A 57,671-nucleotide genomic window follows, 5' to 3' on the forward strand; every position below is an offset into this window, starting at 1 on the left:
ATCCAAAAACTCTGTTCATCAAGGTGCACATATCAGGTTGCACATAGGTTAACTAAGTCTAGTAAGTAAATTGTCAGTAGTCGCGCATATTTGGCAAAGTTGCTGTCAATTGTGTTGGAATGGTCGGTATGTATAGGGTCGGAGAGGATGATTGAAAGCAATCAAATCAAAGTCAAAAATCGGCCCCAAGATCAAAAAAGGCCGTTAAGACAGCCTGTTGCTGAACTTAAACGACCTTTTATTGAATGTGGATAAAGCTAATTCGATATTAGCTCATTCAAATTCACTTATTTTTGAAGTTGCTCTTTAGCCGCTTCAACCTTAGAAAAATCTAGGCCAAGCTCTTCAACTGCTTCTTTGATTAGCGCAGGGTTTTGCATTACCTGACCCATCAGCATTTGAAGTTTGTCTTGAGGTAAACCAAGTTGGCTGATCGTCGCCATTGCTGCAAGAGGGTTCTCGGTCAACGTCTTGAATATCTCGCTGATCTGCTCGTCGCTGATATTGTTCTCTTTCAACATTGCTAAAATCGGGTTCATTTTTTTGCCTTTGAAACACTAAATTAAATAGGAGCACAGCATACCATCTAGCTGTGCTCGATTGTACTAACAACTTAGGCTTTGCTCTTACGAGACTTACTCTGCCCTAACAAAAACAATGTTTAGGCTTAACGAGATTCCAGCGGGTAAGAACGGTAGCTCCACATACCATAAGTTCTCAATGCGTCACGGTAAATGCCTAGAAGCTCACCACTGCTCGCCTTCTTAAGATCTGCGAGTGGTTTGTCTGGGTAAGAAACCGTATCGAAAGTAATGCCCTGAGGGCCGGTTTGCCAGCTTGCCACTTCAAACAAAGTTTGACCACGGCGAACGTGGCTTGCCGAACTGATAATGGTCGCGTGCTTAATATCATGACGAGCAAGTGCATAGCTACTGAATAAGGCATTGCCTACCGTACTGGTCGCATAATTCTCTTCAATGATGCGATCTTTACTTACTCCTTTCTCGATAAGCCAATCTGCCATTAACTTACCTTCAGTCTTATGGTTCTTCGGCACGCCACCCGTTAGCACGATCATCGCATCTGGATTCGCTTTAGCCATCGCCAATGTTGTTTCAAGACGTTCAATCAAGATCTGATGCATCGATCCGTCTGGGTTAAGCGCGTAGCCCAATGTAACAATTGCGCCATGATCATCAAGCAAGCCTTTATCTGCAGACTCTTTCAACGGTGTTTCTAACACGCGGTCGACCGTAGCAAAAATGCGTTTTATGTCTTCTGCTTTGCCTTTGTTCAGGCTTTCCAGTTTCTCCATATGCTTGTTGGATTCACTGTCATTACCTTCAAATCTCTGCCAAACCGCAAGGTAAGCGTGAAGATCAACATCGTCTGGTGCAACCGTCAGCGCTTGCTCAAACAACTCAATCGCGCGCTCTGCATTCTTGTTGTAGATCTGAGCGTTCGCTGCCGAGATAAGCAAGTCGGTACGGTAAGGTTCTAACTGGTACGCTTCTAACAATCGGTTAGTCACAATTTCCATGTTACTTGGCATTTTAGCCGTGAAGCCCGCGTGTGAAATTCTTGCCGGAGACTTAAACGCCTGCAACGCATCAAGAAGTAATTGGTCGACAACTTGTCGCTTCGTCACCAACTGCGCGTAATCCGCTGAAGCTTGTACTGCGCCATCGTTAGCAGCAAAAGAAAATGGAGTTGCGCCAAAAGCGAGCATGCCACCAAGAGCGAGGGCGATAATGTTCTTTTTCATGGAAAGATCCTGTGTCGTTAAGTGTTCACATCAGATTTGCTCACCAATGTAAGTCCCTAAGATTAAAAAACCGTGAAGCACACCTTAATCTCTAACGTTTATATTCATTTGTTGCATAAGGTATGGCAGCAGATCACGATTTTGAACTTACCAATAAGCCTGCGTATCCAGATAATTCTGGTTTGAAGCAGTGAACAACAATTATCTTAGAGTATCTGACTACGGATTCCATGCGCCCTATCCCGCCCAAAAACACCCATCACAAAGCTAAATCCCGCATCAAAAACAAACCAAATTAGCATCTTTAAGCTCATTTTTTCAACGACTTAAAATTCAACACACTGAATCGCGCAATGTTAATCCTCGCTCAAATAACGAAGTTTTAAGCACATAGATTTAAAACACGCATCAACCGATTTTCAAATAAATTAAAATCAATTATTGAACGACCGTTCAAGTGATGCTTTAATGAATTACCAATACAAGGAGTTACCCCATGCTTAAGTTCTATTTTCACCAAACACCCAACCCAATGAAGATCGCTCTGTTTCTAGAAGAGACCGGCCTAGATTTTGAACTCGTTCCCGTTGATACCTTAAAAGGCGAACAACACACGCCGGAATATCGCTTAATAAACCCGAACGGAAAAACACCAGCTATTGAAGACGAAGGACAACGCGTTTTCGATTCTAACGCTATCCTTCTGTACCTATCAGAGAAGACGGGCAAACTAGGTGGTCAGCCAGAAGACAGAGCTGAACTGCTCTCTTGGATGATGTTTATCGCAAGCGGTCTCGGCCCTTATTCAGGCCAATCGGTACACTTCCGCCATGCTGCGCCAGCAGGGCTAGACTACGCTGTGAACCGTTACCTACGTGAAGCACAACGTCATTACGAAGTGCTAGAAAAGCATATGGAAGGTCGTGAATTTATCGTCGGAAATCAGTACACCATTGTCGATGTCGCTGCATGGGGTTGGATTGATAAAGCACCTGTCGTGCTTGGTGAAGAAGGCCTAGAACCTTACCCGAATTTGAAGCGCTGGTTTAACGCCATCAACACTCGCCCTGCTGCACTGCGTGCCCGTGAAACCGGCAAAGACGTTGAATTTAAAACCGAACGTGATGAAGAAGCGAAACGAGCACTGTTTCCTTCGAATTATGCGAAATAACCAAGCTCAACATAACTAAGCTCAAAATGGCGAGGCCATACGCAGCCTCCGATTCAAAAAGTACGACTCAAACAAAAGAGCGGCTAACATGCCGCTCTTTTATTGTTCAATTAATATACGCTGCATGGGCTTACTATTCAGGTCTCGCCACAAAGTTAATCTCTCCAGAACCCGTTAAATATGGGTCTTTGATCTTACCGCTTATCTCATTCTCAGAAACAAAGTCAATCAACAATCGTGAAGCAAACTCGGAGTAGTACAAACTCTTAAATGTGCCATCATTTAGTAAGATTGAGGCTGACGATCGAGTACGACCGTCAACACTCAATCGGTAATAACGACCGCCGCTAAATGTTAATACCGCGTCTGGGTAAGAATCAATCTTCCATGACTTACTTTCTAAAAAAGAAAACGTAGCGTGATTAATTTCATAACCTTGAACCGCGTACTTTAGTTCACCATTAGAGTTAAGATATACGATCTCTGGCCTACCGTTACCATTTAAATCGGCTAATTCGAACTGCTGAACATCTTCACCAGGGAGCAGTGCTTTAGGAGCTATATATGACATCTCATAAGCAGAAGCTTGAAGTGATATAGATGAAATTAAAGACGTCAATAACACTCGTGTATTCATTGCTACTTTCCTATATATTAATATTTTTTAAAAACTCACGAACTGAAAAGTAAAAGCACTTACATACCAAGAAGGCTTTTCATGTCACCAGACATATTAAGCATCCAATATTCGCCATCGCTTTTAAGCGTAATAATTTCATATTGAGTAGTGACTCGGTCGCCGAACTGCTCTTTTTTCTCAACCGTAATATACTTTTGACCTTGGTAATCAAAGTCATTAATTACACTGAACGAAGATAATTGAGCAATATTGGAGCCTTGAGCAATCTTCCGAACATTCAGGAAAGTGTTCATAAAGACTTTATCGTCCATAACCGCGATATCTTCTCTAGTAACTCCGGAACCAAAGGCAATATTCACGATATCAAGAACGTTCTGATTTCCGTTTTGAAGACCTTCCATAATGATGGATTTGAGGTCTCTAATGACATCCGTATGATAGAAACTTGCAGACTGGTTAAAACCGACCTTAGTGATGAAATCAAAATACTGTTCAACAAACTCGACAGGATCTTGAGACAAAGATAGCTCCCCTTCAACCACGACATCGACGCGTTCAATCAACGCGAACACTGAACTGTAAGGCGTAAAGTCGATACGTTTGTCAGCCGACCAATTCTTGTAAACCCAGGATGATTCGTCCAGGCAATGCTGTGAAACTTCTGCTAACGGCACTCTGTCACCAATAGTGGTATTGTGCGTTTTTTCACCTTGAGTGTTTATCGCATACGTGTAAACCAAAACACCAGATTGCGGATAGCGCGCCTCTCCATCTATCTCACTAAACGTAGTGTTGATACACACTCTATCTATGCTATTTAGCGCTATTGGCAATAAGGCACTGGCTTCAGCTCTCTGTGTCAAATACCCCTCACTAAAATCGAAAAAATCAAAGCTAGGAGCTTGATACAGATTGGGTTCTTCAGTCAGTGTAGGGAGACCATGTTTTAAATTTGGACTAACCGTGTATGTTTCACTCGCAGCGTTCGCTGACAATAATAACATTGTTAATGGTGCGATATTCTTCATTATTTACTTCCTTTATTTTTGGCGAGAATATCTTTTATCCTGATAAAAACTTCAACCGCATAAACAGTAAAATAAGTAATAAAAAACCCATCTGTGATTACAATCAACTATATAAGCATAATAAAATACAATTAAAACAATAAATAAACAAAACACTATAAGTTATAATTAACTATTGATAGTAGTAACTAAAGTTACAACTGTAGATATAAACCTCTATTTATCTATTTCGCATTCTAATTAATTGATATTACAAAGGGGATCATTAAATAAAATGTTGATAAAAATAAAACAACGATTATATTCGATTCCTGTAATAAATAAGTAATTACACAATATTATTAACATCACTTTAAAATACCTTATATCTCCAAGTTATTAGTAGCTAACTGAAAATTTCACACCATAAGTGAAAGATAAAATCTATAACCTACGTGATTTCAACCTATCTTAAAGAGCCACTCCAAATGAAAAGCAAACTCGCATTATTAGCACTACTCTGGTACAACACAGCTTCAGCCAGCGACTTATTCTTATTTGAACAAGTCACCGCTTTCAAGTTAGGCGGTGAGCAACATAGCCTTACAGGAATAGAAAAGCACACGCAGCAGAGAATTCGTATTGAGTGGCGAGAAAACCCTTACGAGAATTCACAGCGTTTAGATAGATGTATTACAACGTTCCAACAAGCAATGAACCAACCGGAACGTTATTACTTGCATGTTGAGCTCGCACAATCGACGTTCATAGGCTGTGAGATCGGAGTGAAGGAAAGCTTGTTAGCGAATTGAACTCAAGAAGATTAAGATCACATGGCTGGTTGTGAATTTATCGTCGGAAATGAGTACACCATTGTCGATTTATCCGCATGGGGTTGGATTAATAAAGCACCTTTCGAGCTTGGTGAAGAAGGCTTAGAGCCCTACCCGAACTTAAAACGTTGGTTTAACGCAATCAACACCCGCCCAGCGCGCCCGCGAAACCGGCAAAGACATCGAGTTTAAAACCGAACATGATGAAGAAGCGAAACGAGCATTGTTTCCTTCGAGTTATGCGAAGTAGACAATTGAGAGTTAATGCTCTACTGAGTGATAGCTAAAACTCAAACATAAAGAGCCGCTAAAAGCGGCTCTTTATGTTCAAATCATATGAAACATCATGATTTTACAATCCACTTATCCAAAACACATTTCTGGACAAAAGCACGTTAGGGTATGGATTCTAACGTGCCAAAATTGGATTAGAAAAAGTATCTTGAAGCCTTAGATGCTTGTTATGCATCTGCGCACAAATTACTTTCTTTTCTTCCAATCAATAACACTCGTGATAAAACCAGCTAAAGTTGCTATCACAGCACCTAAGGCTGCTGCTTCATCAACAGGAATTGTCATCAATTTATCAATAATACTTCCACTTGATGAGGAGACATACGAAGCTAAGAGGGCACTAATAATCGTTGCAGATACAGCAAAGACTTCAGCACCTCGATTACCTCCACTTTCAGCCTTATATTCTGAAACTTTTAATTCAATTGAGTTACCTTCACTCGCGCCCCGGTCAATGTCGTCAACCTGATAACTTAAATTAGGGGCATGTTTTGAATGGAGCTTTTGAAGATCGATAACAACTACATCTTTGCGGTTTTTATCAAGTAACGGACTAGAGACTATTTCTGACGTAAGATCTTCAATTACCGAGTCTGGAGTTATTACAGACTCTTTGATCTTCTTCTCTCTCACTAGTGAATCAATAACAGCATTCAGCTCGAAAGGTGAAATCTCGCGACCTTCCCCAACTTGATATGACAAGCGTTTGACGACTTCCCTTCTAACTTCAAAGTGTTTTTCAGCTTTACTCTTAATGTATAAATATACCGCTAATGGAATACCAACAATTGAAGCAAGAGAACCAACAATTTGTAAAACTTCGTTCATTAAATTTCCTATTGATATGCATAACGCTATTAGTCGACAAACTGTCGTCTTTTTCTTCTATATAATGCACTCTTAATCATATTGGTTCAATTAACAATCAATAAGTTAAAGTAAGACAAGGGATACTAAGCTGCAAAATCTTGCCTAAAAACGGGAACGCTAAGTTCTCAACTCAAGTGGATAAGTTTGAGTAGGTCAAACTCAGATTAACAAGATATGGATGAGTAAAAGATAAAACACTAAATGGGGCAATAATGCGTTGGGTGAACGCCTAACATTGAAACAACTCAGACGCCTTATTTCACCCACCTTTTTTAAAGGATTTGATCGGTGGTGTAGGCTCTCCATCAAAAATTTCTTTATAAGTCCCAGACAAAAAAAGAGCCGCTAAAAAGCGGCTCTTGATTTTCAAACTATTCGAATTCGTTCAGATTACTCTTTACCGAATACGTTGTTCTCTTGCTCTTGTACACGGATGAAAGTCGTACGCTTAGTTAGCTCTTTAAGCTTTGCTGCGCCTACGTATGTACAAGTTGAACGTACACCACCAAGGATGTCAGAAATGGTGTTGTGAACTGAGCCACGGAACGGAAGAAGTACAGTTTTACCTTCTGCAGCACGGTACTTAGCAACACCACCTGAGTGCTTGTCCATAGCCGACTGAGATGACATGCCGTAGAACTTCATGTATTGCTTACCGTCTTGCTCTACTACTTCACCGCCTGACTCAGAGTGACCAGCTAGCATGCCGCCTAGCATTACGAAGTCAGCACCGCCTCCGAACGCTTTAGATACGTCACCCGCACATGAACAGCCACCGTCACCGATGATCATGCCGCCAAGGCCGTGTGCTGCGTCGCCACACTCGATGATTGCAGAAAGTTGAGGGTAACCTACACCTGTTTTAACACGAGTAGTACAAACTGAACCAGGGCCGATACCAACCTTAACGATGTCTGCGCCCGCTAGGATTAGCTCTTCAACCATGTCACCTGTTACAACGTTACCAGCAGAGATAACTTTGTTCGGGAATTCTGCACGTACTTTTTGTACGTACTCAACTAGGTGCTCTGAGTAGCCGTTAGCGATATCAATACAGATAAATACGAAGTCTTCGCTAAGTGCCATGATTTGCTTAGTCTTCTCAAACTCAGCTTCAGATGTACCTGTTGATACAAATACGTTGTTCAGTGTTTTCTTGTCTGCTGTTTTAGCAAACTCAGCCCACTGCTCTACTGTGTAGTGCTTGTGTACTGCAGTCATAACACCGTGCTCTGCTAGAGCAGCTGCCATTTCAAAGCTTGCTACCGAATCCATGTTAGCTGCAATTACTGGAGTACCAGACCATTGACGACCGCTATGCTTGAATGTAAAATCGCGGGTTAATTCAACTTGAGAACGGCTTTTAAGGGTAGAACGCTTCGGACGGAAGAGTACATCTTTGAAACCTAACTTAAGTTCTTGTTCGATACGCATGGTGTTTTCCTTGATTCATAAAATTATGTGTCTCTCGCGAAATGCGTAGTAAAACCGTTGGCAGACGAGTTTACTTTTCTTCGGACACAAAAAAACCGGAGCGTTGGCAGACGCTCCGGTTTTCAGCATTATAGGTCGTGATTTAGTAACAGCAAGTCTGATATTTCATTTTTTTTTATGCTATCCTCTCAAAGATTCCATATCTGGTAAAACCTCCTAAGTAACACTTCCCCACTAAATTCTTACTAATTAATAACTTAGCTAACCAATTACGCAAACGCTGTCGGTTTATTGCGCAATCGTTTTCCTTCCCTTTTCAAACAATATCGACTTCATTAAGCAAATATGTGAAGAAAGTGCCTCGAGATCACATAAAAATCACACTTTTCTCCAACAAAAAAATGCCTTTTTTCTTAAATAAATTCGATTTTTTTCCAAATTTTTTCTGTTTTCGTCCAAATTCGACAAACTCATGGTGCGGTTGGTTAGCATCTACTAGGAAAAGTAGAGTGATAAAGACTCAATCTAGAGACAAAGATTCACTTGGGTTTGATAATTCAACCTTCACACTCCATTAAATCCACCTTTTCAGCTCGTACTTTATAAATCTAATTTTTATTAACCCGTAGCATTGCGGTTCTAAAAGCACGTTTCGTCGCCGCCCTTTCGTTCATGCAACCTGGAACATTCAGCAATATTCGCTCAGAAAAAGAGGATTGGTTGACTTGAAAAACTGAGGAAAAGATAAGATTTGAAGAATAGAAAGCAAAAAAATGGCTAAGGTGATAAACCTTAGCCTTTTTTATTCGCTGATTAGACTGATTCTAATACACGCGCAGGAAAGCGTTGTTTAGCGAATAGAACGATCTAGTTCTTTTGAGAGACTAACGCTTCTGCAGTCGCATCTTGAATAGACAGGAATAATGAGGTGACTTGCCCTGTTGGCGAGCGCATCGGGTTTAATGTCACGTTCTGGTACATAAAGTCGGCTTGTTGAGTTACAGGGCGAACATTACGACACTTAAACAGATAAGGCCTTTGTTGCCATGTAATGAAGCTGCGACAGCCTAAATCGTAAACCGGCTTGGTCTTGAGCCTAAACCACTCTTCAGGAATTTCAGGGAACAGTTCAAAGATAGACTTACCAATAGCATCATGCGATTGCTTACCGCTATGGTGCGTCATAAAACCATTCCAAACTTGTACCTGAAAGTCACGGTTGATAACCACCAGCCCCATATCGACGTTTTGAACCATATCCACCATCCAGTGAAACTGTTCAAATTCAGCAGGAAGATTCAGCATATTAAAACTCCTCCATTAGGTAGGCCAATTTGTTGTCTAGAAGAGGCAGAGATTCGTCAACGAACATAAACAGAAGGTCACAACGGATAGAAGTGCCATCAATGTTATAGCTGACTTCGAAGGTCATGGTTTTCTTAAACGAGCCACTGGTATTCTCAATGACAGAGTCAATAGAAATGTGTTGGCCGAGCAGAACTGGAGAGCTTTGGAAGAAACGAACTTCTGATTGCTCCCCTAACCCATTAAGGAATGAGCCAACAAGGATATTCGATACATCCATCAGCAATTCTAGTTCTTCAAGCTGTTCGCTTTCGGTTGGCACCTTCATGAGCTTTTTAAGATCGCTCACACTGGAATCACTCAGTAATACTAGTGCTTCACCTGCAATGCCTTCTCCGCTGAAGCCTTGGCAAACACCCGACACTTGGTCGTTGTCGGCTAGGTCGCGAAGTGCCATGTGCAATTCACTCACTTCGAAGATGTTCACGTTTGGTAATGGTAAATGAACGAACACATTAAAGTGACGAGCAAGTGCATCAGCTGCACGGCCTATCGCCACATTCGCGACTTCCATATAAATATCGCGACGGCGCAGTATTGGCAGCTCTAAAGCAGCAGGGATAACGAGTTGAGGCTGTTTTGGCGGCTCAACATGCTCACGTAAAATGGCTTTTAACGCTTCTTTATCGATCGGCTTTTGCAAAAACGCTTTAGCACCAAGGTCCATGACCTTCTGCTGCGCTTTTGGTTGGATATCACCAGAAACCACCACAACGGGTGTGGTATCACCTAAACGTTGCATCTCTTCCAATGTGCCATAACCATCTAATTCCGGCATGGTGAGGTCGAGGAACATCAGTTTGAACTGGTTTTGAGCTAACTCTTCAAGTGCATTAAGCCCATGAACAGCAAAAGTTATATCTGCATTTAAAGAACTAGGCAGTGATCGAGCCATCTGCTTCCTTGCTAACGCAGAATCATCACATATAAGAACTGGGAATGACATAAATGCACCACTGACAAATTAAAGCTAATTCGAACGAGTGTAACAGAACATTATGGTATCAGGTACGGGGTGAATGGATTTATGTGCAGATTATTAGTAAGAATGATGAAACAATTGGGCAAGCTATTATTTCGTATTATTCTTCATGAAAAACAATATGCTACAAAGGTAATAGTCACTCCTTATTGTTGAATAATAGGACTATTTTATTTAATAGCAGCCTTAATAAGCGGGTTTATTAAGGCTTGGTTTACTCATTCATTTTGGCTTTATGACCCATGATAAGAGAGATAGTGTGAAGAGCTAGAACTGATAGGTAGGCCATAAAATCAACAATGCGAAGCGGATGATCACGGCAAAAACCAACAACGCGATACCCAAACGGTACCATTTGTATTCCGCAATATTCATTGGGATACGCTTGTAGAACATAGTAATCACGCCTTTCCAATCGCTACTGCGTCTTCCGTACTGCATCATGCTCGTCAAAACAAACAGTGCGCCAAACACCAACATCCCTTTTTCAGCCCAGAACAATCCAACTTCCATTTGTGTATTCCTTGATAAAACGGTGAGCAACTTCAGTCATTCTAGTCACCTTTTAGCTCGGTTTCTGTAAGACCAAGGTCTAAGTCGTTCCGTGCCTAGATGAATGTAACTAAATGAAAGCACGAGCTCTGCGAATTAAACTGAACGACATGTTCATATCGAGTTCAGCTTCGCCATCTATACTCATGTTTCCACTAACAGGAGAAACTCAATGAAATCACTGAAAAAGTCACTTTGTGTATTAACTGCTTCAGCTCTACTTGTTACCGCTCCGTTTGTGAGTGCATCATCACCACAACAGCCGCCACAACCAGCAGTGAGCCCACTGCAAATGGTTATTGCTTCTTTAAACCTAAGTGAAGCACAACATGCGGAAGTCATCTCACTTATTGAAGACTATCAGTCTGATAGAACACAGATTGACATGGATAGTGCGATAGAACTCAAGAAGAAACAGATCAGCCTTGTGACTCAACCTGATTTCAATGAAGCCGAGATGGAAAAGATCATCGACACTGTCCAAGCAACCGAGAAGTCGATGGTGATGCAAGAAATGCGTCTAAAGAACAACATCTATAACGTATTAACTGAAGAACAAAAAGAGCAATTTAAGACGATGATGAAGTCAGCGCTCTCTGGTGGAAAATAGTTTGGTAGAAAGCAGTTTGGTAGAAAGTAGCCTGGCAATAAATCGTCTGGTAGAAAATAGCTGCACCTAATCCTGATATTGATTCTTCTCTCTCCCCCAAAAAAGGAGAATCGGAATAGATAAAAAAGCCGCAGTCACTTTAATGACTGCGGCTTTTTTGTGTTCAGTGCACCATTAGCAAATCACGTATAAGCATGATTCGACAAATCTGGAGATTGGCTGTTCTTTTGGATGACACGCATCAATTGGATAAGCAGCAGAATACCGGTCACACCCAAACCAACGCCGATTCCACCCCAGATCCCTGCTAGCTCGAATTTTGGCATCAAGTACCAAGCAGCAGGCAGGCCAAACATCCAGTAACCAATGGCTGTCATCACGGTTGGCATAGAGACAATCTTCATCCCTCTTAGCAGGTTAATCGCCAACAATTGCCAAGCATCAACAATAAAGCACAACGCCACTACCCAGATAACAGAAGCCAATAGCGATGTCATAGCGCCAGTACCGTCGTCTAACTTAAAGATAGAAGCGATCATTTCAGGCCATATGATGAACACAGCAGACAAGGCCACACTCAATACCGATACCAATATAAAGCTTTGAATCGAGGTTCTCTTGATCCCTTCGTAGTTACCTGCGCCATAATCACGGCCTACTAAAATTGCGGCAGCTTGCGAGAAACCGAAGTTGAAGTTCCAAGTAAAGCTTAAGCATTGCAGCAAGATTTGATGAAGCGCTAGAGAGGCAATACTAATCGTCCCTGCCATCAAGGTGCCACCATAAATCAAGCCGTGCTCAAGTAACGCCGCCAAGCCGATAGGTAAACCCATCAACAACAAAGGGCTCATCAGCTTGATGGAGTACTCTTCGGTATTTAGCCAAGGAGCAAACTGTTTGAACTCGTCGCGTTTGAACACCCAAACCGTGTATCCAACCATCACGATAAATGCAGCAATAGCCGTCCCTAAACCTAAGCCTGTTAAACCCATATCTAATTGGAAGGTTAGGAAGTAGCTCACTGGTACATTCAAAATCACGGTGATAATCGACATCACGAGAATTGAGCGCACATTACCAAACGCACTGGTTAAGCCACGCAGTACCAACAAGATAAGCGAAGGCAGCATCACCCACTTCAAGGCATGCACATATTCCATCGCTAAAGTGATCACTTCTGGCGGCTGTTTTGCGGCTTCTAATACCAACGGAGCAAACCAGAAGCTGGCCATTAAGGTCACGCTGAGCACGAACGCCAACATGGTTGCGCCTTTCACCGCCAATCTAATTTGAGTATTACCAAACTCTGGGCGTGCGACACGCTGACCATAAGCAATAGCGATCAGGTTCGCGACACAACCGACAGTGCTGCTCGCAATAATAAAGATGAAGAAGTAGATAGAGGCACCTAAGCCACCAGCCGCAAGGGCTGACACACTGATACGCGACATCATCCAAACATCAGTAAGGACTAACGCCATAGAAATCAGCTGTGAAATGATCAAAGGAAATGCAAGAGTGAGTATTTTTTTCATGAGCGCCTCAGTTAATTTCGCCCAAAATACGATCGATGGGGCTAGCGTTCAATTGATAAATTTGCGACTCTAACATTCCAAAAACTCATGCGAACGAATTATGACCCCATATCCTAGCTTGCCACCATCACATAATGGCTTAAAAGCCTTCGAAGCAGCTGCAAGGCTGATGAGCTTTACTCTGGCTGCCGAAGAGCTGCATGTGACACAAAGTGCGATCAGCCGACAGATCAAACAGCTTGAAGATGAGTTAAACGCATCACTGGTTATTCGTAAGCATCGAGCGATTGAATTAACGGTACAAGGTCATGATTTGTATGTGGCTTTGCGTGAAAGCTACGGCAATATCGACGCTGTCATCGCCTCTTGGAGTGAGCCGAAGCAGAAACGTATTGTGATTAAAGCGACCTTGAGTTTCGCGACGCGAGTATTGATCTCTAAAGTGCGGGAATTAAACGAGCGTTATCAAGATCATGAGATCGTCATTGTTCCTGTAATTGAAGAAGACGAATCGATTAATAGTAGTGAGTATGACCTACTTATCTTCCACACGCGCTTCAAAAAGCGCTATGACAAGGCACCTGACATCACCTTCTTGCGTGAAGAGTTCATGGCACCGGTCTGCTCGACTAACTTAACTAATTCTGCCAACTTAACTAATTCGACCAACTTAACGAATAAAGACACCGATCTCGATTCGATCTTAACCATGCCACGGTTGCACCCGACCTTAGATCATCACGACTGGAAAGTGTGGTTGGCCGATGTTGAATCCCCACCAAAGAAACCCGTCAGAAATACCAGCTTCTTGTCTTTAGATATGGCACTGAGTGCCTGTTTATCCGGTGAAGGCGTTACGGTCACGGATCTATTGTTAGTACAACAAGATCTCCAACGAGGCTTCTTGTACTGCCCTAAGAATGCAAAAATCCAACACAGTGCTTGGACTTACTTTATGCACCAGCGTACTCACACGCCTATCATCAATGACCTTATTGAATGGCTTAGAGAAGAGACAGCAAAAGAGATCGAGTTGCTGAAATCATTAGCTCACCAGAATCATTGGTTTGGTGTTATTAGCGATCATCAGTAACGGTAAGCCGTAAGCCCAGATACAACTAAGCCGCAGAACTTGCTGCGGCTTATGCTTTCTACCGGGCGTTTATTGCTCTTATTTAGTGAGCATTAAAGCTTAAACATACGCGCACTGCGTGGTGGTAGATTGAATGTATGGTAGCGAGAAGAAATGGTTTCTGTCGCACTGCTTAATACGTCTTTGTATTGAACATTCCAATTGAACTCATGTTGGTAGGTATCAACCGTCACGCCACGGGTTTCGCCACACTTGTTAATACCAACCACGCCTTCTTTGCCACGCTTAAACAGCAAAGTACATTGGTCACTCGAAATCATCGTCATCGATTTGCCTTGCATTGCGTTATGGAAACTCAGCATATTCTTCATACTCGAACTATTCCAAACATTGCCCCAACGACCGTTATCCTTATCTTCAGAATCCGGTAGATCATCACTGTAGATCAACGGCGTGCCGCCATCTTTGCCAAGGATGTAAGCGTAAGCAAGCTGCTCGTCTTGTGGGTCCATAATTTGGTAACGGAAGCCATCATTGGTTGGTATATCATGTGTGATAGAAAAAGTAATTGAGCGATTATCATCAAGTGCTTGGCCGTACGCTTTTGGATCATGCAGTTGGTTCAAGCCACCGCCCATTGAGAATGCCGAGCGAATCGACGCAAACAGCGGGAAATCGTACGCGGAGTGATTAGTATTATTCAGGTACGGCGCTAAGAATGACTCATAGCCGCTGTTCCCTGCTCCACCGCTGGTAATGACTTCACCGAACACATGCATATTCGCAGTAATTTCAGACGTGAATACCTGATCGATTTGGTACTGGCTCATGTGTTTTACCGCATCAATACGGAACCCTTTGATCCCCATATCTTTTAGCGCTTTCAGATATAAACGTTGCTGTGAAACCACCCAGTTATTCGGATCAAGGTCAGGTAAACCTACATCGCCATCGGCACCACACAAACGCCAGTACTGAACGTGACCAGGATCGTTCCAATCTGAAATACAACCTGCGGCATGGAAATCGTTAGCCGAGACAAAACCTTGCGCTAAGTTGCCAAACAGAGTCTGGTCAGCAAAGTAGCTTGAACGGCTCGCATAATCGTTTAGCACTTCTGTGCCAGGGTAATCCAAGTCACTTCGCTTCCAGCTTTCATTCGCCATATGGTTGAGTACCACATCGGCATACACATCAACACCCACCCCCTTGAGTGCGACAATCATTGCGGTTAAATCTTGTTTGTTTCCCAAAGGAGAATCAATGGTTCGAAGATCTTGAGGTTGGTAACGCGCCCACCATTGGCTGCCGCTCGATTTCATTGCAGGTGCCACAAGCACTTTCTTATAGCCAGCTTGAGCAATTTGATTAGCGTTGGTAGTCACATCTGAATACTTCCAGTTGAATGCGTGCAAGATGGTGTCTGCATAAGTAGCTGAACTGAAAGAGCAAAGTGCGAACGTGGATATGAGTAGGGTATTGATTGGTTTCATAGAACATATCTCTTATTATAAATTCACGAGAATGATATGACTAAGAACGACAATTAAAACGACCGATAAATCAGAGTTGAATTAGCGTCACCTTCTGTTGATGTTGATTTTATAAAATTGTGTTATGGCCGATATTATGTGGGATAAAAACGAATCGATCTGAAATGAGAATTAATTGAATCAAGTTGACTAGAACAAGACAAAGACTTTGGTCGGCTCTTCTAAACTAAGTTATGATTCCTGTTCCCTCAACCGATTGATATTTTTATGCCCTCTTTCTCTTTTTCAATGATCCCTGTTGGGGTTCGATTCATGATCCTCTCCGCTTTTGGATTCGCACTGATGTCTGCATGTGTGAAATACATCAGCAACTACGGCATACCTGTATTCGAAATTGTTGCAGCAAGGGCTTTGGTGTCTTTGATCATCAGTTATATCGACGTTAAGCGAAAAGGCATTTCGATCTGGGGAAATAACAAACCTTTGTTGTTTGTTCGAGGCGCAGTTGGCACAGCAGCCTTAATGTGTGTTTACTACGCTGTGACCACCTTGCCATTAGCAGAAGCGACCATTCTACAATATGTTCACCCTGTATTTACCGCCCTACTTGGTGTGCTATTTCTGAAAGAACGAGTCCAAAAATCGACCATGATCTGCATTGCGTTCTGCCTAGCGGGACTATTAGTAATGGTACAGCCAAGCATGAACAGTGGCGCGAGCAGCGAGTTACCGCTATTTAGCATAATGGTGGCATTATGTGGCGCATTTGGTAGCTCAATTGCTTATGTGATTGTGAGAAAGCTTAGCCAAACGGAAGACAGCTCAGTCATCATCTTCTACTTCCCACTGGTTGCTCTACCAATCTCAACTACCCTTATCTGGAACGACTTTGTGTGGCCAAGTCTATTCCTTACCGTGATGCTGGTTCTGGTCGGAATTTTCACACAGATAGGCCAATACGGTTTGACCAAAGCGATGCAAACCCAAGCTGCAGGCAAGGCTTCGGCTTACTCATACGTTCAAATCGTATTCTCAGCGCTATTAGGCGTGTGGATCTTCAATGAGATTCCATCAGTTTGGACTTACCTAGGTGGTGGCCTAATCGTAACAGGCGCGCTAATCAATGTGTTTGGTAAACAACTGTTGGTGCCGTTTAAAACTAAGTAAACACCAGCTAAAAGAGCTCAATATCAGTTAGCCAATCAGCGATCAAATAGATCTAAAAAGGGCATTGCGGAATATTCCACAATGCCCTTTTGGGTACTTTCTACCCAAAGGCTCTACTCGCTTGTAGCATTACGCAGTTTGGGATCATCGCTAAGGTATTCAACGAACTCGATTTCAAAGCCTGCCGGATCCACAAAGTAGACATTCTTTCGATAAGGCTCTTCAGCACCGGGTTTGGCAATTGGAAAGCCCGCATCAATAAGACGTTGAGTGACACTTTCAATATTGTGGGTCACATAAGCGAAGTGTGCGAGGCCAACAGAGTGCCCAGCCAAATCTCTATTTTCACCTTCGCCGTGATCACTCAACGCAATATATTGATATTCATCGCCAAAATGCAGCCAATTGCGTGGTTTACCCGACCATTCGCCTTTTCCTTCATCACGGACGTACCAATGAGGGAACGCCGCTTTATAGAAAGTCAGCATTTCAGGGATGTCCTTTACCACTAAATTTACATGTTCAAGTTGGATCATTCTTCTCTCCTTAAAGTATTCTCGTAAGCAACGTTGCATATCCTAATACCTCAAGTTAAGTTGAGGTAAAGCACTAATTTGCATTTATTTCGAGAACGTCTTTAGAGCCCAAATTGTTCTACTTTGACTACATACAGACTTTAAGTTTAGACGACCTAATCTAATGTGCCTTCCTTGCCAGTGTTCTGTTCTTTGTGCCTTGGTGATCTCGTTGTTCAGAGCAGGTAACTAAATCGCGACACACATTGGTGTATTTGAAATGGGGTCTCGAAACACGCTCGCTTTGAGATCAAACACCTTACTGAGCATAGTTTCGGTCATCACCTCATCAGGCGAGCCCTCTGCGATTAAGCACCCTTTTTCCAAAACCACTAAATGATCGCAGTAACGACTGGCTTGGTTAAGATCATGCAACACAACAACCACCGTTTTTCCTTTGGCATTCATCTGTTGCATCAGGTTCATTAATTCCACCTGGTGAGACATATCAAGGTATGTGGTCGGTTCATCCAACATCACTACGTCCGTATCTTGTGCAATTACCATCGCAATCCATGCTCTTTGACGCTGGCCACCAGACAGTGACTCAACAGGCTTATCAGCAAACTCGAGCACACCTGTATCTCGCATTGCTTGATCGACAACCCTTTGATCGTCCTGTCCTAATCTTCCCCAATGAGAGACATAAGGCGAACGGCCATATTCGACCAATTTTCTTACCGTAATGCCTTCCGGACTGACCAAGATTTGCGGAAGAAGTGACAACGAACGAGCGAGCGCTTTATCGCCATAGCTTGATAGCGGCTTGTCTTCAAACAACACCTCTCCAGCCACTGGCTTGTTAATTCTGACTAACGTCTTTAACAAGGTAGATTTACCGCACCCGTTAGGTCCTATCAATGCGGTGATTTTTCCCTTAGGGATAGAAACAGACAGGTTTGGTATGATCGTTTGTTTGCCGTACGCGACGGAAAGATTCTGCGTTTTAAGCATGGTTACCAACCTCGATAACGATAGAGAAGAAAGATGAAATATGGCGCGCCAATCACAGACGTGAGAACGCCTGCTGGCAATTCAATAGGTGGTTGTAGACCTCTGGCCAACCCATCAGCGCTGGTAACCAGAATTGCCCCTACCAATGCAGATGCTGGGATTAACAATTTATGATTATGCCCAAACAACAAGCGTGCTAAGTGAGGTGCCAATAAACCCACAAAACTGATCGTTCCAGCAACAGAAACACTAACACTGGCAAGCAAAACAGCGGCCAATAACGCAAGAGCCTGAATCTGTTTTGGCTTAGTACCCAATGTGGTCGCACTTTCCTCGCCAAGCCCCATCACATCTAATCGCCAAGCAAGCCATAATGCCATGGGTAATAACAAGAGCAGTACGCTCCAAATAAACGGGACTTGCTGCCAATTTCGGCCCCAGAGACTGCCTGTTAGCCATACCATGGCCGTGTTTATCTCGATCGGATTGGTGACCAGCAAGAAGTCGATACAACTAGCCAGAAACGCACTCACCGCAATACCAATCAGCGCCAATTTGGCGGGTGTTGGCCTTGACCACCATGCCAATACAGCAATCAGCCCAGCAGCTAATACCCCACCGAACATCGCTACAACCGGAAGCACACTGACTGGTGCATTGGGGAACCAAACTAAACTCGCTGTCGCAGCAAGCCCGGCACCTGCGCTAATACCCATAAGATCAGGCGATGCTAATGGATTACGTATCACGCCTTGCACTAATACCCCTGAAAGCCCTAACCCTGCGCCCACGCTTATCGCGAGCAACATACGTGGTAGCCGATACTGATGGATAACAAAGTCGTCGCTGGAAAGCGCGACCAAATGTTCGATAACTTGAGAAACAGAAAGCGAAGCTGCGCCGACAAACAAACCTGCGGATGCCACTAATATGAGAATTCCTGATAACAAAACTATCTTAGTGTGATGGTGCATTAAGATCTCCTCGTCGCAATCAAAATAAAACAAGGTGTTCCGAGCAAAGCAGTAATAACACCAACGGGTGTTTCAGTCGGGAAAGCAATCGCTCGCGACAGCGCATCTGACCAAGAGACTAATGCTGCGCCTGCCAATGCTGAAATAGGAATCAGTAAATGGTAATTGTGCCCAACCATAGGTCGAACCAAAGGAGGCACTAACAAACCAACAAAGCCAATTGGCCCTGCGATAGCGACACTTGCTCCGGCAAGCAACACAATCGTCAATCCACTAATCAAGCGAGTAAGCCTGATATTACTGCCCAACCCAACTGCAACTTCTTCGCCAAGTGCAAGCAAATTGAGGTTACGAGCAAGGCTCATTGCCAACACCAAACCAATCACTGCAGGCGGCCAAAGTTGTTGCCATTGCCCATCATCCACACTAGACAGTGAACCCGTAAGCCAATGCAAGACGCTATAAGCCATATCGTCAGCAAGAATCAGCGCCGCTCGTGTCAGTCCAATCAATAACGCTGTAATAGCGATACCTGCGAGAACCAAACGTAACGGATGAGAACGTTCGGAGAAAAAACCACCGAGGAGCATCACGGCCCCGCCGCTTAGCAATGCACCAAGAACCGCATTAAGGATTGGGTTTAGCTCACTGACCACAGGTATACCTATTGCAGCTAACGCCATAAAACAGGCTGCGCCAGCGTTAATGCCAAGAATCGACGGAGACGCGAGTGGGTTGCGCGTTAATCCCTGCATCAATAACCCAGCGACGGCCAAACTCGCACCAATAAACAACCCTGCGTAAGCTCTTGGCGCTCTGAGTGTCGCCAATATTTGATGAGTCATATTGTTTTCATCAAACGCAAACCAGTAGTGAATCAAGTCACTCAATGTTAAAGAGAAATTAGACCATCCGGTCATAGAGGCCGCGTAACCAGATAATGCCAAACACAACACTAATGCCGTAAATAATATGACTCGCCACGACAATATTGGCCAGAATCGCTGACTTTTAGAGAACAACATCGTACTCATGATGGATCCAAGATCTGCTCAAGATTTTTCGCCATTTGTTCTGCCGCTAACATGCCTCGATTCAATGACCAAAGTGCTGGTGACACTTCTACAACTTGCTGTTTTTTTGCAGAGGTTAGTACATTGAATAACGGATTTTTCTGCCAATCATCAACAATATTTGGATGAGAGTAAGCACCAAGAAGCAACCAATCCGGATTGGTTTTCAACAACAACTCAAAGCTGGTTGGTAAATATGCTTTCTCTGTTGGTTCCACAATAGGGCTCGCAATGCCTAATGTGGTCAGCACGCCCCCTGCGTAAGATGCAGGGCTATGTAACCACATACCTTTATCCGACACGACACCGAATTGGACGGTTTGTTTGAGCGAGAAATGACTTTTGAATTCAGCCATGGCGTGTTGATGTTGTTGAATTCGTTGGTCCATTGACGATTGCTTGTCGAGAACGATGCCAATCTTGAGCGCAGACTCCAAATTCTCTTGATAAGTCTCACCACGGCTTTTGAGCAGCAGAGTTGGTGCGATGCGTTGTAGATCTTGATAGACCGTACGATGACGCTCTGCATCTGCAATGATCAGGTCGGGCTTTAATATCGCAATGGCTTCTAGGCTAGGCTGAGAACGCATGCCAACCGATTCCCATGGTTGAACCAATTCGCGTACCGCCGGAATCACTCGCGAAGCATCATTGTCATCCGCAACACCAACAGGAGAAACACCCACCGCAGCGAGTGCATCTACAAATGAAAACTCCAACACCACAATACGTTGCGGAGTAGTCGCTATCTCAAACTGACCTTGCTCATCTTGTATGATCCTGGTTTGTGCTGAACTGGAGAGTGAGAACAAGCTTAAAATCAGCAAAGTTAAGGTTATCGCTATCCTGCTGAATAAACACTGCTTATTGAATGACAGCAGTCCGTTCGACAGCAGCAATGGATTCGAAAACAAAAGGCGAGAGCTGTTTTCCATATTTAATTTTCCTTAAACGCTAGAACCGTGAAAGTCGCCAAGAGTATTGGCGACTTTTATTCGTTATTACTTTCAATAAATTACGTATTAGAACTGATAATTCAGATCCAAAGTGTAAGAACGTCCTGGGGCTGGATAACGACCAACTGGACTGGTATCAATACCGCGGAAGTAATAGTCCTCATCAAACAAGTTGTTCACCGCAAGGTTCATGCGCAGCTTACTGTTTTCATCCTTGTACAAATCCGAACCTAGGTTAAAGTTCCAGACCATGTAGGCAGGCACTTTACCTGTCGCGCCCGTTGCATCTTCGGCACTTGTATTCGCATTGTCAGAGTAAGACTCGCTGAAGTAGTAACCAGACAAAGTCGTATCTACCTTGCTAAAGGCGTAAGTCGCATCCCAACTAAATTGATGTTTAGACGTATAAGGAAGTTGATTGCCCTTATTTGCCCCCTCTTCCTCTAACGTTGCATCTAGGTAGTTATAGCCGGCGCCCAAACTCAAAGCTTGCATCGCTTGCGGCACGTAACGACCAGAGAGCTCAACACCTTGATGAAGGGTTTTACCAATGTTATCGAAAGTTTGGGTAGCACTTTGCCATTGCAGCTGATCTTCAAAATCAATGCGGTAAAGTGCGATGTTAAAGCTGGTTGAATCTTGGTTGTAGCGAGCACCCAACTCGTAGTTCCACGCTAGCTCACTGCCCTCTTCACCTTTACCACGGATGTAAGCAATTTGTGGTGCACGCAAAGATTTCTGTGCATTGGTGTAACCAACCCATTGTTCAGTCAGATGGTATGCCAAAGTTAAGCCAGGAAGCCATTCCGTCACTTTGTTGTCTGTGCTCTGTGCTGTACCCAGATCATCAAACGTCATATCAATCGATTCGTAACGAATACCCGGCGTGACTTTCAGTACGTCATTGAACAGGCCGATTTCATTGCTGATGTAACCAGCAAAAGCGTCAGTATCTAAGTGCCAGTCACGTGGGGTTGTTGTAGCACCACCAGCAATTGGCGTTTGAGTCAGCTTGTAATCAATATCTTCGTTAACATAGCGTGCACCCACAATGACGTTTTGCGTTACGGTATTTCCGTCAAAGTACATCGCGAGTTTAGGTTCAACACCATAAACAGCAAATTCACGTGGTGACGTGCGAATATCGGTTGATGGTAATGCAGGATCCGCCCAGTGGCCGCCCGCACTATTAAAGCCCCATTGGAAGAAACGCTCAGAGCGGTGACCAAATGTCAGTATCTCTAGCTCTGCACTATCGGCAATGTTCAAATCATGCAAATACTTTAGGCTCCAACGCGTCGATTTACCTTGGTATTCATCATATGGTCGCTTCGATTGGGTGCGATCATTCTTGTAATCTTCTGGCGATAAAGCACCCGGCATTTGCGTGTCTGCATCATAACGCTGCACGAAAGCTTGTAACTCTTGAGTATCACTCAGTAACCACTGCAACTTCGCTTGGAAGTTTTTGACATCAGTGTCTGAATGTTCACGGAAACTTTCACCTTTTAGGAAATTACCTTCGACTTGAAGTGCCAGCGTATCGGTTAACCAACCACCCGTTCGCAGGTAAAAGTCGTTGAGCGGCGTATCGCCATCCTCGAATACAGTAAAGCGATTACTGATTTCCGTTTGCCACTCATGTGGAATAGGCTTGGTCACCAAGTTGATCACACCACCGACGTTGTTTGGTCCGTACTGAACCGCCGCACCGCCTCGCACAATATCAATACGATCAAGCATCGACAGCGTTACAGGGAAAATTGATTGTCCTGTGTGACCATACGGCGCCAGTGTAAGAGGAACACCATCCATGAGGAATTGAGCGTGCCCACTGCGACTCGCTTTCAAACCACGCACTGAGATGTTAGGCAAAACACCGGTGCCCGTTTCGTCTTGAACCTTAATGCCCGGTACACTTTGGAAGGCAGAGTCAATCGAGAGTGCGCCAGTCTTTTTAATTTGTTCATTAGTCAGAACAGTACGAGCTCCCGGATACTCTTTCACATCCTCAAGTTCTGAATTACCGATCAAGCTGCCCGTCACGACAACCGTTTCCATGGTCGTCGTTTGTGGATCTGACGCGGCAAATGCGCCCATGGAAGTCACTGAAGCGATGGCCATTGCAAGGGCACTTAGACGCAACTTTTGATGTGATTGAGTACAGGGTTTACCATCCAAATTCTGGTAAGGCATGAAAATCTCCTAAATAGGCAAGTTAGGGTCAAAGGCCATGTTTACGATTCGGCGCTTTGATCCTATGGGCTAAACGGCCTCAAAATGAAGCCAACTGTTCATTCATTCGTAGCGAATAAATCAATCGTTTTTAGAGTTAAAATAGCTCTTAGAAATGAGCTAACTCCTAGAACTGAACTAGCTCTTAGAACATAATTAGCTTTTAAAACTGATAGCCGTAACTGAGCATAAATTCGGCTGGCGCTCCGTAACCAATCTGGTTAGTACCAGACGTGCCGTTGGTTGCGCCCAGAATGTATTTCTCATTAAGCACGTTGTAAGCATTCGCTTGAACTTTGTGACGACCCGTGGTGTACGCTGCCATCAAGTCAACCGTGGTGTAGTCACCCAGAGCTACCGCTTCATCATTACCTGCGTAACGGTCGCCAACATATTTCACACCACCACCTAAACGCCAGTTGTCGTCTAGCTGGTAAGTACTCCAAAGTGAGAACAGGTGGTCAGACACATCATTTGGCTTTTTGCCTGTCTCTTTGTCTTCCGCATCGAGATAGCTATATCCAACCGAAATGTCCCATTGCTCTGTTATCTGACCGCGAGCTTCCAGTTCAATACCTTGGTGACGCGCTTCAATCTTGTTGACCACGTCTCCGTCTGTATTGGTTTCTGGTTGCTCTTGATCGATTTGGAAGACCGCGGCATTCAGCATCAAAGCGTTATCTAATAGGTAAGCTTTTGCGCCAATCTCTTTTAGATCGGTGTGGAAGAATTCAGCTAATTTAGGGTTGATGTAGATACCTGAGTAAGGCAGTTGCCATGAACGAGCTAAGCTTGCGTACACGGACATATCGTTGTTGATTCGGTAGACCAAACCACCGCGGTAGCTCACTTTGTTATCGTCGAGGTTCTCTTTTGCTGAGCCCGCTTTTTGCTGCTCAAGCTCCATCGAGTCGTAACGCACATTACCGATCACTGAAAGATCACCAAAGGTGTAAACGTCTTGAATGTAGACGCCAGTGGTCGTGGTCGTGTTATCACGGAAAGGTTTGAAACCCGGATCAGGTGTTGGACCTGCAACAGGATTATAGATATCTTTCGAAGGTAAGGTTTTGTCGCTTGCGAGAGTGAGATCGATATTAATCTGGTTGTAATCGGCACCAATCATCATTTGGTTAGAGTCCGTTTCCCAAACCAACTCAGACTGTAGTGTTGTCGTGGTACGAGGATCATAACCGAAGTTGTTCACGGTTTGAGATACTTGATCCCCTGTTACCGTGCCTTGACGCGTGCCTTTTTGTTCAAGCTCGATATGGTTATACGCTGCGCGGTTTGTCCATGCCCATTCGCTGTTCAAACGCCACTCATAGTCAACGCCCACACGAATACTGTCTGACTCTTGATAATCGTTGGTGCCACCGTAGAAAGTACTCTCTGAGACATAAACAGGTTTGCCATTTTTAGATGGAACACCACGATATGGCACCAGTTCTTGGTGAGAATATTCAACATCGAGATCGATAATGTGTCCATCAGAAGGCATCACTCGAATGGTTGGGGCAATAAAGAAATCATTGGAATCGACATGATCGACGTAAGAGTCCGCTTGTCGATGTTCCACGTTGATACGGCCATTAACCTTATCTGAAAACGCCATAGAGCTGTCAACTTGACCCACAAACTGACTGTTGCTGCCTACACTGCCATTTACGTTGGTGAAATTGTCACCGTTAGCGCGTTTCGTTACCAAGTTGATGATACCGCCCGCAGAACCTCGGCCATAAAGTGCACCGGCTGGGCCTTTTACCACTTCAACACGCTCAATATTGGCTAGGCTGCGATACGACTGCAACGTTCCATCATCACGCATACCATCACGATACATGTCATTTAACGAATCAAAACCACGAATCACGAATTGGTCTCGGCTACCTTCACCGAGAGTATTGTTCACCCCTGCAACACCATCTAGAGCATCCACTAAACGTACAGCACCACGATCTTCCATTTCTGTCTTTGTAACCACAGATACCGCTTGCGGTACATCTAACCACTCGACATCCGTTTTGGTTCCTGACTGAGGCATGTGCTCTGCATAACCTTCGTATTGATGGCCAATAATTTGCACTGTTTCATCTACAGTGACTTGTTCTTCCGCCACTGCAGTTGACACACCAGCCGCCGCCGTTAAGGCTCCGCCAATTGCCAAAGCAAGAGGAGACAAGGTCAATCTCATGTTCATTTTCTAATTCCGTTTTAGTTTATAAAATTACATTATTGCGAATAAGAACAAATATCATTTATATTTGCAATATATATTTTTTGATCTATATTTGCCTAGCAATATGCAACACCACTAATGACATAAGAATCAATAAAAACAATAAGATAGAAAAATTCTCTTTCTTTTAACCCCGAAAGAGAGCACTTGAAAGCGAGTTGTGAGCAGGCGACAACAACGTTTTAAAATTAGGAAAGCCCCATGAAATCTACGATTATTATCGTAAGTCACGTCGTGAATGATGCAGTCACTCACGGCTTCGTACCTACCGCAAAGGCGATGGGTCTTCACGTCGTTTTGATCACAGATCACAAGCTCAACCACCTGAAATTGAGCAGTGATGATGAGCGCTTTAATCCCGATGAAATTTTAGAATGCGATGTCTTCAACCCTCTTGAACTCATCGAAATCATCACCGAGAAAAATCTAGCGCCTAATGCTGTTTTCAGTAATAGCGACCACCTACAAACTTCCACTGCAATCTGTGCACAGTTCTTTGGTTTACCCGCTAAAGATTGGAACGTGACGATTAAGGCGAAAAACAAATACTTAACTCGTCAGGTTCTCAACGAAAAATCGTTACCTAATACTCGAAGTGTTTTGTTAAGTCGAGAGAGCGCTTCTATATTCGATTTCGATTTTCCTGTCGTTGCGAAGCCCAAGGAAGGCGTGGCTAGTTTAGACGTGCAGCGCTGCGATTCTGCGGCTGAGCTGGATAACTATTGCGATGCGTTTTGGCAAAAGTACCCTACTACTCCCATTTTAGTTGAGGCGTTTTTACAAGGTCCGCTTATCACTGTCGAAACCATCGGCGACGGGGAAAATTTGATCGCACTTGGTGGGTTCGATGTAGAACTCTCTGCGCCACCTTACTTCATCGAAACAGCGGCGAGTTGGAATGGTATTAACAGCGTGCACTACCGTGATGAATGTATACGTCAGCTTCAAGAGTTCGGGGTGGGGTTTGGTGTCTGTCATAGCGAGTTCATTATCACAGATTCGGGGCCGGTACTGGTCGAGATCAACTATCGAAGTATTGGTGATGGCCGGGAATTTTTGCTTGATAACCTCAGTGGCGGGAATTGGTTCAATACCATCTTAAATCTTCACTTGGGTCACAAGCTTGACCCTACATTTCGTATTGATGGCAGTGCCCATGTGCACTATGTAGTGGCCAAACAAAGCGGTTTAATTGAAGGCTCATCAGCCTCTTTCATTCACCAAGAGGGCGATATTGTCATTCAGCAGCAAGTGCTTAAAAAGGTTGGTGAGACGTTCCAACAAAGTTATTCCAACAAGGATTACTTAGCGAGAATTTCGGTCGTTTCCCCTTCTGGTCAAACTCTAGAACCCGCACTACAACAGACAATCTCTCGCTTCAATCTAACATCAAAAAACGAGGTAACAGCATGAATGAAAACGCGTTATACCTCACTCAACGCTTAGTCGATACTTGCTTACGTGAAGATTTGTTCGGATTAGTTTCTCAAAGCCGATTTGAATCTCAGCTCCCGAGTTCACTCAAGTTATCTTCTTATCCTCGTAATCAAATTTGGGCTATTTTTGCGGGTTCAGACTTTACACTCTACTTGCCCGTTACTCCGAGCTATTACATGCAGCGTTGGGTATACGGCCAAACAGATAGTTCGAAAGGTGATGGTTGGCTCATCGAGAGAAATGGTGTCGTTGAAGCACAGCTGCACTATCAAGATTGGATCGAATTATTGAAAGCAGGTGCTCACGAAAGCTCGCATTCGTTATTAGATGGTTATTTACAAGAACTCGAATGCGCAGAAAAACACAAGGAATTGTGTGATAGCGCCTTCAGTCAGCAATCCGAATCACTCATGCTGCCGATTTCTCAACTAGAGCGTTGGGAGCAAAAGCTATTGCGTGCCGATCAAATCGCATCCTATCTTGACCACCCTTACTACCCGACAGCACGTGCTAAGTTCGGTTTAAGCGATCACGATCTAGAACAATTTGCGCCAGAATTTGCACAAAGCTTTGAACTTCGTTGGCTCGCAATCGAAAAGTCACTGGTTACATTGACCAGTCCACCACCTGAATGTTGGCCAACGATGGAGCAAGTGGGTCTGCCCGCCGACTTTGCTCTTAGCCATGAGTTATTCCCCGCACATCCATTGACACTAAGGAGTCTTGATGGACTTCCTGACGGTGTTATCAAAGCTCCGGTTACATACCTAGAGGTGACTCCAACTTTATCAGTACGTACTGTGGTCGTGAATCAAGCACCACAGATCCACATCAAGGTGCCGCTGATCATGCGGTCTTTAGGTACTAAAAACATTCGCCTAATTAAACCATCCACACTTTATGATGGGCATTGGTTTGAACGTTTATTGACGCACTTAGAACAAACAGATCAAGACTTACACGGCACGCTTTTCCATTGTAATGAGAAACATGGCGGCCATATTGGAGACGATAAGACCTTTGCTTATATTGTGCGTGAATACCCGCGGAGCTACTTCCAAGACAAAGCACTGGTGCCTGTGGCTGCCCTTGCTAGTCCAATGCCTGATGGACGTTTGTTCTTGGAACATCTCGCCGAGCAGTATTATCAGCAAGATACGCTGACTTGGTTTAAAGATTACGTTGATCTGCTATGCAAAGTGCACCTTACATTGTGGGTTCGTTACGGTATCGCTTTGGAGTCTAACCAACAGAACGCCATCATCGCATTCGATGAGCAAGGTAAGATGACCTTAGCCATGAAAGACAACGATGCAGCGCGTATTTGGCCAGAGCGTTTCCAAACGTTTGAGCAACAATCGCCCGTAAAATGCGATCATCTTTTAGATCAACGCATCACAGTAGACAGCGAGCTTGCTCTTGGTCAGATGTTTACCACCATTACTTTGCAGTTAGACATTGCCGCGATTGTGGAAGCAATGGCGACGAAAGGAATCGCCACGTCAGCTTATCTGTATGAGATGGTCGCCAATAGCCTCTCACAACAGCTTAGCCAGTTGGACAAACAAGGACACAACACCAAGCTCGCAAACGAGATGTTGTTTGAATCACCCAACCTATACGCTAAGTATCTATTGAGCTCGGGGAGCTTGTTGTCTAAAGAGGCATCTGGCGCAAGCGATATCAATAAATTTTATGGCTTGTCAGCACCGAACTTTTTATGGCTAACCAGCGAAGAAGCACAACACGCTTACCTTGAAAACATCAAGCAGAGCGTGAGTTAACCCATCATGACCAAACTCATCTATTGCGTGCTTTTAAGCCACTTTATCGCCGCGTTTGCAGCCTTAGGAATGCCGCTGTTTTTGCCGATGGTATTGCCAACACTGGATGCAAACATTACTTCGGATTGGGCGGGGGTACTGTTTATTTTGCCGACCTTTTGCACTGCCGTTGCGGCGCGCTTTTGGGGTCAGTTTGCTGATAAATATGGCAGACGTCGATCTCTATTGCGTGCTCAACTCGGGCTTGCAGCAGGCTTCGCGCTGTGTGGCTTAGCCGATAACCTCGCAATGTTTGTGTTTGGTCTTATCATTCAAGGAACCTTTGGTGGCACCATGGCCGCCTCAAACAGCTACTTATCCAGTCAAATCAACGATGCGAAAGCACTCGGTAAGTCACTCAATAAAACTCAGCTTTCTGCCCGTCTGGCGCTAATTATTGCTCCGATTGGGCTTGGCTGGAGTTTATCGGAAACAAACCCGCTGAACGCGTATCTGTGGCTGTCCGCTTTGCCGCTATTCGCGCTAGTGATCACCTTAACATTACCCATTGATGACTTAGCGAAATCTAAGGGGATTGTAAAAGATCAGGCATCGGATAAAGCTCAATGCAGCCAAGTCAATTCGTTAAATACGCTTTATTGGGTGTTTGGCGCGCAGTTCAGTTTTGCTTTCGCCATGGTCGTCACGTTCCCTTATTTCTCACCTTATGTGCAGCAATATGGCGTGACAAGCCAAGCGTGGATTGGATTTTTGTATGCCCTCCCACATGGTGTTTATCTCGTCTTTGCAGGGAAAGTTCATCTGTTCTCAGAACGGATTGATCGCCACCAGCTTGAACGCAATCAAGCGCAGCGTACTTTATGGCTGGGCTTTAGTTTGCTTTCACTCAGTGCCGCAATGCATCTCACTCCTTATCAAGAAGTGTTGATTATTGCTCGTATTGTTTTCGGACTTGGCATGGTTTGCTGTTATCACGGCTTGCATCAAGCGTTAGCAAACCAAATTGATCGACGACAAAGCGGCAGAGTATTTTCGCGCTTTGACGCTATGTCTAAATGGGGTGGCGTTGCGGCTGGGTTGAGCGCGTCTTTCATATCAAGCCAGGGCTGGCTTGAGGTTCCTTTCATACTTTCTATGTTGGTCAGTGGCATTACAGCTATCGCGCTGATCATCCATTCAAAATTTGGACATCAACATGTTACAGACTCAATTATCTCCAAGTGAATATTCCGCTGAAGACCAAGTTCTTCAAAATCGTAAAAAAGTACTGCTAAACCGAGAAAAAGCCCAACTCAATACCATCATGGGTGTAGTGAACTGTTACTTACGTGAATACGCAATACCCAATGAACAGGTTGATTGGTGCTACAGTTCTGCCTCTCTGCCTCAAACTTTGAAAAGAAACTACAACGCTCACCAACGCGTGGCCATTCACCTACCTCACCAAGATCAACCTCAGAAAAATGGTCTGATGGTTTTACCCGTTGAGTACACCAGTAAACTGGGGAAAGTGAAGCTCAGTGATACACCTTGGGCTAAAATGCCCGGTGCAGCTTGGTGCAAATTGGACGCAACTCAAACCCTGACGCTTCTACTCAGTTACCTAAAAGAAATGTTGACGATTCCATTCAATCACGAGTTGGTCGAGCAAATGGAAAACAGTTTGTTGATTACCGAGCAGTTCCTAAACTCAGACAACTCACCTCAGCATCACAATGCGTTTATCGCATCAGAGCAATCGTTACTTTGGGGACATACTTTTCATCCAACGCCAAAGAGTCGTTCAGGTGTCAGTATCGATGATCTGCTAGCGTGTTCCCCTGAGGTTGGCGCTAAGGTTCCCCTGTATTGGTTTAAAGTCGACACCGCGTTGCTCGACGTCTTAAGTTCAGATAACCGAACCTCACCAACGACCATGCTTGAACAACTTGCACCTGATGAAAACAATTCAGCAGGTACTATTCTTTACCCTTGTCACCCTTGGGAAAGTTACACACTTTTGCAAAACCCAGTGGTCAAAACGGCCATTGAACAAGGAAAAATCATCCCGCTTGGATTAGGTGGTGAGAAACTCTTACCCACCTCATCCGTGCGCACTCTGTATCACCCAGACATGGATTGGTTTGCTAAGTTCTCTATCAATGTACGTTTAACCAACTGTGTACGTAAGAACGCATGGTATGAGCTCGATAGTGCCGTTCAATTAACCTCGATTCTGCACCCAATCAAAGAGGGTGAGCAGTTACGTAACCCTGTCTTCAAGGTAATGACAGAGCCTTACGCAACCACATTGAATCTAGAATCTGTGGCTGAACAAGAACATGCTGATGTTATTAAGGCTCGAGAGTCATTTGGCATTTTATATAGAGAGAATTTCACTTTAAGCGAAACCGATATTTTGCAGCCAACGTTAGCGGGTGCGCTCTTTGCTTACGACACAGACGGGAACAGTTGCATCGCCACTCAACTCAAACACAAAGCGCAAACAACACAAAGCCAATATGAAAATGTCGCCACACTGTGGTTTGAGCGCTATCTGCATTGTTTGATTCCAGGCGTTTTTAACTACTACTTCAAGCATGGAGTTGCATTTGAACCTCATTTACAAAATACGTTGATTGGATTTGAAAAAGACATGCCATGTTGTGTATGGATTCGAGACTTAGAAGGCACCAAGCTGCTACCCGAGTTTTGGCCATCAGAGACTCTTCAGCAACTTTCAGAGCGTGCTCGTCAATCGGTGTACTACAGCCGTGAGCAAGGTTGGAACCGTATCGGCTATTGCACCTTCATTAACAATATCAGTGAGGCGATTTTCTTTATCGCTGAGGGGGACTCAGCACTTGAAAATACGTTATGGGGAACTTTAAAAGACGCAATCATCCGTTGGCAGTCGATCAATGGTCAGCAACCCGAACTAATGGCATTGCTTAACGATGGTCATTTCCCTAGCAAAAACAACTTCACAACACGTTTGATGAAAAATGCCGATAAAGAGTCTGGGTACACCCAAGTAGCAGCACCTTGGCCGACTCATAAAAGAGGAGCTCACCATGCTTAATTCGTCTCAACTTCCTGAGAACATCCACCAAGAAATACACCAATTGGCCAAGCAACAAACTCAACCATTATGTGCTTATCTTTATGATCTCGATGCATTGGAGCAGCACATTAAGCAGATGCGCCATGTATTGCCAAAAAACGTAGAGCTATTTTACGCCTCGAAAGCGAACCCTTCAGCGCCAATACTGCGTACTTTAGCCCCTTATGTTGATGGTTTCGAAGCGGCATCAGGCGGAGAGCTTACACACCTCCACCAACAACAACTCAATAAACCACTGATCTTTGGTGGCCCAGGGAAAATGCCAAGTGAACTAGAGCAAGCAATTGAACTCGATGTTGATGCGATTCATGTAGAGAGCCTCACTGAGTTACAACGCATTGGTGCTTTAACTCGGAGATTGAATCGACCTGCTTCGATCTTCTTGCGTATGAACATAGACATTGGTGACATCACACTTAGCAAGTTAGCCATGGGCGGAAAACCCACTCCGTTTGGGCTCGATGAGGGTGAACTCAATAACGCCTTGATGTATCTGCGCGACTTTCCCTTGATAAAGTTAAAAGGCTTCCACTTCCACTTAATGTCGCATCAACTTGAAGTCGATCGCCACCTCGCCTTGATGCAACGCTATTTCCAAGTCGTCAAAGAGTGGCAAAAGACATTCTCACTCGATGAGCTGATCATCAACCTTGGTGGCGGTATGGGAATCAATTACCAAAACCCGAAGCAACACTTTCCTTGGATAGAGTTCTGCGACAAATTGGAGTTCTTGATTGCTAAAGAACATCTGCAAGACTGGAAGCTACGTTTTGAATGTGGCCGCTATATCTCAGCACCGTGCGGCTATTACGTGATGGAGGTACTGGATATCAAGCAAAACCTTGGTGAGAACTTCGTGATTGCTCGTGGTGGAACACATCATTTCCGTACGCCAGCTGCACAAAACCATGACCACCCTTTTGCTATCGTGAAAAGTAATCAACAACCCACCATTTCACATCCGATAAACCATGCTAAAGCCACGTTGGTTGGACAGCTTTGTACTCCAAAAGATGTTCTGGCACGAAAGCAACATATCGAGCAAATCGATATCAGTGACTATGTGGTGTTCACCCTAGCAGGCGCTTATGCTTGGAACATCTCGCATCAAAACTTCTTAATGCATGAACCTCCGGTGTTTCATTATTTCTAAGCACTCCGCCATGCTCTATGGTTTCTAACTGACGGGTTGAGTTGAAACTCCGTGGAGCTAGCTAAGACCACAAAATAAAAAAGGCGTTAGCAAACTCAGGTCTGCTAACGCCTTTCTTATGTTTATCGCAGCCCTTTTACCAAACAACTACAGACTCAAACATCAAAGACTAGTATTTGATGGCTGTTTTACCAATCGAGGCACTGCTTTCAATACGTTGGTGTGCATCTTTAATTGTATCCACACTAAAGCCATCTAGGGTCGTGGTTAGCGTCGATTTAATTCGACCAGCATCAATCAGATTCGCAGCTTGGAATAAGATGTCTTGCTGCTTCTGGATATCGTCGGTGTTAAACAGTGAACGCGTGAACATCAGCTCCCAAATAAAGCCCGCTGATTTGCCTTGCAGCGCTGATAAGTCAATGCCACCGTCAAATTCAACAATCGAACTGATCATACCTTGTGGTGCGATCAACTCAACCATCGCATCCCAGTGCCCTTTTGTATCAGCAACATTGAAGATGTAGTCGACATGTTGAATGCCCTGCTCTCGCACTGACTCGACAAGGTTACGGTGGTTCACCACATAATCCGCTCCCATATCCCTTACCCACTGTTCCGTTTCAGGTCTTGAAGCTGTTGCGATAACTTTTAGGTTGGTCAGCTGCTTAGCCAGTTGAATAGTGATCGAACCTACACCACCCGCTCCACCAATGATCAGAATAGACTTTTTCTCTTCTGGACGAACACGTAGGCGGTCAAACAATGCTTCCCATGCAGTCAGTGTTGCTAGTGGCATCACTGCTGCAGCTTCATCTGAAAGGCTCTTAGGCGCTTTAGCGGCAATACGGTAGTCCACAGCTTGGTATTCTGCGTTAGCACCCATACGTGTTACGTCACCCGCATAGTACACACGGCCACCGACTTCGAAGCCTTCAACGTCAGCACCTTTGCCAACAACTTCGCCGACTGCGTCATAGCCCAGCACTTTTGGTTGTTCGAGTGTTTTGTCTTTGGCATTACGAATACGAATTTTTGCGTCAGCAGGGTTGATAGAAGTCGCACTCACTTTTACCAACAAGTCATTCTCTTTTATTTCCGGTAGGCTCGTTTCAAATTCAAATAGGCTTTCTTGTTCTGTAATCGCTAGTGACTGAGTAAATCCGATTGCTTTCATTGTTAATGGTAATGACATGATACTTCTCCTTAAATTCGATAATTGAAGCTTAGAGACTTTTCTCTTTAGATAAACAGCCTAATATTTGAATTATTATCAAATAACTTTTGATAATAAGATGTATATGCGCAGGCAAAATACTAAGATTAGTAATTAGAAAATGCCTAATTTATCGGTAACAAAACAACCGATTCAAGGTTCAGAACAAGGAAACGAAATGCTTCTTGAAGACCTACAAGTGATTTTAAAGGTAGCGGAGTTTCGCAGTATCACCGCTGCAGCCACCAACCTTGATATGCGTACTGCCACCGCGAGCGCTGCCGTCAAACGTGTTGAAGCCGCACTGGGCGCTGAGCTGTTTGTAAGAACCACTCGCCATTTAAGGCTCTCTTCAGCAGGTGAGCGTTATTTGCCTGAATGCGAACAAGCCTTGAAATTGTTAGAGCAAGCGAAGCTCAACATGCGCGAGGAACTCGGTATTGTTGACGGTGAAATTCGTATAGCGCTTTCATCGGATCTAGGGCGCAACCTAGTTACACCTTGGCTTGATGAGTTCTTACTTGAATATCCAAAGGCGACGCTTCGTACTAGCATCAGCGATAGCAATATCGATTTCTACCGAGATTCCGTCGATATGGCGCTGCGCTACGGATCCCCGACCGATGCCAACATGTATGGTTTTAAGATATGCGACGTGCCGAGGGTATTGTGTGCGGCTCCTGAATACTTGGCTGAAATGGGAACACCAAAACACCCGAGAGACTTAGCTCAGTACAATGGTTTGCTTTACCAACTCCATGACATGTTGCAAGACGAGTGGATGTTTAACGATGGTACCCAAGATCATAAAGTGAAACTAAAAGGAAATCGCGCTTCGAACGACGCAGACCTTGTAAGACGTTGGTGTATCGCAGGAAAAGGAGTGGCAATAAAATCTTGTCTAGACATGTCACCTCATCTGCTTTCAGGTGAAGTTATTAAAATTATGCCTGAATTTAAGCCGACACCTACCGAGTTGTGGTTAGTGTGTCCAAGTCGCCAATCCATTACCCCGACGGTGCGTCTATTAAGAGATTTATTCAGAGAGAAAACCTCAGAGATCCTTTCACAACTCAATGAGCAAGGCATTATAGAAAACAAAGCATCATAAAGCCTAATGCAGCTTAGAGATAAGAAATAGAGATACAAAAAAGGCGCTAGTGAACTTTTAAGCCACTAACGCCTTTAATCATTTGAACATCACACCATATTGATGGGTATATCGTCTAATACGAGTGCTTAGTTTGACTCGTCTTCAACATCGCAGTCAGCACAGCACTGAAGCGCAATTTCATGTTCAAAGGTGATTGTGTCTTTACCTTCTTCTAGTAGTTCTGCGATTTCATCAGCGACTTCTTTCTCATCATCCGCTTCGATACCGCTTGCTAGCTCTTCTTCTGAATAACCAAAGAAGTTCAGCAGCAAGTATTCGCGTGCTTCTTCTTTCGTACAAACCACGTCTGCTGAAAGATCTGGAGTAACCTCACCTTGTGCGAGTGTCGCCGTCACTTGTGCGATTGCATCATCTTTCATCGCAGGCGTTAACCAACCAAGATCTGTACTTACCGTCGTTTTTTTACAATCGAAGCAAGGCAGTTGGTGAAAGTAGTATTGAAAGGCAGTCATAGGTAATTTCTTCTTTAAGTGTTGTATAGCGAGATTATGCGCGTTTTGTAGCAAATTACTATCTCAATCACAACCTAAGGTTGGTTCGATCTGAATATTTGTACCAAGTACAGAACACCATGATGACGACTGATAAATTTAAGGCTTCGCTCATTTGAGGGATCATCTCATTACGGCGAAGTTTGCGAAGCCTCGCTTGCTCCACGCGACTTAGCTTTGTAATTGTGTAACCAGCAACAAAACAACCCGATGCACAGCCCCCAAAATGCACTGCCGATTCCCAGTAAATTGGTACCAGAAGCAGTGAATAAGAAAGTAAGCAGTGCGGGTTCTCGGTAGTGACTGTCTGCCATTGATACCGCAAGACAATTCATCAAGGTGGGCATCACCGCTAAGCCAGCAACCGCAATGACAATCTCGGAAGGCACTGCGCTAAACAGCGATACAAATGACATCCCCATCACTCCAGCTAACAGATAAAATACGCCCATCGAGATCCCCGCCATATAACGTGTATTTGGATTACTATCCGCATTCGGGCCCATGCAAATAGCTCCCGTAATCGCTGCAAGGTTATACGCAAAGCCACCAAATGGTGCAAAAATCAAACCTGTCACCCCGGTGGTGGTAATGATCTTCGATGAATCAACTTGGTATCCGTTCGCTTTTAGAACCGCAAATCCCGGTAAGTTCTGTGAAGCCATCGTCACTATAAATAATGGAATTCCCACGCTGAACAACGAAAAGAACTCAAAATCGGGCGTGATGAACGCTGGGGTCGTTAATCCCATAGTCACCTGACTAACATCGAGTTTGCCAAACCCCACACACATGACCAGTGCTATGATGAAAATGCTTGGGATTAGTAAATTTCCTAACCGCGCTTTCGCCAAAATAAATACGGCGAGCATGACTGCTACGACTTGTGCCTCTTCCATTAACGACGTAAATAAACCCAAGCCGAATTGTAATAGAATCCCCGCGAGCATCGCAGAGGCAATCGATGTTGGGATCTGTTTTAGGACTTTCTCAAATATTCCCGCCAAACCAACTAACGTAATCAACATCGAACTGAACAAAAACACGGCCACTGCCTGATTCATTGTTAGCCCTTCAAGAGACGTGATTAACAACGCTGCTCCAGGCGTCGACCACGCTGTAACCACCGGCTTCTTGTAGTGAAACGAGAGCAGTATCGTGGTTACGCCCATGCCAATTCCCAACGCCCAAAACCATGACGCCACTTGTTCTTCGGTTGCTCCAGCACTCGTTGCCGCTTGGAAAATGATCGCCGCAGCGCTCGCATAACCAATGAAAACAGCGATAAAGCCGGTACTGACGTGAGAAAATTTTAGCTTAGTCATGTTAATTTCTTCCTTCGTGCGTTATAACGTCCATAGACTGAACTTAGCACTCGTGCGCTATAACGCACAACTAATTTTTGAAAAACTTGTAGAGAAAATATGCAAACAGAAATTAAAGTCGGCGTTAACTTGAAACGCCTTCGCCAAGAAAAAGGCTGGAGCTTAGACAAAACAGCGAAAGCAACAGGCGTGAGTAAAGCAATGTTAGGACAAATTGAACGTGGAGAATCAAGCCCAACAATCGCTAAGCTCTGGCAGATAGCTTCTGGGTTCGAGGTGTCACTTTCGAGCTTTATAGCGGCTAGCCCAAACAGTGAACTGACGAGTTTATTCAGAGATGCAAACGAACTAAGGCATGAGGAATACAACATTGGTTTTTTCGTCAGTTTGTTGTTTCCTTTTGAGGAAGCACTAGGGTTTGAAATATTCGAACTCACCCTAGCACCCGATTACCACCATAAATCCGACCCACATAACGCAGGCGTCACCGAGCACATCTTATGTATTTCAGGAGAGATGGCCGTGATGTTTGATGGTGAGTGGCATACGTTACGAGCAGGGCAAGCCGTTCGCTTTAACGCTAACCAGAAGCACGGATATAAAAACCTCGGTGAAGACAATGCGGTGTTCCATAACGTAATCCACTACCCTGAAAAATAGAGGTTAACCTACACATCCGACCATTTATCTAGTATTAATAACAGTGAAAGGATATGCATCTATAAGAATTAGGGAGCCCATAATAAAATGACACTAGAATCAAAACATACCCTAGTTGTGGAAGGTGGTGCAATGCGTGGCATCTTTGCCGCTGGGGTACTAGATGGCTTTATCGACCACCAATACAACCCGTTCGATTTCTGCATCGGCGTCTCTGCGGGCTCAACTAATTTAGCCTCTTGGTTATCTAACCAACGCGGCCGAACCTATACCATTATTTCCGACTACTCATGCCAACCTGAGTTTATTAACTTCAAGAAGTTTGCCAAAGGTGGACACTTGCTTGACCTCGACTGGCTTTGGGATCATATCGCACAACACTATCCATACGATATGGAAACCTTCGATAAACAACCGCTCCCCTTTCAAGTCGTGACCACGGATGTTGAAACTGGTGAACCACTCTACACGCAGGGTGAAAAGAGTAACCTAGAAGAACTCCTCAAAGCTTCCTGCTCTGTCCCTATGGCCTACCGCACGCCTTTGAGAGTAAATGGTCGAAAGATGATAGACGGTGGAGTGGTCGATTCCATTCCAGTGATTGAAGCTTATAAACAAGGGGCGAAACAGATCACCGTGATCCTCTCGCAAAAGCAGGGTTACAAGAAGCGCCCACCGAAAGCACCTTGGATATTACGTCGACTGATGAAAGAGACACCTCAGCTGGCTGAGGCAATGATCACGCGTGCAGAGCAATACAATCAAACCTTAGAGTTTATTGAGAACCCACCTCATGATTGCGCCATTAAGGTTATCGTACCGGACGATAGTTTTGCTGTCGGACGGTTAACCACAGATAAAGACAAGCTTGAAGCCGGTTACCAAATGGGGCTTAAGGCAGCAGAGCGATTCGTTACACAAGAATAAAGCAGTTACTCAATGTCAAGCGGCCTGTTTTAATCTCCGTTCTCTAGCTGTAAAACAAAAAGCGAGCCACATAGGCTCGCTTTTCAGTATATAGTTTTAAGCTAAATTACAGAAATTCTACCGACTGTTGAGCAATCAAAAATCGAACGTTAGATTGAAATCGATACTATTGTAATCTGAATTATCAAAGTAATAGTTATAAGAAACTGTTGGTTTGACCCCAAATACAGAGATGGTGACACCTGGGCTCAGATAATGAGAGTAGCTATTATCGCCATAACAGTGAGGCTGACAAACTGGAAACTTTGCTAAATGAGGCGTCCATTTTTTGTAATGTGTCATTTGATGGGTGTAGGAGAGCGACAGGGATAACCACTCGTTCACGTCATAAAAACTACCGAGGGTTTTATCTAAAGAAATGCTTTCATCTCGAACAAAAATACGTTCTTGGTCTATATATTGAACGGTAAAGTCAGTATAGAAAACAGCATCTTTCCAAGCAAAAGCACTAAATAACCCAGAGTTGTACACCTCTACGTTATCCAGGTTACCACCAACAGCAACGGTCACCTCATTGTAGATTAAATCGGCGAGAATGAAGGAATAACCAAATCCTAACTCGCCAAAATGATCACTATCGTACTGCCCGAATACACGCCAAGTCTCGTTGAAGTTGTGCGAACCATAGAGTGTGTAGGTAAGTTCATTATCATTGCTCTGTTCGAGATAGTTTTGCTTGCTAATCGAGATGTTAAAAGTGTCCCCCACGTAATCAGCCACATCTTGCCAATCAGCTTGTACAGAAAAAGGGAAACAAATAAGTGCGAGCGAGTATATTTTATTCATGTTGAAACCGTATTTAGATCTCAATCCATGAGAGCTGTTATTTATTGATAGCAATGATATAAGCAGCGAAACAATTGGAATATTGAGCAATACGAAAAAGCCTATTAAGGTAAACTTAATAGGCTTAAAATGGGGTGGACAATCCATTGTCCTACATGAACTCATGGGCTCAGTTAATAAGCATTACAGCTAGAAAACAGGAGACCTAAAGACAGTCGAAGTCTAGTTGTAAAGAGGGCCAATAGTTACTTAACTAAACGTGCTTGAATGCGAGCTCTGATGTTACTAAGTTGCGATTGGTCTAGATTCTTTAACTTTGAACGGTCGATATTCTTTAGGCGCTCGCCTTGACCAAAATCAGGATCAGTAACGATACGGTCTTTGATTTCTGTTTTAATCTGATGTTTGACCCACTCAGCACCATTCGCTTCGATACTCATAAGAAGTCTGATAGCTTGAGCATTACGTTCAGCACCTAAAGAATCTTGATTACGACCTGCAAACTTTTGTAGTCCGTCAGTCGTAAAATCTTTGCCATATGCAGCATTGATAGCACTTGTCACTTCATCCCATGAACCAACGTGATTGTATGCGTCGTTCATAAGCGTTTGTAGCATTGATACATTGCCATTCAGCGTTAGGTTGTTCATTAGAATGATTTGTTTACCAGTCAACTCACCTCCTGATAGCATTGTGAAAGCTATCTCGTTTTTTTCTTTAACGGAGATACCGCTGAAACCAGACTGCCAATCAAGATAGTCGCCCATCATTTCAAACCCCGCTTCTTTAGCTAGAGCTTCGAGAGCTTTCTTATCTTGGGTGAACTCACGATTCTTGATGCTATCATTGTCATAATCCGCCCATTGCGGTGCATCAACTCCCCATTCTGGAGAATTGTCTAAATCAGGAAGTTCTTGTCCCCAATTATTATCTACGTCTACTTTGTAAAAACCACGATCGTGTCTCCAATGGTAAGTCGTTTGACCATCAGAAGATGTGAATGTCATATTGTGGTTGCCAGCATTACCTTCGCGGTAAGTAATCGTAGCGCCTTCATATTTAGAGTTGTTATTGAGTGTTACGGAATAAGTCGTTGCGCCATTATCATTGACTGATGTCGTGATTGAACCTAATGGCTCATTGTTTGCATTGCGTAAGCGAGTACCATCATTAGCTATGTAAGCCACTACTTCGCCATTATTCATCAGAGCTTTACGACCTTTTTCGTCTTCACTAACAGCCCATTGTGCCTTAAGATCACTATCTGGCTGAATTGGTTTGTTATCTACATCGGGTAATGTCTTATCAATTGCATTAATTAATTGACGTTCTTGGATGTTAGCCAGTACATCTGCGCCAGTCTTCACCGTTGCCCAATTACCAGTTCCGTTACCTTGCTCTTTCTGAACCCAAACTTCTCCACTATAAGTTCGGTGCAGGTTGTAGTTTTCACCTTCTACAGAGAACGAGATATTACGCTCGTCGGTACGATTAACATTGTGAAGCTTAACGCTCTCACCGTTCACCATTGTTATCAATACATCGTCGCCGGTTACATGGAACGTAGCGCCCTCTGAGCCAGTAATTGTGAAGTTATCCTTTGATATTACATCGAGAGTTGCAGTGCGAACTTCTTCACCGTTAACGTACATGTATGCAGTATCACCGTGCGTGATTAGATTGATATCACGAGGAATATCGTTATCTACATCCGGAAAACCCGGTTTATTGTCTACTTCAGGTTTAATTGGTGAGTTGTCTACGTCAGGTAATGTCTTATCAATCGCATTAATTAATTGACGTTCTTGGATGTTAGCCAGTACATCTGAACCGGTTTTAACGGTTGCCCAATTTCCAGTGCCGTTACCTTGTTCTTTCTGAACCCAAACTTCACCATTGTAAGTACGGTGTAGATTGTAATTTTCACCTGCTACGGAAAATGAAATATTACGCTCGTCGGTACGATTAACATTGTGAAGCTTAACGCTCTCACCGTTCACCATTGTTACCAATACATCATCGCCGGTTACATGGAACATAGCGCCCTCTGAGCCAGTAATTGTATAATTACCTTCTGAAGTAACATCCAGAGTAGCAGTGCGAACTTCTTCACCGTTAACGTACATGTATGCAGTATCACCGTGCGTGAGTAAATTGATATCACGAGGAATATCTTTATCTGCATCCGGAAAACCTGGCTTGTTATCAATACTTGGCTTAATAGCACCCTGTTCGTAATTTGGAGTATCTAATAATTTGTTTGATGACGAGCTCGAAGACCCACTAAATAAAGCCGCTGTAAGACCAAGAGCACCGGTACCAATAGCTTTCCAAACACCAGATTCATCTTGCTCGTAAACTACACCGTTTAGCTCCACTACCTTATTATTTTGTTCATTAAGTTTAGCAAGCGTCGCAGCATCAATATTATCCATTTGAGATTGGATCGCTTTTTCAGTCGCTAAATTTGCTAATTCAACATCCACACTTTGTGCAATAACATTACTTGAAAATGCAGTTGTAATTAGAGTTGCTAAAATTGTTTTATTCATGTTCATGTAATTAAGTCCGGTAAATATAATTAATTTCAAAATACTATTTGTTTTCGGACCATCCTTGGAAGCGATGAGTGAATATTAACGACTTCGGTTAACTATGAATCTTCGCCAATATTTAACTGGCTATTAAGCTGCACTTAACAAGTCAAACTAGCAACAAAAAACATTGTTATTCAGTTACTTAAAATAAAAAGCCAGAAAGTTAAAATACAAAAAAAGGGCTAACACATGGTCAGCCCTTTTATTTATTGCTATTTATTTGATGTACAGTTATTTCCCTTTCACTTTATACATATTATCTGCTTGTTCTTTTACTAATTCTGCATCAATAGGAAGATACATTCTTACGAGGAAGTTACCACCTTGCTCTACGGTTGCATTCCCCATACCTGTCTTGCAATTGGTAGTGAATGAAAGTGAATTCCCATTATCTTTCATTTCAGAATGGGGAATATAAAAATCATTTTCATGAATCCAACCATCCGCACCATAAAAAGTTGCAGATAGATAGCCGTTATTTTTCCAATCCAAAGCCGGTTTTTCTATCGTCCAAGTTTGGCACTTTTCTGAAGTGACTTGCAGGGGAACATATTGAGCAGTATCCATTGGTAAACCTCCCCATCCATATGCAGCGGCATAAACGTAGTTATGTGGGTCAACGTCTTCTAGCGTTTTTCCGAAAGCGTTGTGCCCAGCAATAGGCTGCTCACCAGAATTGACCTGACGAACCAATTCATCGCGAAAAGCAATAACTTCATCGGCATCAAAGCCTTTTGACGGATATGGCCTTGCAGCGTTCGCTTCAAACTGAAGCTGACTTTGGCGACGCTTGGTGTCAGCGTGGTCACCGTTGTCACGCGTTCTCGCCAGCAAGTAGACATACTCACCTTGAATATCATCAGCATTGACTTCAAGGGTCTCGCCATTTTTTACGACTTGGTGAAAGAGATGATGCTCATCAATAATGTGAATGATCTGAAAATCGTCAGAATCAGGTACAGTAAACGTTGCACCTTTACTGACGTCAACGATGGCAATTGAGTAGACGACATCGCGATTTGAACGGATGACTTGCTGATTGTCTATGCTGACCGGATCATCATGCATCCATGCGTTCACACCGACTTTTTCTTGTACGCCAGTAAAGTACCAATCAGATTCAGCAACAACGTAGTTGTTCATTGTTACAGGCGCTGCCACACAACTAAATGCACTAATTAGAGATAAAGATAGAATCGTTTTTTTCATAAATTGACTCGCTGATTCAAAGATTAATATGTGTTCCTAATCAAACCCATCCGAATCAGCGACATTGAATATTGAACAATTGCTGACCCGTATTCCATTACATTTGCTTACTACTCTAATCAAGCCACTGAACTTAGAATATTTGAATATATGTAACTTGCTGTTAAGCTGAACTTAATACGTCTATTGGTAGAAGGAACACCGATGAGCAACGATAAGTTTAAGAATCTTGACCTAAACCTCCTCAAGCTTTTTTCTGTTGTATATCAGCAACGTAACTTGAAAAAATCTTCGGAGTTGCTGTTCATCTCTCCTCCTGCAGTCAGCCAAAATATAAATAAACTGCGAGATCATTTTGAAGATGAGTTGTTCGTTAAAACACCAAAAGGGTTTGATACGACACCTTATGCTGACAGCCTTTTCTTGGCCCTTTCTCCCGCTTTAACTCAGCTCTCAAATGCAGTGAATACACACGGTGAGTTTAAACCTAGCGAACTAGACGGCACTATTACTGTAGATATGGGTCAGCAAATCATTCCTTGGCTCTCACCGATGATGTTCACTGAGATCTCAGAACAATGTCCTAACGTTACGTTTGCATCTCATAATATGACAACTGAAACCCCTTCAATGATGAAAACGGATCAAGTAGACCTTGCCGTTCAATTTCAGTTTTCGAATACAACGAAAGATATTTATGAGCTACCTCTTGGCGAAGTAAATTTCGTTGCCGTAGTGAGAGAAGATCACCCTTTCAAGAAAGAAACTGCGACCATAGAAGAGCTTTTGGAGTACGACTTTGCTCTTGTTGAAATGCCATTTTTTAATACCTTCCATACATCACTGATTGAACAAGTTGTCGCTAATAAAGGACTAGAGATAAATGTTGTCCATAGAAGTACGTCAGCAATCAGTATTCGAGAGATTGTACTAAGAACAGACTTAGTTGTTCCGGGGCTAGAAAACTTTGTCAAACACTGTGGAGAGGGGCTCAGAGCGATAAAAGTAACGAATGTCGAAGAACTAACAACTCTACGATTATGTGCCTATATCCATAAGAAAAATAGAAAGAGTAAGAAACACTTATGGCTGTATGAAATGATAAAGTCTTTAGTCGATTCTTAAAAACTGACAAGCCTTTTGTAGACTGGTATCACGTAAACGAGTAATAGGGCTCGTCATACCAAACTCGAAACCATACCGACGTACAAACAAAAAAAGCGAGCCACTTGGGCTCGCTTTTCAGTATTTAGTATTTAGTATTAAGCTAAATTACAGAAGCTCTACCGACTGTTGAGCAATCACGAACTCTTCATTGGTTGGGATAACCATTGCTACTGCGTCTAACATTTCAGACTTACCGATGATGCCTTCTGCACCAAAGCGAGCCGATTCGTTACCCGCTACATCTTCAACGAAACCAAGAATCTTAAGGTTGTTTAGGATTTCACGACGAATTGGTAGAGAGTTCTCACCGATACCACCAGTAAAAATGATGCCGTCTAAAGAATCTAACGTTGCAAGGTAAGAAGCAATGTACTTTGATACGCGGTAAGTAAACACCTCAAATGCAAGCTTAGCGCCTTCATGGCCCTCTTCCATTGCCTCTAAAATGCCACGAGCATCGCTCGTAAGGCCAGACACGCCAAGGAAACCAGACTCCTTGTTTAGAGAGTTGAAGACTTGCTCTTGTGACCAACCTTTCTTAAGTAGATACTCGATGATGCCTGGATCCAAGTCACCACAACGTGTGCCCATCATAAGGCCAGAAAGTGGAGTGAAACCCATAGAAGTATCAACACTGTTACCGTCTTTGATTGCACATACAGACGCGCCGTTACCTAGGTGAACAGAGATGAAGCTCGCCTCTTCGACTGGCTTGTTTACCATCTTCGCAGCTTCACGGCTAACGAAGTAGTGGCTCGTACCGTGGAAACCGTAGCGACGTACGCCGAAGTCTGTATATAGCTCTTTTGCGATTGCACCAGTGAATGCACGTTGTGGCATCGTTTGGTGGAAAGCCGTATCAAATACAGCAAATTGAGGTAGAGAAGGGAAAGCTTCAATCGCAGCACGGATGCCAATAGCACCGGCAGGGTTATGAAGTGGAGCTAGGTCAGATAGGCTTTCAATTTCGTTCGTTACTTCTTCAGTAATACGAACGGTTTGAGTGAACTTCTCACCGCCGTGAACGATACGGTGACCGATAGCAACGATATCAGCAGTGAAGCCTAGATCTTCCATCAGGCCAACTAGTTTGCCAATGGCAATTTTGTGGTGGTTATCCTCACCTTGAATGGCAATTTCAGTTTTCTCGCCTTGATATTTCCAGCTCATGCGAGCATCTTCAAGACCAAAACACTCCCCTAGGCCACTCAATACTGCTTCACCAGAAACAGAATCAATGACAGCAAATTTTAGGGATGAACTACCCGAGTTAATAACCAGAACAAACGAATTAGACATTGGATATGGATCCTGTTTCAGTACGAATTGGATGAAGTATTTACTTCAATTTTAGTTAAGCCCATTATTCAATAATTTTTGAATCTTTCAACTTTTGTTTTGGAAAAATCACTAAATGAACACAATTAAGTTGATCTTAGTCATCAAACCATTTATTTCGAGAGCGAAATTAAAAAATAGTTGAATAAGAAAGTTAGCGAACAAGTAACGCAAACGAGTGCTCACGTTATTTTTAACTTGATTGAGTTAATTAGAGCGACTCGAATAAATGTAGGTAATACGCCTAGAAAACAACCACCCCTTCCCTTTCGCCTTCTTAGCATTACCGACAACTTCTTACTCGAAATCTCAATTTCTCAGTGTTTACATCAAAAAGATCACAGGTGTGTTGAGAATAATGAACGACAGAGCCGATCTTCTTTTGATTGCCTTCGAGCACAACGGTTCGAATATGCGTATGTAACGTCGCTTAGATAGCCTTCACTCTTTGTTTCGGCATCTTGTAGCACATTCTTTTGGTAAAGGCTTAGAACGCGATACAGCTAATTTATTGGCACTCAGATAAGTTATAGGCGTAAAGCTTAGTTGAAGTAAGCTGACTACGTATATCGAGCCAACAAAGGCTTAAGTTCAAATAGCAGGCACAAAAAAGCCGAGCATTACGCTCGGCTTTGAAATTCAGTGTCTAGACTAAAGAGTCTAAGCGACAGGTTGATTAACCTTCGTTGCGCTCTGGACGACGACCACGGTTACCACCGCCATTGCCGTTACCATGACCACGTTCGCCACGGAAGTTACCACGGTGATCGCCACCACGGTTACGGTCGAAACGACGTTCGCCATCACGTCCGCCAGCAGAGTTACCATCGCGAGCACCATCACGGTTGCCACGGTATCCACCACGACCGCCTTCACGGTTACCACCTTCGCGGTTACCATCACGGTTACCACGGTAGCCGCCACCATCACGACCGCCACGACCGCCGCCACGGTTGCCATCACGACCGCCGCCGCCACGACGAGGCTCACGGAAGTCGTTGAAATCAACAACAACAGCGCCAGCTTCTTTTTGACGAATACGTAGTTTGCTCAGCTTACCAGCAGTTTCAGAGTTCATTGCTTTTGGCAGTTGAACGTAAGTAGAACCTTGGTCTAGCTTGATTGCACCGATAGAACCTTTAGTTAGGCCAAGTTCGTTTGCTAGTGCGCCAACGATGTCTTTAACCTGAACGCCTTGCTCACGGCCAACTTGTAGTTGGTAAGTATCCCAATCTTGAGTATTGAAGTTGCGACCACCACCGTCACGGCCGTTGTCACGATCTTCACGACGCTCTTTACGACGGTTCTTATCGCGCTCAATAGCAGCGATCATTGGGTCTTCACCAACGTAGAATAGTGGGCTCTTACCTTGCTGACGCTTAAGAAGCATTGCAGCTAAAGTAGCAGCATCAACTTCTAGAGACTCTTGAAGAGTAGAGATAAGACCTGCAAAGTTTTCTAGTGCTTTGCTTTCTTTCTCAGTTTCAAGTTCAGCGCCAAGCTTAGCAACACGTGCAGCAGCAACTTGGTCACGTAGAGGAAGTTGGATTTCTTCCATAGATGACTTAGTTACGCGCTCGATTGTGCGCAGCATGCGAATTTGGTTAGTGCGAACTAATAGGATCGCTTTACCTTTACGTCCAGCACGGCCAGTACGGCCAATACGGTGGATGTAAGATTCAACATCGAATGGGATGTCGTAGTTAAATACGTGAGTGATACGTGGAACATCAAGACCACGAGCTACAACGTCAGTTGCAACTAGGATGTCGATAACACCTTGTTTGATGTGGTCAACAGTACGCTCACGTAGAGACTGAGGAATATCACCGTGCAGTGCAGCAGCTTTGAAGCCACGTGCAGATAGCCAATCAGCTAGACGCTCAGTGTCTTGACGAGTACGTACGAATACGATTGACGCGTCAGTTTCTTCAGTTTCTAGAAGACGAGACATTGCTTCGTCTTTTTCTACGCCTTTAACAACCCAGAAGTTCTGCGCTACTTTATCAACTGTGTGGTTAGTACCAGCAACGTCAACTTTAGCCGGGTTACGTAGGTAACGGTCAACAATAGTCTTAACCATTGGAGGCATAGTTGCAGAGAAAAGTACACGTTGTGCAGATTCTGGAGCTTGCTCTAGGATCCAAGTAACGTCATCTACGAAGCCCATTTTTAGCATTTCATCTGCTTCATCAAGAACAAATGTGTGTGCTTCATCTAGGTGTAGACGGTCACGAGTTAGTAAGTCTTTAACACGACCTGGAGTACCAACAACAATGTGAGCACCACGGCTTAGAGCACGCATTTGGTCAACAATTGAAGCACCACCGTAGATTTCAATAACTTTAAGACCTTTGATGTCACGGCCAAGGTTTTTGATTTCCGCAGCAACTTGAATCGCTAGCTCACGAGTAGGAGCCATGATGATTGCTTGTGGTTTGTGTTGGTTTAGGTTGATTTTGTTAAGTAAAGGCAGAGAGAATGCTGCTGTTTTACCAGTACCAGTCTGTGCTTTACCTAGTGCGTCACGGCCTTCAAGAAGAAGAGGAATAGCTGCTGCTTGGATTGGAGTTGGAGAAACGAAACCCATGCTATCAAGAGCTGAAAGAATGTTATCGTTTAGGGCTAATTCATTAAATTGAATTACAGATTCGGACATTGGGATCCCACTATATATAAGTAAACAAAAGGTCCCGGGAGCTCTATCAATTCCAATACTGATCCAATCAGATACTGATTCCATTCAGAGTTACGAAGCAGTAATAAAACACTTCAAGCCATTAGGGACGTCTAAGGGAGGCGGATTATTCCCTAAATGCATAAAAAAAGCCAGAAAAAATTGAAATACATCACATATTTTTCGGTTTTCCATCAATACTGGCTATCATATCGTCAAAACTTGATGAATATCTCGTCAGGGCGATAGAGTTCGACCAAATTGATAGAGTTAAATAAGAGGGTAATTAATTTACGCTCACTTCGGCTTTAAGTAGTAATCGTGCCTCGCAATGATTATAGTGTGCTCAATTGTTCTCGTTAGATAAAAGTCAAATGTTTCAAGATAATCCTCTACTCGCTCAACTCAAGCAGCAAATCCAAGAAACCCTCCCTAAAAAGGAAGGCACTATCAAAGCCACTGAAAAAGGTTTTGGTTTTCTCGAAGTTGATAGCAAAACAAGCTTCTTTATCCCGCCTCCGTACATGAAGAAATGTGTGCACGGTGACAAGGTGATTGCCATCATTCGCACAGAGAAAGAGCGCGAAGTAGCAGAACCTGAGGAATTGATTGAACAAGGCCTTACTCGCTTTATTGCGCGAGTTAAGCTTTTCAAAGGCCGCTTGAACGTTGTTCCTGATCACCCGCAGCTAAAAAAACTGCAACTTAAAGCGAAAGCAAAGAAGGGTCTAAATCCTGAAACGCTTAAAGAAGGTGATTGGGTTGTTGCTCATATCGTTCAGCACCCATTAAAAGGTGACAATGGCTTCTTGGCTCAGATCTCTGAGAAAATCACAGACGCTGACGACAAGATTGCACCTTGGTGGGTAACGCTGGCACAAAACGACCTACCAAACAGCGAACCTGAAGGCATCGACAACTGGCTAATCAACGACGACGCCGATCTTGAACGTGTAGACATGACACACATCCCGTTTGTGACTATCGATGGCGAAAGCACAAAAGATATGGATGATGCGCTTTACGCGAAGAAAAAAGAGAACGGTGATTTTGAACTGACAATCGCAATTGCTGATCCAACGGCTTACATCTCTCCAGATGACGCGATGGATAAAGTGGCTCGCGAGCGCGGTTTCACAATCTACCTTCCTGGCCGTAACATCCCAATGTTACCTCGTGATCTTGCTGACAACCTATGTTCACTGATCGAAAATGAAGTTCGCCCTGCTCTTTGCTGCACAGTAACGGTATCTAAAGATGGCGTTATCGGCGACGACATCAACTTCTTCGCTGCAAACATCAAATCTCATGCTCGTCTTGCTTACGACAATGTATCTGACTGGCTAGAAACTGGTGCATCAGAGAAGTGGCAACCATCTGAAGAGATCGCTGCGATTGTTTCTGATCTTCACCAATTCGCTCAAGCACGTTCAGCATGGCGCTCAGCAAACGCTGTTGTGTTCCCAGATCGCCCTGACTACCGCTTTGAACTTAGCGAAGATAACGATGTTGTTGCTATTCACGCAGATATGCGTCGTAGCGCAAACAAGCTAGTAGAAGAGTCTATGATCAGCGCGAACATCTGTGCGGGCCGAGTACTAAAAGAAAACTTCAACCAAGGTGTGTTTAACTGCCACTCTGGTTTCAAGGCTGAGAAAGTCTCTGACGTTCTTGAACTGGTAAACCCGCAAGCAGAAACACCGTTCACTGAAGAGCAGATCGTTTCTCTAGAAGGTTTTGCTACTCTACGTCGTTGGTTAGGTTCTTTAGACAACAGCTACTACGACAACCGTATTCGTAAGTTCCAAGCGTACAGCGAAATCAGCAATGAGCCTGCGCCACACTACGCGATGGGTTTAGATATTTACGCAACGTGGACTTCTCCAATTCGTAAATACGGCGACATGATTAACCACCGTATGCTGAAAGCGCATATCTTAGGTAAAGCACCAATTCAAACACCAGATGAAACCATTGGTGATGAACTTGCCCTTCACCGTCGCCACCACGGCATGGCTGAGCGTAATGTTGGCGATTGGTTGTATGCTCGCACTCTAGCAAATGCTCCAGCAGAAGAAACTCGCTTCCAAGCAGAGATTTTCGATATTAACCGTGCAGGTATGCGTGTGCGTCTACTTGAAAATGGAGCTGCTGCATTTATCCCTGGATCTCTCATTCTTGATAATAAAGAAAGAATAGAGTGCAACGGTGATATGGGTACTGTATCTATCGATAAAGAAATGGTATACAAACTAGGAGACGTTTTAGAAGTAGTTCTCTCCGAAGTTAATCAGGAAAACCGTAACTTAGTAGCTAAACCTACTCAAGTATTTGCGGACTTGCCTAGCGAGCCTGAAACAACAAACGAAACCGAAGCTTAGACCTTACAAGGCTAAAAGCCTCAAAGGTTCACTTCTAAAGGCGCTATTAATTAGCGCCTTTTTTGTAAATGTCTCATGCTTAAACAATACTTAAAAAAAATAAGCAATCAATTTACAACGTCAAAGAAGCGAACTATGTCATCAATCACTGTTACCCAATTTAGAAACTTCATACCTAGGAAGCGAGAACGTTACCCCGCCTCTAAAAACGGTATTTTCATAGTATCAAAGGGCAGCATTTCTTTCGTGTTACCCAATGGCACTGAAGCCTCGTTACAAGCGGGGGATTTTACGATCTACAATTCAGGACAGATTAAAGACATCACGGTTAACACCGAAAATGGTGAATTTAGCGCAACCTGTGTAGATTTCGATCTGACCATTTTCCAGAAATTCATCAATAATTTCAGCGATTTAGAATCCACTCGAATCCCAGACAAGTACATTAAGTTCAATCAAACTGACACCGAAATCTGTCAACTAAAAGGACTCATCATATCGCTTGCAAATTCATCAACTAAGAATGACTACGCACTCACTCAATTAGGCTTAGGCTTGCTTTCTCTGATGGTGGAACAGCACCCTGCTCTATTGGTTATCATTGCCCGAGCTTCAAGGTTGACCGTGACACAAAAAGTTATCCATTACATTGAACAGAACATAGAAAATAATATCTCACTCGATACTCTAGCCAGCTATATGGGGATGTCACCAGCCACACTTAAACGCCGTTTATCGGCCGAAGATCTTTCCTTTTCAAATCTATTAAAGATCAAGCGAATCGCCCACGCGGCCACTCAGCTCAGAACATCGAATAAATCTATCACTCAAATTGCTTATGAATCTGGCTTTAAAAGCGCGGCTCACTTCAGCACTGCTTTTAAGACGTATCACGGCAAGGCACCCAAAGACTTCCGTTCGTTAGTCGCACAAGCTCAAACACAAGGCTTAAAGACTCAAATTTAAACATATTGAAGAAAGTATTGAGTGGAAGGTGGTGTAAACAAGTTAACTCTGGGGTTACGCCACCCGCAATTGTCGGAACCCATTGGTTATGACCAGAAGTATGATTTAGGATCTTTTTCTATCTCAGCCAGAATTGCATCAAGATCCTTCGATTTAGGAAGGTAGGGATAAGGTCCCCAATTCACGGAATCAGTTTCAGCATCGCCTTCAAGCGGCACCATCACCAACCAACAAGATAACGATTCATCAAAGGTCACGCAGGCAATCTCGTTTGTATAATCACTGTGAGATGAGTCGAGTAGATAATGCGCCTGAGAAAACAGCACTCCCCCCTCACACTCTTCATATAGGGATTTGCCTAACTCGACAGGTAAACTGCTATTCCGAGATGTACAGAGCCTCTCAGCCCCAATTAAAAGACGATTCAGTTCGATATGAATGACGGACATAACACCCCTTGTAACTTCATAGAAACTTCTAAGTAGTGAATTCCTCTACTTAGCTTAGGACTCAACCAACATTTTAGCGAACAAGCGTAAACAAAATACCCGCATTGCTCCCAGAAACGAATCTTGCTTTCGTAAACCCCACTAGCTTTCACCCATCAAGCTAACAACGACATATCGAGCATATAGAATTTCACAAAAATGTCATATAACCGACCTATCATAGCCGGCAAATGTTATTAACTAGGAGTTGTTTATGTTACGAGTCGCGCTTGCCTCTCTTTTATCCTTAGCCCTGTCTTCTCACACTGCTTTTGCACAAGAAACCAATATTTCGGGCTCCACTTCTGTATCACGTGTGATGGATGTATTAGCTGAGGAGTACAACAAGACTCACCCTGATAACTATATTGCGGTTCAAGGCATTGGTTCTACAGCGGGTATTACCATGGTTAATAAAGGTGTGGCTGACATCGGTATGAGCTCGCGTTATTTAACCGACCGCGAGCAGGATGAGAAATTGAAGGTATTCCCAATTGCCTTTGACGGCCTAGCAGTCGTAACCAATCGTTCAAACAGTGTAAGCAACGTTACACGTGAACAGTTGTTCGATATCTACAAAGGCAAAATCACAAACTGGAAAGCAGTAGGCGGTGCGGATCAACCTATTGCAGTGGTGACTCGTGAAGCTTCTTCTGGTTCACGTTACAGCTTTGAGAGCTTGCTTGGTTTAACCCAAATCATTAACGACCGTCTAGTGTCGGACATCAACCCAAATAACTTGGTTGTAAACAGCAACAGCATGGTAAAGACGATTGTTAACCATAACCCGCATGCTATTGGTTTTATCTCGGTTGGTTCTATCGATCGTTCGATCAAGGCAATCACATTTGAAGGCGTAGAGCCGACATCTAAGAACATTGCAAACCACAGCTATGAACTGGCTCGCCCATTCTTGTTGCTGCATAAGACAGACTCTGTTTCTGACGAGAGCAAAGACTTCATCAAGTTCGTGAAGTCGAAGCAAGGACAAGATCTTATCGAAGAGTACGGTTACACTCGCATTAAATAAGTGAGATAGTTTTATCTTATGAAAACAAAAAGAGAGAGCATTAAGCTCTCTCTTTTTTGGAATCTATATGGTTCGTTTAAAAGTGAAGTTGAATCACCGAAACGATCACAGCGCCAGGACGACGAATACCTTCGATTTCTACGCGAATTTCGCGCTCAATCTCTAGCCCTTTCTTAATTGGCGTTACTTTTGTTAGCGTGCTTTTAGCTCGAACGTTACTGCCCGATTTAACAGGATATGGGAAACGCACTTGGTTAAGGCCAATGTTTACGACCATCTTCGCCGTTGGGAATTGAGACTTGTCAGGGTCGACACTGTCAGTCAATCTAGGAAGCAGAGATAAAGTTAAAAAACCATGTGCGATGGTTGTTTTGAACGGAGAGTCTGTTTCTGCTTTTTCAGGCTCGGTGTGAATCCACTGCATATCTTCAGTAACAACACCAAACTGGTTGATACGGTCTTGGCTGACATTGATCCAGTCACCAGTATGGATAATTTCACCGATCTGCTGATTAAGCTCATCAAACACAAGCTGTGCTTCTGGCTTTAACACGATCGGTTGTTCTACTGGCATTTCTGGTGCATCTTCATTTACAGCAGGTTTGTGATGATCACGAACCCACGCAAAGAAATGGCTATTTTGCGTGCGATTTAGAAAGTCACCCCAGTAATCTCTAAGAGCTGGAGACATCCATTGCATAAACTCTGAGTGTTGCGAAGACATGCTATCGCCTCGGTGTTTAAATAAATCAATGACTTTCATAAGAACCTCAATGCACAAAAAATTTCAATATAACTAGGTAATTTTGAAACACTTCACACTATTGTGCAAATGTTTTCGAGCATACACTCGTTAGCTGAACCTTGTTAATTCCATATTAAACAAAGACTTAATAATAAAACATCATTTTATTACAAAACCAAAATTAGAGTGTTAACTCTATCACATAATAAACATTTGATTATATAAATAGCGATTTTATTCATTAGTGGAATAAAGAAAGGCTTAGCGCAATGCTAAGCCTCAGTTTTTATAAGGAATTAATTTTCCAAGGGTTACTCTTGTAAGGGACTAATCATGCAAGACATTCAGTTCCCTATTCGTCATCCAGTGGAATCAACTTGGTATTGCCACCGTGTGCCTTCTCACGCTTACGCTGTACGAATGCATAGAAGCCAGGGATTAGGAACGTACCCGCTAACAACACACATAGCAGACCACCAATCAGAGAAATACCCAGAGAGTTCTGGCTCACGTGACCTGCGCCCGCAGCGAAGATAAGTGGGAAAATACCCAATATGAATGACCAAGACGTCATGTTCACAGCACGGAAACGCAGCGTACCGCCCTTCACTGCTGCATCTTCGATTGGTGCGTCTTTCTCTTCACGTTCCACCTTAGCAAATTCCACGATCAAGATTGCATTCTTCGCGGCCAAGGCTATCAAGAGGACCAAACCAATTTGCGCATAGAGATTCAGTGGTGTGCCTGTCAGGTTCAACGCCAAGAAGGAGCCTAATGTTGCGACAGGTACCACTAGGATAATCGCAATCGGTATAGTCCAACTCTCGTATTGAGCCACCATGAACAAGTAGATGAAGATCAGCGCCAATGCGAACGCAAAGATCGCTTGGTTGCCTGCGAGTACTTCTTGGTAAGCCATACCTGTCCATTCGTACTGGTAACCTTGTGGCAGAACTTCTGCAGCTACACGTTCCATCGCCACAATCGCATCACCACTTGAGTAACCCGGCGCTGGTTGGCCTTGGATCACTGCACTGCGGTACATGTTGTAACGCCATGCTACATCAGGTTCGAAGATCTGGTCGTAAGTCACCAATGTGCTTAACGGGATCATCTCGCCATTAGACGAACGCACGTGGAATCGTTGTAGGTCATCCATGCTGCTACGGTGTTCACTGTCAGCTTGCATGGTGACACGGAAGTTCTTACCAAACATGGTGAAATCATTCACATACAGAGAACCTAGGTTACCTTGTAATGTTTGGAAGATTTCCGACAACGGAATACCAAGTTGCTGCGCTTTCTCGCGGTCAATGTCGACATAGTAGTGAGGTACATTGGCACGGAAGGTACTGAAGGTATGTGATATCTCAGGCTGTTTAGTGGCCTCAGCAATCACGTCATTCATAACCATCGCTAGATCAGTACGGCTACGACCTAATGTATCTTCTAGAACAAACTCAAATCCAGACGCTGCACCCATACCTGGTACTGCTGGAGGTCCCATTGCAAACACGATAGCTTGAGGTAATTCAGTGGCTGCTCGGCCATTAATACGTTGCGAAATTGCTTGCGCAGAATGTTGACCATCCAGTGCGTTACGCATCTCCCAATCGTGGAGCTTGATGAACATCGACGCACCATTCGAAGCAGAAGCGCCTGTCATGAATGCATAGCCGTTAACCAGTGTTACACCGTCAACGCCAGGCTCTTGTTCAACCATCTCTAGCAACTGCTTCGTCACATCCTCGGTACGAGACAGTGAAGCCGCATCCGGAAGTTGAACGTTAACCAGTAAAATACCCTTATCTTCTTGAGGTACGAACGCCGTAGACGTGGTTTTCGCGAAGTAAGTTACCGCTGCTAGCGCCACAACGAAGAAGGTAAACAGCAGAACACCCTTTTTCACAAGGAAGCCTGCAATTTGACCGTATTTGTTGGTTACTGATTCAAGACCACGGTTAAACGCTTGGTACCAACGAGCCGTATTACCACCGCCCTGCTTAAGAACTAATGAACACAATGCAGGTGACAGTGTTAGAGCATTAATAGAAGAGATAACAACAGCGATACAGATAGTTAGAGCAAACTGACGGTACATGATACCGGTAATACCTGGCAGCATAGCTACTGGAATGAATACCGCTAACAGTACCAACGTCGAAGTAACAATCGGACCCGTTACTTCCTTCATTGCGATAAGCGTTGCTTTACGCGGTGAGATCGTTGGGTCTTTGGCCATCGTGGTATCAACGTTTTCAATAACCAAGATCGCATCATCTACTACGATACCAATCGCCAATATCAAACCAAATAGAGTCACCGTGTTGATGGTAAAGCCTGTCATCTGCATGACCGCAAAAGTACCAATCAAAGATACAGGAATCGCAACCACCGGAATCAAAGTCGCACGCGCACTACCTAAGAACAGATACGTTACCGCGATAACCAGTAAGATCGCTTCAATTAGCGTTTTTACTACGCCTTTGATCGACTCTGCAACGAAGAGTGTCGTGTCATAACTCGCCTCATAAGCAACGCCTTCAGGGAAATTTTTGCCTAAATTATCCAGCATCGCCATCACCGCTTTACCACTTTCCAGCGCGTTAGCGTCTGATTGAAGTGACAACGTTACGATTGAAGCGTCTTGACCACGGTATTTACCATTGCCATCGTAGAACTTTTTGCCAAGCTCAACGCGTGAAACGTCTTTTAAATAAACCGTTGAACCATCTTGGTTTGCACGAAGTACAACATTTTCAAACTCATCAGCCGTTTCTAGTCGGCCTTTGGTTACCAAGTTGAACTGCACTTCTTGTGCGTTGTTGTAAGGTGCTGCACCAATACGACCAGCCGCTACCTGAACGTTCTGTTCAGCCAAGGCGCGATTCACATCAGAGGTGGTTATATTGAGGTTAGCCATTTTCTCAGGGTCTAACCAAACACGCATCGCGTATTCGCCACCACCCAATACGTTAACTTCACTGATACCCTTTACACGGGCCAATTGGTCTTTAATGTTCAAGTTCACGTAGTTGATCAAGAATTGATCGTCATACTCTCCGTTCGGCGAGTAGAAGTTCAATACCATCAGCAAGTCAGGAGAACGCTTCTTGACCGTTACACCCACCATTCTTACT

46 protein-coding genes and 1 pseudogene (1 of these 47 cut by a window edge) are annotated in these 57,671 nt (G+C 43.8%); 18 read left to right on the forward strand and 29 right to left on the reverse strand.

Going from position 1 to position 57,671, the window contains the following annotated elements; genetic code table 11:
- Positions 1-287 precede the first annotated feature (287 nt).
- Together FTW16_RS09410 and FTW16_RS09415 are read right to left on the reverse strand one after the other, a co-directional pair.
- Positions 288-539, reverse strand: a complete 252-nt coding sequence (locus tag FTW16_RS09410) for a DUF2999 family protein (RefSeq protein WP_009844829.1) — start codon at positions 537-539, stop codon at positions 288-290.
- Positions 540-667: 128 nt separating this feature from the next.
- The gene (locus tag FTW16_RS09415; RefSeq protein WP_146490826.1) at positions 668-1,765 is read right to left on the reverse strand and encodes a YdcF family protein; all 1,098 of its coding nucleotides are present in this window, start codon (positions 1,763-1,765) and stop codon (positions 668-670) included.
- Between the two features lie 496 nt (positions 1,766-2,261).
- Here FTW16_RS09415 and FTW16_RS09420 point away from each other — a divergent pair, with 496 nt between their 5' ends.
- Complete coding sequence (locus tag FTW16_RS09420; protein WP_146490827.1) at positions 2,262-2,936, forward strand: glutathione S-transferase family protein; 675 nt, start codon at positions 2,262-2,264, stop codon at positions 2,934-2,936.
- 133 nt (positions 2,937-3,069) lie between these two features.
- Here the strand turns inward: FTW16_RS09420 and FTW16_RS09425 are convergent, their stop codons facing one another.
- Together FTW16_RS09425 and FTW16_RS09430 are read right to left on the reverse strand one after the other, a co-directional pair.
- The gene (locus FTW16_RS09425) at positions 3,070-3,573 is read right to left on the reverse strand and encodes a hypothetical protein (protein ID WP_146490828.1); all 504 of its coding nucleotides are present in this window, start codon (positions 3,571-3,573) and stop codon (positions 3,070-3,072) included.
- Positions 3,574-3,632: 59 nt separating this feature from the next.
- Positions 3,633-4,604 carry a hypothetical protein gene (locus FTW16_RS09430; RefSeq protein ID WP_146490829.1) on the reverse strand — a complete coding sequence of 324 codons (972 nt, stop codon included), beginning with the start codon at positions 4,602-4,604 and terminating at the stop codon, positions 3,633-3,635.
- Positions 4,605-5,071: 467 nt separating this feature from the next.
- On the opposite strand from FTW16_RS09430, the gene FTW16_RS09435 reads away from it, so the two are divergent.
- Positions 5,072-5,395, forward strand: coding sequence for a hypothetical protein (locus tag FTW16_RS09435; protein ID WP_146490830.1), 324 nt, complete (start codon positions 5,072-5,074; stop codon positions 5,393-5,395).
- A gap of 18 nt (positions 5,396-5,413) precedes the next feature.
- Positions 5,414-5,666, forward strand: a pseudogene (locus FTW16_RS09440) (glutathione binding-like protein); the annotation flags it as partial.
- Between the two features lie 230 nt (positions 5,667-5,896).
- Here FTW16_RS09440 and FTW16_RS09445 read toward each other — a convergent pair.
- The 5 genes from FTW16_RS09445 to FTW16_RS09465 all read right to left on the reverse strand — a co-directional run bounded on the left by FTW16_RS09445 (position 5,897) and on the right by FTW16_RS09465 (position 10,874).
- Positions 5,897-6,538 (reverse strand): hypothetical protein, encoded by a 642-nt coding sequence (locus tag FTW16_RS09445; RefSeq protein ID WP_146490831.1) that lies wholly within the window; start codon positions 6,536-6,538, stop codon positions 5,897-5,899.
- 432 nt (positions 6,539-6,970) lie between these two features.
- On the reverse strand, positions 6,971-8,014 hold the full coding sequence (locus FTW16_RS09450; protein WP_048659894.1) for a GMP reductase: 1,044 nt from the start codon (positions 8,012-8,014) through the stop codon (positions 6,971-6,973).
- 867 nt (positions 8,015-8,881) lie between these two features.
- The gene (locus tag FTW16_RS09455; protein ID WP_048606084.1) at positions 8,882-9,319 is read right to left on the reverse strand and encodes a PAS domain-containing protein; all 438 of its coding nucleotides are present in this window, start codon (positions 9,317-9,319) and stop codon (positions 8,882-8,884) included.
- Between the two features lies 1 nt (position 9,320).
- A complete protein-coding gene (locus tag FTW16_RS09460; RefSeq protein WP_076654939.1) occupies positions 9,321-10,325 on the reverse strand; it encodes a response regulator in 1,005 nt (334 codons plus the stop codon).
- Between the two features lie 303 nt (positions 10,326-10,628).
- On the reverse strand, positions 10,629-10,874 hold the full coding sequence (locus FTW16_RS09465; protein ID WP_146490832.1) for a hypothetical protein: 246 nt from the start codon (positions 10,872-10,874) through the stop codon (positions 10,629-10,631).
- Between the two features lie 211 nt (positions 10,875-11,085).
- Between FTW16_RS09465 and FTW16_RS09470 the strand changes: the two genes are divergently transcribed.
- A complete protein-coding gene (locus tag FTW16_RS09470) occupies positions 11,086-11,523 on the forward strand; it encodes a Spy/CpxP family protein refolding chaperone (protein WP_146490833.1) in 438 nt (145 codons plus the stop codon).
- Positions 11,524-11,705: 182 nt separating this feature from the next.
- Here the strand turns inward: FTW16_RS09470 and FTW16_RS09475 are convergent, their stop codons facing one another.
- Complete coding sequence (locus tag FTW16_RS09475) at positions 11,706-13,058, reverse strand: MATE family efflux transporter (protein WP_146490834.1); 1,353 nt, start codon at positions 13,056-13,058, stop codon at positions 11,706-11,708.
- Between the two features lie 100 nt (positions 13,059-13,158).
- On the opposite strand from FTW16_RS09475, the gene FTW16_RS09480 reads away from it, so the two are divergent.
- Positions 13,159-14,151 (forward strand): LysR family transcriptional regulator, encoded by a 993-nt coding sequence (locus FTW16_RS09480; RefSeq protein ID WP_146490835.1) that lies wholly within the window; start codon positions 13,159-13,161, stop codon positions 14,149-14,151.
- Positions 14,152-14,243: 92 nt separating this feature from the next.
- On the opposite strand, the gene FTW16_RS09485 is transcribed toward FTW16_RS09480, so the two are convergent.
- A complete protein-coding gene (locus tag FTW16_RS09485) occupies positions 14,244-15,644 on the reverse strand; it encodes an alpha-amylase family protein (protein ID WP_146490836.1) in 1,401 nt (466 codons plus the stop codon).
- A gap of 267 nt (positions 15,645-15,911) precedes the next feature.
- Here FTW16_RS09485 and FTW16_RS09490 point away from each other — a divergent pair, with 267 nt between their 5' ends.
- On the forward strand, positions 15,912-16,811 hold the full coding sequence (locus tag FTW16_RS09490) for a DMT family transporter (protein ID WP_146490837.1): 900 nt from the start codon (positions 15,912-15,914) through the stop codon (positions 16,809-16,811).
- A 113-nt stretch (positions 16,812-16,924) separates the two neighbouring features.
- Here the strand turns inward: FTW16_RS09490 and FTW16_RS09495 are convergent, their stop codons facing one another.
- From FTW16_RS09495 to FTW16_RS09525, 7 genes are all read right to left on the reverse strand, one after another.
- Complete coding sequence (locus FTW16_RS09495) at positions 16,925-17,347, reverse strand: VOC family protein (RefSeq protein ID WP_146490838.1); 423 nt, start codon at positions 17,345-17,347, stop codon at positions 16,925-16,927.
- Between the two features lie 228 nt (positions 17,348-17,575).
- Positions 17,576-18,340: a Fe(3+) dicitrate ABC transporter ATP-binding protein FecE gene (gene fecE / locus FTW16_RS09500; protein WP_146490839.1), complete on the reverse strand. Its 765-nt coding sequence runs from the start codon at positions 18,338-18,340 to the stop codon at positions 17,576-17,578.
- Between the two features lie 2 nt (positions 18,341-18,342).
- Entirely contained in the window at positions 18,343-19,314 is a 972-nt protein-coding gene (locus tag FTW16_RS09505; protein WP_146490840.1) for a FecCD family ABC transporter permease, read from the reverse strand.
- Positions 19,314-20,348 carry a FecCD family ABC transporter permease gene (locus FTW16_RS09510; RefSeq protein ID WP_146490841.1) on the reverse strand — a complete coding sequence of 345 codons (1,035 nt, stop codon included), beginning with the start codon at positions 20,346-20,348 and terminating at the stop codon, positions 19,314-19,316. The genes FTW16_RS09505 and FTW16_RS09510 overlap by 1 nt, the downstream gene beginning before the upstream one ends.
- Positions 20,345-21,322, reverse strand: a complete 978-nt coding sequence (locus FTW16_RS09515) for a Fe(3+) dicitrate ABC transporter substrate-binding protein (RefSeq protein WP_146490842.1) — start codon at positions 21,320-21,322, stop codon at positions 20,345-20,347. The genes FTW16_RS09510 and FTW16_RS09515 overlap by 4 nt, the downstream gene beginning before the upstream one ends.
- An 87-nt stretch (positions 21,323-21,409) precedes the next feature.
- The gene (locus tag FTW16_RS09520) at positions 21,410-23,539 is read right to left on the reverse strand and encodes a TonB-dependent receptor family protein (RefSeq protein ID WP_146490843.1); all 2,130 of its coding nucleotides are present in this window, start codon (positions 23,537-23,539) and stop codon (positions 21,410-21,412) included.
- Between the two features lie 202 nt (positions 23,540-23,741).
- Positions 23,742-25,778: a TonB-dependent receptor gene (locus tag FTW16_RS09525; protein ID WP_146490844.1), complete on the reverse strand. Its 2,037-nt coding sequence runs from the start codon at positions 25,776-25,778 to the stop codon at positions 23,742-23,744.
- 240 nt (positions 25,779-26,018) lie between these two features.
- Here FTW16_RS09525 and FTW16_RS09530 point away from each other — a divergent pair, with 240 nt between their 5' ends.
- Genes FTW16_RS09530 through FTW16_RS09550 form a run of 5 tightly spaced genes read left to right on the forward strand, consistent with a single transcriptional unit; the run spans position 26,019 to position 33,294 of the window.
- On the forward strand, positions 26,019-27,230 hold the full coding sequence (locus tag FTW16_RS09530) for an acetyl-CoA carboxylase biotin carboxylase subunit family protein (RefSeq protein WP_146490845.1): 1,212 nt from the start codon (positions 26,019-26,021) through the stop codon (positions 27,228-27,230).
- The gene (locus tag FTW16_RS09535) at positions 27,227-29,038 is read left to right on the forward strand and encodes an IucA/IucC family protein (RefSeq protein ID WP_146490846.1); all 1,812 of its coding nucleotides are present in this window, start codon (positions 27,227-27,229) and stop codon (positions 29,036-29,038) included. The genes FTW16_RS09530 and FTW16_RS09535 overlap by 4 nt, the downstream gene beginning before the upstream one ends.
- Before the next feature lie 6 nt (positions 29,039-29,044).
- Entirely contained in the window at positions 29,045-30,262 is a 1,218-nt protein-coding gene (locus FTW16_RS09540) for an MFS transporter (RefSeq protein WP_146490847.1), read from the forward strand.
- The gene (locus tag FTW16_RS09545; RefSeq protein WP_146490848.1) at positions 30,234-32,099 is read left to right on the forward strand and encodes an IucA/IucC family protein; all 1,866 of its coding nucleotides are present in this window, start codon (positions 30,234-30,236) and stop codon (positions 32,097-32,099) included. Before FTW16_RS09540 ends, FTW16_RS09545 begins: the two co-directional genes overlap by 29 nt.
- The gene (locus tag FTW16_RS09550; protein ID WP_146490849.1) at positions 32,092-33,294 is read left to right on the forward strand and encodes a type III PLP-dependent enzyme; all 1,203 of its coding nucleotides are present in this window, start codon (positions 32,092-32,094) and stop codon (positions 33,292-33,294) included. The genes FTW16_RS09545 and FTW16_RS09550 overlap by 8 nt, the downstream gene beginning before the upstream one ends.
- A 169-nt stretch (positions 33,295-33,463) precedes the next feature.
- Here the strand turns inward: FTW16_RS09550 and FTW16_RS09555 are convergent, their stop codons facing one another.
- Positions 33,464-34,489 (reverse strand): zinc-binding alcohol dehydrogenase family protein, encoded by a 1,026-nt coding sequence (locus FTW16_RS09555; RefSeq protein WP_146490850.1) that lies wholly within the window; start codon positions 34,487-34,489, stop codon positions 33,464-33,466.
- Between the two features lie 199 nt (positions 34,490-34,688).
- Between FTW16_RS09555 and FTW16_RS09560 the strand changes: the two genes are divergently transcribed.
- The gene (locus FTW16_RS09560; RefSeq protein ID WP_146490887.1) at positions 34,689-35,621 is read left to right on the forward strand and encodes a LysR family transcriptional regulator; all 933 of its coding nucleotides are present in this window, start codon (positions 34,689-34,691) and stop codon (positions 35,619-35,621) included.
- Positions 35,622-35,749: 128 nt separating this feature from the next.
- On the opposite strand, the gene FTW16_RS09565 is transcribed toward FTW16_RS09560, so the two are convergent.
- Entirely contained in the window at positions 35,750-36,136 is a 387-nt protein-coding gene (locus FTW16_RS09565; protein WP_146490851.1) for a hypothetical protein, read from the reverse strand.
- A gap of 170 nt (positions 36,137-36,306) precedes the next feature.
- Entirely contained in the window at positions 36,307-37,500 is a 1,194-nt protein-coding gene (locus FTW16_RS09570) for a benzoate/H(+) symporter BenE family transporter (protein ID WP_146490852.1), read from the reverse strand.
- A gap of 99 nt (positions 37,501-37,599) precedes the next feature.
- Here FTW16_RS09570 and FTW16_RS09575 point away from each other — a divergent pair, with 99 nt between their 5' ends.
- Both FTW16_RS09575 and FTW16_RS09580 read left to right on the forward strand, forming a co-directional pair.
- Entirely contained in the window at positions 37,600-38,160 is a 561-nt protein-coding gene (locus FTW16_RS09575) for a helix-turn-helix domain-containing protein (protein WP_146490853.1), read from the forward strand.
- 87 nt (positions 38,161-38,247) lie between these two features.
- Positions 38,248-39,087 carry a patatin family protein gene (locus FTW16_RS09580; RefSeq protein ID WP_146490854.1) on the forward strand — a complete coding sequence of 280 codons (840 nt, stop codon included), beginning with the start codon at positions 38,248-38,250 and terminating at the stop codon, positions 39,085-39,087.
- 135 nt (positions 39,088-39,222) lie between these two features.
- Here the strand turns inward: FTW16_RS09580 and FTW16_RS09585 are convergent, their stop codons facing one another.
- The 3 genes from FTW16_RS09585 to FTW16_RS09595 form a co-directional block, all read right to left on the reverse strand.
- The gene (locus tag FTW16_RS09585; RefSeq protein ID WP_146490855.1) at positions 39,223-39,933 is read right to left on the reverse strand and encodes a hypothetical protein; all 711 of its coding nucleotides are present in this window, start codon (positions 39,931-39,933) and stop codon (positions 39,223-39,225) included.
- A gap of 245 nt (positions 39,934-40,178) precedes the next feature.
- Complete coding sequence (locus tag FTW16_RS09590; protein WP_186728046.1) at positions 40,179-42,491, reverse strand: hypothetical protein; 2,313 nt, start codon at positions 42,489-42,491, stop codon at positions 40,179-40,181.
- A 270-nt stretch (positions 42,492-42,761) separates the two neighbouring features.
- Positions 42,762-43,739, reverse strand: coding sequence for a DUF1254 domain-containing protein (locus FTW16_RS09595; protein WP_146490857.1), 978 nt, complete (start codon positions 43,737-43,739; stop codon positions 42,762-42,764).
- A 204-nt stretch (positions 43,740-43,943) separates the two neighbouring features.
- Here FTW16_RS09595 and FTW16_RS09600 point away from each other — a divergent pair, with 204 nt between their 5' ends.
- Entirely contained in the window at positions 43,944-44,864 is a 921-nt protein-coding gene (locus FTW16_RS09600) for a LysR family transcriptional regulator (RefSeq protein WP_146490858.1), read from the forward strand.
- Between the two features lie 147 nt (positions 44,865-45,011).
- Here FTW16_RS09600 and FTW16_RS09605 read toward each other — a convergent pair whose 3' ends face one another.
- Together FTW16_RS09605 and FTW16_RS09610 are read right to left on the reverse strand one after the other, a co-directional pair.
- The gene (locus FTW16_RS09605) at positions 45,012-46,205 is read right to left on the reverse strand and encodes an acetate/propionate family kinase (protein WP_048661156.1); all 1,194 of its coding nucleotides are present in this window, start codon (positions 46,203-46,205) and stop codon (positions 45,012-45,014) included.
- Positions 46,206-46,920: 715 nt separating this feature from the next.
- Positions 46,921-48,987: a DEAD/DEAH box helicase gene (locus FTW16_RS09610; RefSeq protein ID WP_146490859.1), complete on the reverse strand. Its 2,067-nt coding sequence runs from the start codon at positions 48,985-48,987 to the stop codon at positions 46,921-46,923.
- Between the two features lie 308 nt (positions 48,988-49,295).
- Here FTW16_RS09610 and rnb point away from each other — a divergent pair, with 308 nt between their 5' ends.
- Positions 49,296-51,302: an exoribonuclease II gene (gene rnb / locus FTW16_RS09615; protein ID WP_146490860.1), complete on the forward strand. Its 2,007-nt coding sequence runs from the start codon at positions 49,296-49,298 to the stop codon at positions 51,300-51,302.
- A 135-nt stretch (positions 51,303-51,437) separates the two neighbouring features.
- Positions 51,438-52,268 (forward strand): helix-turn-helix domain-containing protein, encoded by an 831-nt coding sequence (locus FTW16_RS09620; RefSeq protein WP_146490861.1) that lies wholly within the window; start codon positions 51,438-51,440, stop codon positions 52,266-52,268.
- Between the two features lie 86 nt (positions 52,269-52,354).
- Here FTW16_RS09620 and FTW16_RS09625 read toward each other — a convergent pair whose 3' ends face one another.
- Positions 52,355-52,717: a DUF3024 domain-containing protein gene (locus tag FTW16_RS09625; RefSeq protein WP_146490862.1), complete on the reverse strand. Its 363-nt coding sequence runs from the start codon at positions 52,715-52,717 to the stop codon at positions 52,355-52,357.
- A 253-nt stretch (positions 52,718-52,970) separates the two neighbouring features.
- On the opposite strand from FTW16_RS09625, the gene FTW16_RS09630 reads away from it, so the two are divergent.
- Positions 52,971-53,786 carry a phosphate ABC transporter substrate-binding protein gene (locus tag FTW16_RS09630; protein ID WP_146490863.1) on the forward strand — a complete coding sequence of 272 codons (816 nt, stop codon included), beginning with the start codon at positions 52,971-52,973 and terminating at the stop codon, positions 53,784-53,786.
- 76 nt (positions 53,787-53,862) lie between these two features.
- Here the strand turns inward: FTW16_RS09630 and FTW16_RS09635 are convergent, their stop codons facing one another.
- Positions 53,863-54,549, reverse strand: a complete 687-nt coding sequence (locus FTW16_RS09635; RefSeq protein WP_146490864.1) for a MaoC family dehydratase — start codon at positions 54,547-54,549, stop codon at positions 53,863-53,865.
- Positions 54,550-54,883: 334 nt separating this feature from the next.
- Positions 54,884-57,671: the 3' portion of an efflux RND transporter permease subunit gene (locus FTW16_RS09640; protein ID WP_146490865.1), read on the reverse strand. Its footprint extends 365 nt past the window's final position; only the last 2,788 of its 3,153 coding nucleotides appear in the window; its start codon lies off the right edge, out of view — the gene reads right to left on this strand; the stop codon is at positions 54,884-54,886.

Origin of the sequence: Vibrio sp. T20 (genome assembly GCF_007858795.1) — a bacterium.
Classification (GTDB): Bacteria; Pseudomonadota; Gammaproteobacteria; order Enterobacterales; family Vibrionaceae; genus Vibrio; species Vibrio satsumensis.

What these genes read in the sequence shown, in the direction of transcription:
- FTW16_RS09410 (WP_009844829.1), bottom strand. Translation starts at nt 539, where the DNA reads ATGAACCCGATTTTAGCAATGTTGAAAGAGAACAATATCAGCGACGAG.
- FTW16_RS09415 (WP_146490826.1), bottom strand. Translation starts at nt 1,765, where the DNA reads ATGAAAAAGAACATTATCGCCCTCGCTCTTGGTGGCATGCTCGCTTTT.
- FTW16_RS09420 (WP_146490827.1), top strand. Translation starts at nt 2,262, where the DNA reads ATGCTTAAGTTCTATTTTCACCAAACACCCAACCCAATGAAGATCGCT.
- FTW16_RS09425 (WP_146490828.1), bottom strand. Translation starts at nt 3,573, where the DNA reads ATGAATACACGAGTGTTATTGACGTCTTTAATTTCATCTATATCACTT.
- FTW16_RS09430 (WP_146490829.1), bottom strand. Translation starts at nt 4,604, where the DNA reads ATGAAGAATATCGCACCATTAACAATGTTATTATTGTCAGCGAACGCT.
- FTW16_RS09435 (WP_146490830.1), top strand. Translation starts at nt 5,072, where the DNA reads ATGAAAAGCAAACTCGCATTATTAGCACTACTCTGGTACAACACAGCT.
- FTW16_RS09445 (WP_146490831.1), bottom strand. Translation starts at nt 6,538, where the DNA reads ATGAACGAAGTTTTACAAATTGTTGGTTCTCTTGCTTCAATTGTTGGT.
- FTW16_RS09450 (WP_048659894.1), bottom strand. Translation starts at nt 8,014, where the DNA reads ATGCGTATCGAACAAGAACTTAAGTTAGGTTTCAAAGATGTACTCTTC.
- FTW16_RS09455 (WP_048606084.1), bottom strand. Translation starts at nt 9,319, where the DNA reads ATGCTGAATCTTCCTGCTGAATTTGAACAGTTTCACTGGATGGTGGAT.
- FTW16_RS09460 (WP_076654939.1), bottom strand. Translation starts at nt 10,325, where the DNA reads ATGTCATTCCCAGTTCTTATATGTGATGATTCTGCGTTAGCAAGGAAG.
- FTW16_RS09465 (WP_146490832.1), bottom strand. Translation starts at nt 10,874, where the DNA reads ATGGAAGTTGGATTGTTCTGGGCTGAAAAAGGGATGTTGGTGTTTGGC.
- FTW16_RS09470 (WP_146490833.1), top strand. Translation starts at nt 11,086, where the DNA reads ATGAAATCACTGAAAAAGTCACTTTGTGTATTAACTGCTTCAGCTCTA.
- FTW16_RS09475 (WP_146490834.1), bottom strand. Translation starts at nt 13,058, where the DNA reads ATGAAAAAAATACTCACTCTTGCATTTCCTTTGATCATTTCACAGCTG.
- FTW16_RS09480 (WP_146490835.1), top strand. Translation starts at nt 13,159, where the DNA reads ATGACCCCATATCCTAGCTTGCCACCATCACATAATGGCTTAAAAGCC.
- FTW16_RS09485 (WP_146490836.1), bottom strand. Translation starts at nt 15,644, where the DNA reads ATGAAACCAATCAATACCCTACTCATATCCACGTTCGCACTTTGCTCT.
- FTW16_RS09490 (WP_146490837.1), top strand. Translation starts at nt 15,912, where the DNA reads ATGCCCTCTTTCTCTTTTTCAATGATCCCTGTTGGGGTTCGATTCATG.
- FTW16_RS09495 (WP_146490838.1), bottom strand. Translation starts at nt 17,347, where the DNA reads ATGATCCAACTTGAACATGTAAATTTAGTGGTAAAGGACATCCCTGAA.
- fecE (WP_146490839.1), bottom strand. Translation starts at nt 18,340, where the DNA reads ATGCTTAAAACGCAGAATCTTTCCGTCGCGTACGGCAAACAAACGATC.
- FTW16_RS09505 (WP_146490840.1), bottom strand. Translation starts at nt 19,314, where the DNA reads ATGCACCATCACACTAAGATAGTTTTGTTATCAGGAATTCTCATATTA.
- FTW16_RS09510 (WP_146490841.1), bottom strand. Translation starts at nt 20,348, where the DNA reads ATGAGTACGATGTTGTTCTCTAAAAGTCAGCGATTCTGGCCAATATTG.
- FTW16_RS09515 (WP_146490842.1), bottom strand. Translation starts at nt 21,322, where the DNA reads ATGGAAAACAGCTCTCGCCTTTTGTTTTCGAATCCATTGCTGCTGTCG.
- FTW16_RS09520 (WP_146490843.1), bottom strand. Translation starts at nt 23,539, where the DNA reads ATGCCTTACCAGAATTTGGATGGTAAACCCTGTACTCAATCACATCAA.
- FTW16_RS09525 (WP_146490844.1), bottom strand. Translation starts at nt 25,778, where the DNA reads ATGAACATGAGATTGACCTTGTCTCCTCTTGCTTTGGCAATTGGCGGA.
- FTW16_RS09530 (WP_146490845.1), top strand. Translation starts at nt 26,019, where the DNA reads ATGAAATCTACGATTATTATCGTAAGTCACGTCGTGAATGATGCAGTC.
- FTW16_RS09535 (WP_146490846.1), top strand. Translation starts at nt 27,227, where the DNA reads ATGAATGAAAACGCGTTATACCTCACTCAACGCTTAGTCGATACTTGC.
- FTW16_RS09540 (WP_146490847.1), top strand. Translation starts at nt 29,045, where the DNA reads ATGACCAAACTCATCTATTGCGTGCTTTTAAGCCACTTTATCGCCGCG.
- FTW16_RS09545 (WP_146490848.1), top strand. Translation starts at nt 30,234, where the DNA reads ATGTTACAGACTCAATTATCTCCAAGTGAATATTCCGCTGAAGACCAA.
- FTW16_RS09550 (WP_146490849.1), top strand. Translation starts at nt 32,092, where the DNA reads ATGCTTAATTCGTCTCAACTTCCTGAGAACATCCACCAAGAAATACAC.
- FTW16_RS09555 (WP_146490850.1), bottom strand. Translation starts at nt 34,489, where the DNA reads ATGTCATTACCATTAACAATGAAAGCAATCGGATTTACTCAGTCACTA.
- FTW16_RS09560 (WP_146490887.1), top strand. Translation starts at nt 34,689, where the DNA reads ATGCTTCTTGAAGACCTACAAGTGATTTTAAAGGTAGCGGAGTTTCGC.
- FTW16_RS09565 (WP_146490851.1), bottom strand. Translation starts at nt 36,136, where the DNA reads ATGACTGCCTTTCAATACTACTTTCACCAACTGCCTTGCTTCGATTGT.
- FTW16_RS09570 (WP_146490852.1), bottom strand. Translation starts at nt 37,500, where the DNA reads ATGACTAAGCTAAAATTTTCTCACGTCAGTACCGGCTTTATCGCTGTT.
- FTW16_RS09575 (WP_146490853.1), top strand. Translation starts at nt 37,600, where the DNA reads ATGCAAACAGAAATTAAAGTCGGCGTTAACTTGAAACGCCTTCGCCAA.
- FTW16_RS09580 (WP_146490854.1), top strand. Translation starts at nt 38,248, where the DNA reads ATGACACTAGAATCAAAACATACCCTAGTTGTGGAAGGTGGTGCAATG.
- FTW16_RS09585 (WP_146490855.1), bottom strand. Translation starts at nt 39,933, where the DNA reads ATGAATAAAATATACTCGCTCGCACTTATTTGTTTCCCTTTTTCTGTA.
- FTW16_RS09590 (WP_186728046.1), bottom strand. Translation starts at nt 42,491, where the DNA reads ATGAACATGAATAAAACAATTTTAGCAACTCTAATTACAACTGCATTT.
- FTW16_RS09595 (WP_146490857.1), bottom strand. Translation starts at nt 43,739, where the DNA reads ATGAAAAAAACGATTCTATCTTTATCTCTAATTAGTGCATTTAGTTGT.
- FTW16_RS09600 (WP_146490858.1), top strand. Translation starts at nt 43,944, where the DNA reads ATGAGCAACGATAAGTTTAAGAATCTTGACCTAAACCTCCTCAAGCTT.
- FTW16_RS09605 (WP_048661156.1), bottom strand. Translation starts at nt 46,205, where the DNA reads ATGTCTAATTCGTTTGTTCTGGTTATTAACTCGGGTAGTTCATCCCTA.
- FTW16_RS09610 (WP_146490859.1), bottom strand. Translation starts at nt 48,987, where the DNA reads ATGGAATCAGTATCTGATTGGATCAGTATTGGAATTGATAGAGCTCCC.
- rnb (WP_146490860.1), top strand. Translation starts at nt 49,296, where the DNA reads ATGTTTCAAGATAATCCTCTACTCGCTCAACTCAAGCAGCAAATCCAA.
- FTW16_RS09620 (WP_146490861.1), top strand. Translation starts at nt 51,438, where the DNA reads ATGTCATCAATCACTGTTACCCAATTTAGAAACTTCATACCTAGGAAG.
- FTW16_RS09625 (WP_146490862.1), bottom strand. Translation starts at nt 52,717, where the DNA reads ATGTCCGTCATTCATATCGAACTGAATCGTCTTTTAATTGGGGCTGAG.
- FTW16_RS09630 (WP_146490863.1), top strand. Translation starts at nt 52,971, where the DNA reads ATGTTACGAGTCGCGCTTGCCTCTCTTTTATCCTTAGCCCTGTCTTCT.
- FTW16_RS09635 (WP_146490864.1), bottom strand. Translation starts at nt 54,549, where the DNA reads ATGAAAGTCATTGATTTATTTAAACACCGAGGCGATAGCATGTCTTCG.